53 protein-coding genes (2 of these 53 cut by a window edge) are annotated in these 57,472 nt (G+C 55.2%); 25 read left to right on the forward strand and 28 right to left on the reverse strand.

The features are described 5' to 3' along the window. The 3 genes from BH712_RS21265 to zupT all read right to left on the reverse strand — a co-directional run. A protein-coding gene (locus BH712_RS21265; protein ID WP_032674056.1) for a fimbria/pilus outer membrane usher protein crosses the window boundary here: on the reverse strand, window positions 1-2,061 show its 5' portion. The gene continues 378 nt to the left of window position 1, outside the view; 2,061 of the gene's 2,439 nt are visible here — the first part of the coding sequence; its start codon is at window positions 2,059-2,061; its stop codon lies beyond the left edge, outside the window. 75 nt (window positions 2,062-2,136) lie between these two features. Next, window positions 2,137-2,697 (reverse strand): fimbrial protein, encoded by a 561-nt coding sequence (locus BH712_RS21270; RefSeq protein WP_032674055.1) that lies wholly within the window; start codon window positions 2,695-2,697, stop codon window positions 2,137-2,139. A gap of 320 nt (window positions 2,698-3,017) precedes the next feature. After that, window positions 3,018-3,791: a zinc transporter ZupT gene (zupT, locus tag BH712_RS21275; RefSeq protein ID WP_006811986.1), complete on the reverse strand. Its 774-nt coding sequence runs from the start codon at window positions 3,789-3,791 to the stop codon at window positions 3,018-3,020. Between the two features lie 130 nt (window positions 3,792-3,921). Here zupT and ygiD point away from each other — a divergent pair, with 130 nt between their 5' ends. After that, complete coding sequence (gene ygiD, locus BH712_RS21280; protein ID WP_006811985.1) at window positions 3,922-4,710, forward strand: 4,5-DOPA-extradiol-dioxygenase; 789 nt, start codon at window positions 3,922-3,924, stop codon at window positions 4,708-4,710. 82 nt (window positions 4,711-4,792) lie between these two features. On the opposite strand, the gene BH712_RS21285 is transcribed toward ygiD, so the two are convergent. The 3 genes from BH712_RS21285 to tolC all read right to left on the reverse strand — a co-directional run bounded on the left by BH712_RS21285 (window position 4,793) and on the right by tolC (window position 8,294). Continuing rightward, window positions 4,793-5,953 carry a glutathionylspermidine synthase family protein gene (locus BH712_RS21285; protein ID WP_006811984.1) on the reverse strand — a complete coding sequence of 387 codons (1,161 nt, stop codon included), beginning with the start codon at window positions 5,951-5,953 and terminating at the stop codon, window positions 4,793-4,795. A 2-nt stretch (window positions 5,954-5,955) separates the two neighbouring features. After that, on the reverse strand, window positions 5,956-6,621 hold the full coding sequence (locus tag BH712_RS21290) for a DUF1190 family protein (protein WP_006811983.1): 666 nt from the start codon (window positions 6,619-6,621) through the stop codon (window positions 5,956-5,958). 194 nt (window positions 6,622-6,815) lie between these two features. After that, window positions 6,816-8,294 (reverse strand): outer membrane channel protein TolC, encoded by a 1,479-nt coding sequence (tolC, locus tag BH712_RS21295; RefSeq protein ID WP_032674054.1) that lies wholly within the window; start codon window positions 8,292-8,294, stop codon window positions 6,816-6,818. Window positions 8,295-8,497: 203 nt separating this feature from the next. Here tolC and nudF point away from each other — a divergent pair, with 203 nt between their 5' ends. From nudF to parE, 5 genes are read left to right on the forward strand one after another with little or no spacing between them, the layout of a single operon-like run. Then, a complete protein-coding gene (nudF, locus tag BH712_RS21300) occupies window positions 8,498-9,130 on the forward strand; it encodes an ADP-ribose diphosphatase (protein ID WP_006811981.1) in 633 nt (210 codons plus the stop codon). Further along, the gene (locus BH712_RS21305) at window positions 9,127-9,549 is read left to right on the forward strand and encodes a DUF1249 family protein (protein ID WP_003862516.1); all 423 of its coding nucleotides are present in this window, start codon (window positions 9,127-9,129) and stop codon (window positions 9,547-9,549) included. Before nudF ends, BH712_RS21305 begins: the two co-directional genes overlap by 4 nt. A gap of 27 nt (window positions 9,550-9,576) precedes the next feature. Further along, entirely contained in the window at window positions 9,577-10,404 is an 828-nt protein-coding gene (gene cpdA / locus BH712_RS21310) for a 3',5'-cyclic-AMP phosphodiesterase (RefSeq protein ID WP_006811980.1), read from the forward strand. Beyond that, window positions 10,404-10,985: an esterase YqiA gene (gene yqiA, locus BH712_RS21315; RefSeq protein WP_006811979.1), complete on the forward strand. Its 582-nt coding sequence runs from the start codon at window positions 10,404-10,406 to the stop codon at window positions 10,983-10,985. The genes cpdA and yqiA overlap by 1 nt, the downstream gene beginning before the upstream one ends. A 28-nt stretch (window positions 10,986-11,013) precedes the next feature. Next, a complete protein-coding gene (gene parE / locus BH712_RS21320; protein ID WP_006811978.1) occupies window positions 11,014-12,906 on the forward strand; it encodes a DNA topoisomerase IV subunit B in 1,893 nt (630 codons plus the stop codon). Between the two features lie 118 nt (window positions 12,907-13,024). Here the strand turns inward: parE and BH712_RS21325 are convergent, their stop codons facing one another. After that, on the reverse strand, window positions 13,025-13,861 hold the full coding sequence (locus tag BH712_RS21325; protein WP_006811977.1) for an AraC family transcriptional regulator: 837 nt from the start codon (window positions 13,859-13,861) through the stop codon (window positions 13,025-13,027). A 166-nt stretch (window positions 13,862-14,027) separates the two neighbouring features. On the opposite strand from BH712_RS21325, the gene BH712_RS21330 reads away from it, so the two are divergent. The 3 genes from BH712_RS21330 to BH712_RS21340 are packed head-to-tail and all read left to right on the forward strand — an operon-like array spanning window position 14,028 to window position 18,355. Then, a complete protein-coding gene (locus BH712_RS21330; protein WP_006811976.1) occupies window positions 14,028-15,842 on the forward strand; it encodes a DUF2264 domain-containing protein in 1,815 nt (604 codons plus the stop codon). 31 nt (window positions 15,843-15,873) lie between these two features. Next, the gene (locus tag BH712_RS21335; RefSeq protein WP_006811975.1) at window positions 15,874-17,139 is read left to right on the forward strand and encodes an oligosaccharide MFS transporter; all 1,266 of its coding nucleotides are present in this window, start codon (window positions 15,874-15,876) and stop codon (window positions 17,137-17,139) included. Between the two features lie 28 nt (window positions 17,140-17,167). Further along, complete coding sequence (locus tag BH712_RS21340) at window positions 17,168-18,355, forward strand: glycoside hydrolase family 88 protein (protein ID WP_006811974.1); 1,188 nt, start codon at window positions 17,168-17,170, stop codon at window positions 18,353-18,355. Between the two features lie 32 nt (window positions 18,356-18,387). Here BH712_RS21340 and lysM read toward each other — a convergent pair whose 3' ends face one another. The 5 genes from lysM to qseB form a co-directional block, all read right to left on the reverse strand. Further along, window positions 18,388-18,828, reverse strand: a complete 441-nt coding sequence (gene lysM / locus BH712_RS21345) for a peptidoglycan-binding protein LysM (protein WP_006811973.1) — start codon at window positions 18,826-18,828, stop codon at window positions 18,388-18,390. Window positions 18,829-18,913: 85 nt separating this feature from the next. After that, window positions 18,914-19,228 (reverse strand): putative quinol monooxygenase, encoded by a 315-nt coding sequence (locus BH712_RS21350; RefSeq protein ID WP_003862506.1) that lies wholly within the window; start codon window positions 19,226-19,228, stop codon window positions 18,914-18,916. Between the two features lie 30 nt (window positions 19,229-19,258). Beyond that, window positions 19,259-19,840, reverse strand: coding sequence for an NAD(P)H-dependent oxidoreductase (locus BH712_RS21355; protein WP_006811972.1), 582 nt, complete (start codon window positions 19,838-19,840; stop codon window positions 19,259-19,261). Window positions 19,841-19,944: 104 nt separating this feature from the next. Further along, window positions 19,945-21,282, reverse strand: coding sequence for a quorum sensing histidine kinase QseC (qseC, locus tag BH712_RS21360; RefSeq protein WP_006811971.1), 1,338 nt, complete (start codon window positions 21,280-21,282; stop codon window positions 19,945-19,947). Then, window positions 21,279-21,938: a quorum sensing response regulator transcription factor QseB gene (gene qseB / locus BH712_RS21365; protein ID WP_006811970.1), complete on the reverse strand. Its 660-nt coding sequence runs from the start codon at window positions 21,936-21,938 to the stop codon at window positions 21,279-21,281. Before qseB ends, qseC begins: the two co-directional genes overlap by 4 nt. A gap of 139 nt (window positions 21,939-22,077) precedes the next feature. Between qseB and BH712_RS21370 the strand changes: the two genes are divergently transcribed. The 4 genes from BH712_RS21370 (at window position 22,078) to ftsP (ending at window position 27,230) form a co-directional block, all read left to right on the forward strand. Further along, entirely contained in the window at window positions 22,078-22,479 is a 402-nt protein-coding gene (locus BH712_RS21370; RefSeq protein WP_032674050.1) for a YgiW/YdeI family stress tolerance OB fold protein, read from the forward strand. 118 nt (window positions 22,480-22,597) lie between these two features. Continuing rightward, window positions 22,598-24,856 carry a DNA topoisomerase IV subunit A gene (parC, locus tag BH712_RS21375; protein WP_006811968.1) on the forward strand — a complete coding sequence of 753 codons (2,259 nt, stop codon included), beginning with the start codon at window positions 22,598-22,600 and terminating at the stop codon, window positions 24,854-24,856. Window positions 24,857-25,018: 162 nt separating this feature from the next. Further along, a complete protein-coding gene (gene plsC / locus BH712_RS21380) occupies window positions 25,019-25,756 on the forward strand; it encodes a 1-acylglycerol-3-phosphate O-acyltransferase (protein ID WP_003862497.1) in 738 nt (245 codons plus the stop codon). Window positions 25,757-25,817: 61 nt separating this feature from the next. Next, entirely contained in the window at window positions 25,818-27,230 is a 1,413-nt protein-coding gene (gene ftsP / locus BH712_RS21385; RefSeq protein WP_006811967.1) for a cell division protein FtsP, read from the forward strand. Between the two features lie 34 nt (window positions 27,231-27,264). Here ftsP and BH712_RS21390 read toward each other — a convergent pair whose 3' ends face one another. Next, window positions 27,265-28,740, reverse strand: coding sequence for a TrkH family potassium uptake protein (locus tag BH712_RS21390; protein WP_006811966.1), 1,476 nt, complete (start codon window positions 28,738-28,740; stop codon window positions 27,265-27,267). A gap of 200 nt (window positions 28,741-28,940) precedes the next feature. On the opposite strand from BH712_RS21390, the gene BH712_RS21395 reads away from it, so the two are divergent. Further along, on the forward strand, window positions 28,941-31,115 hold the full coding sequence (locus BH712_RS21395) for a YgiQ family radical SAM protein (RefSeq protein WP_006811965.1): 2,175 nt from the start codon (window positions 28,941-28,943) through the stop codon (window positions 31,113-31,115). A gap of 90 nt (window positions 31,116-31,205) precedes the next feature. Here the strand turns inward: BH712_RS21395 and dkgA are convergent, their stop codons facing one another. Together dkgA and yqhD are read right to left on the reverse strand one after the other, a co-directional pair. Next, on the reverse strand, window positions 31,206-32,033 hold the full coding sequence (dkgA, locus tag BH712_RS21400; RefSeq protein WP_003862493.1) for a 2,5-didehydrogluconate reductase DkgA: 828 nt from the start codon (window positions 32,031-32,033) through the stop codon (window positions 31,206-31,208). 105 nt (window positions 32,034-32,138) lie between these two features. Next, window positions 32,139-33,302 (reverse strand): alcohol dehydrogenase, encoded by a 1,164-nt coding sequence (gene yqhD, locus BH712_RS21405; protein WP_006811964.1) that lies wholly within the window; start codon window positions 33,300-33,302, stop codon window positions 32,139-32,141. Between the two features lie 195 nt (window positions 33,303-33,497). On the opposite strand from yqhD, the gene BH712_RS21410 reads away from it, so the two are divergent. Further along, complete coding sequence (locus tag BH712_RS21410; RefSeq protein ID WP_006811962.1) at window positions 33,498-34,397, forward strand: AraC family transcriptional regulator; 900 nt, start codon at window positions 33,498-33,500, stop codon at window positions 34,395-34,397. Between the two features lie 46 nt (window positions 34,398-34,443). Here the strand turns inward: BH712_RS21410 and yghB are convergent, their stop codons facing one another. Beyond that, complete coding sequence (gene yghB / locus BH712_RS21415) at window positions 34,444-35,103, reverse strand: DedA family general envelope maintenance protein YghB (RefSeq protein WP_006811961.1); 660 nt, start codon at window positions 35,101-35,103, stop codon at window positions 34,444-34,446. A gap of 142 nt (window positions 35,104-35,245) precedes the next feature. Continuing rightward, a complete protein-coding gene (gene metC / locus BH712_RS21420; RefSeq protein WP_032674049.1) occupies window positions 35,246-36,433 on the reverse strand; it encodes a cystathionine beta-lyase in 1,188 nt (395 codons plus the stop codon). 251 nt (window positions 36,434-36,684) lie between these two features. Here metC and exbB point away from each other — a divergent pair, with 251 nt between their 5' ends. Further along, a complete protein-coding gene (gene exbB / locus BH712_RS21425; protein WP_003862482.1) occupies window positions 36,685-37,416 on the forward strand; it encodes a tol-pal system-associated acyl-CoA thioesterase in 732 nt (243 codons plus the stop codon). Between the two features lie 4 nt (window positions 37,417-37,420). After that, entirely contained in the window at window positions 37,421-37,846 is a 426-nt protein-coding gene (gene exbD / locus BH712_RS21430; RefSeq protein WP_006811959.1) for a TonB system transport protein ExbD, read from the forward strand. A gap of 80 nt (window positions 37,847-37,926) precedes the next feature. Here the strand turns inward: exbD and BH712_RS21435 are convergent, their stop codons facing one another. Next, window positions 37,927-38,352: a hypothetical protein gene (locus tag BH712_RS21435; protein ID WP_006811958.1), complete on the reverse strand. Its 426-nt coding sequence runs from the start codon at window positions 38,350-38,352 to the stop codon at window positions 37,927-37,929. 1 nt (window position 38,353) lies between these two features. Then, a complete protein-coding gene (locus tag BH712_RS21440) occupies window positions 38,354-38,758 on the reverse strand; it encodes a hypothetical protein (protein WP_006811957.1) in 405 nt (134 codons plus the stop codon). A gap of 102 nt (window positions 38,759-38,860) precedes the next feature. Between BH712_RS21440 and BH712_RS21445 the strand changes: the two genes are divergently transcribed. Both BH712_RS21445 and BH712_RS21450 read left to right on the forward strand, forming a co-directional pair. Then, entirely contained in the window at window positions 38,861-39,364 is a 504-nt protein-coding gene (locus BH712_RS21445; RefSeq protein WP_001084353.1) for an ESA_00282 family adhesion-associated protein, read from the forward strand. 43 nt (window positions 39,365-39,407) lie between these two features. Then, a complete protein-coding gene (locus BH712_RS21450) occupies window positions 39,408-39,896 on the forward strand; it encodes a TIGR00645 family protein (protein ID WP_006811956.1) in 489 nt (162 codons plus the stop codon). Window positions 39,897-39,972: 76 nt separating this feature from the next. Here BH712_RS21450 and BH712_RS21455 read toward each other — a convergent pair whose 3' ends face one another. Continuing rightward, window positions 39,973-41,013: an aldo/keto reductase gene (locus BH712_RS21455; protein ID WP_032674048.1), complete on the reverse strand. Its 1,041-nt coding sequence runs from the start codon at window positions 41,011-41,013 to the stop codon at window positions 39,973-39,975. Window positions 41,014-41,164: 151 nt separating this feature from the next. Between BH712_RS21455 and BH712_RS21460 the strand changes: the two genes are divergently transcribed. Continuing rightward, window positions 41,165-42,712 (forward strand): methyl-accepting chemotaxis protein, encoded by a 1,548-nt coding sequence (locus tag BH712_RS21460; RefSeq protein WP_006811954.1) that lies wholly within the window; start codon window positions 41,165-41,167, stop codon window positions 42,710-42,712. A gap of 5 nt (window positions 42,713-42,717) precedes the next feature. Here BH712_RS21460 and fucR read toward each other — a convergent pair whose 3' ends face one another. The 3 genes from fucR to yghU all read right to left on the reverse strand — a co-directional run bounded on the left by fucR (window position 42,718) and on the right by yghU (window position 44,902). Further along, on the reverse strand, window positions 42,718-43,464 hold the full coding sequence (fucR, locus tag BH712_RS21465) for an L-fucose operon activator (protein WP_032674145.1): 747 nt from the start codon (window positions 43,462-43,464) through the stop codon (window positions 42,718-42,720). A 115-nt stretch (window positions 43,465-43,579) separates the two neighbouring features. After that, the gene (locus BH712_RS21470; protein ID WP_006811952.1) at window positions 43,580-43,912 is read right to left on the reverse strand and encodes a glycine zipper domain-containing protein; all 333 of its coding nucleotides are present in this window, start codon (window positions 43,910-43,912) and stop codon (window positions 43,580-43,582) included. A 123-nt stretch (window positions 43,913-44,035) separates the two neighbouring features. Further along, a complete protein-coding gene (gene yghU, locus BH712_RS21475) occupies window positions 44,036-44,902 on the reverse strand; it encodes a glutathione-dependent disulfide-bond oxidoreductase (RefSeq protein WP_006811951.1) in 867 nt (288 codons plus the stop codon). Between the two features lie 183 nt (window positions 44,903-45,085). On the opposite strand from yghU, the gene gss reads away from it, so the two are divergent. Next, window positions 45,086-46,948: a bifunctional glutathionylspermidine amidase/synthase gene (gene gss, locus BH712_RS21480; RefSeq protein WP_006811950.1), complete on the forward strand. Its 1,863-nt coding sequence runs from the start codon at window positions 45,086-45,088 to the stop codon at window positions 46,946-46,948. Window positions 46,949-46,999: 51 nt separating this feature from the next. Here gss and pgaD read toward each other — a convergent pair whose 3' ends face one another. The 5 genes from pgaD to BH712_RS24780 all read right to left on the reverse strand — a co-directional run bounded on the left by pgaD (window position 47,000) and on the right by BH712_RS24780 (window position 53,534). Further along, window positions 47,000-47,434 (reverse strand): poly-beta-1,6-N-acetyl-D-glucosamine biosynthesis protein PgaD, encoded by a 435-nt coding sequence (gene pgaD, locus BH712_RS21485; protein ID WP_006811949.1) that lies wholly within the window; start codon window positions 47,432-47,434, stop codon window positions 47,000-47,002. Further along, window positions 47,431-48,762 (reverse strand): poly-beta-1,6-N-acetyl-D-glucosamine synthase, encoded by a 1,332-nt coding sequence (gene pgaC, locus BH712_RS21490; protein WP_006811948.1) that lies wholly within the window; start codon window positions 48,760-48,762, stop codon window positions 47,431-47,433. Before pgaC ends, pgaD begins: the two co-directional genes overlap by 4 nt. Next, window positions 48,755-50,692 carry a poly-beta-1,6-N-acetyl-D-glucosamine N-deacetylase PgaB gene (pgaB, locus tag BH712_RS21495; protein WP_032674047.1) on the reverse strand — a complete coding sequence of 646 codons (1,938 nt, stop codon included), beginning with the start codon at window positions 50,690-50,692 and terminating at the stop codon, window positions 48,755-48,757. Before pgaB ends, pgaC begins: the two co-directional genes overlap by 8 nt. An 8-nt stretch (window positions 50,693-50,700) precedes the next feature. Continuing rightward, on the reverse strand, window positions 50,701-53,139 hold the full coding sequence (gene pgaA / locus BH712_RS21500) for a poly-beta-1,6 N-acetyl-D-glucosamine export porin PgaA (RefSeq protein WP_032674046.1): 2,439 nt from the start codon (window positions 53,137-53,139) through the stop codon (window positions 50,701-50,703). Between the two features lie 146 nt (window positions 53,140-53,285). Beyond that, window positions 53,286-53,534: a hypothetical protein gene (locus BH712_RS24780; RefSeq protein WP_006811945.1), complete on the reverse strand. Its 249-nt coding sequence runs from the start codon at window positions 53,532-53,534 to the stop codon at window positions 53,286-53,288. Window positions 53,535-53,759: 225 nt separating this feature from the next. On the opposite strand from BH712_RS24780, the gene BH712_RS21505 reads away from it, so the two are divergent. The 4 genes from BH712_RS21505 to BH712_RS21520 all read left to right on the forward strand — a co-directional run. Then, window positions 53,760-54,335 carry a helix-turn-helix domain-containing protein gene (locus BH712_RS21505; RefSeq protein ID WP_006811944.1) on the forward strand — a complete coding sequence of 192 codons (576 nt, stop codon included), beginning with the start codon at window positions 53,760-53,762 and terminating at the stop codon, window positions 54,333-54,335. 130 nt (window positions 54,336-54,465) lie between these two features. Beyond that, window positions 54,466-55,788, forward strand: a complete 1,323-nt coding sequence (locus BH712_RS21510; RefSeq protein WP_006811943.1) for a PTS sugar transporter subunit IIC — start codon at window positions 54,466-54,468, stop codon at window positions 55,786-55,788. Between the two features lie 14 nt (window positions 55,789-55,802). Continuing rightward, a complete protein-coding gene (locus BH712_RS21515; protein ID WP_006811942.1) occupies window positions 55,803-57,347 on the forward strand; it encodes a DUF4127 family protein in 1,545 nt (514 codons plus the stop codon). Between the two features lie 24 nt (window positions 57,348-57,371). Then, window positions 57,372-57,472, forward strand: partial view of a PTS sugar transporter subunit IIB gene (locus BH712_RS21520; protein WP_006811941.1) — the start only. Its footprint extends 211 nt past the window's final position; 101 of the gene's 312 nt are visible here — the first part of the coding sequence; the start codon lies at window positions 57,372-57,374; its stop codon lies off the right edge, out of view.

Genomic DNA, 57,472 nt, shown 5'->3' on the forward strand with positions numbered 1-57,472 from the left:
CGGCAAAACGCCGATACCAAACCGGTTGGTTTCATCCCGGGACAGGTTCAGGGGAATGTTGCCCACGCCGTCGGTGCTGACCATCACCCGCGGTTCATTACCGTAGCTGCGTCGGTGCAATGCGGCACCTTTCACCGTTGAAGTGAATGAGCCGTTCCAGCTTGCGCTAAGGGAGTGATATTCTTCAGCCTTATAGCTGCCTGAGAGATTCAGATCGCCGAAGGCGGAATAGTGCTGATAATTTCCGCTGACCTGCGCGGCGGAGTTCGGCTTACCGCTTTCCGCACCTGCGGAAACGCCCCAGGTGTTATTCCGGTCTGACGTGTCATACCACGACACGTTATGACTGAGCGTGTCGCTGTTGCGCATGTCATAGCTAAGCCGGTGATCGGGATCGAGCGGGACGCTGAGCGTGAGGTAAAGCTGGGTATCGTCACTGTCGTCGTCTTCTTCGTAATGTGTTTTACTCCAGGAGAGAGTCACACCCAGGTTTTTCCAGCGACCAACATCAAAGTTGTAGCCCGCCGTAACGCTGCCCGTGGTGGATGGCGATGCGTTCCACCAGGTCTGCCGCAGAATGTTTACATACAGATTCAGTGATAACGCCGGCAGGTACTGGCTTGCCGTCACGCTCAGGGTCTGTTTTTCCGCCTGGCGGTCATCATCATCAAGATAGCGGGCGTAGCTCAGGAATTGAGGGTCTGAGTAGCGGTAGCTGGCGAGCGTAAGCTGGCTGCCCGTGGTATCAAAGCGCTTACTGTAGTTAAAGCGATAGCTATAACCTGTCTGGCTACTCCGGCCAGGCAACTGGCTGGTGGCCTGCGTGACGTCAAAAGAGAGTGCGCCCAGATACGCCATATTTTGGCCAATCCCGGTGGCGACAGAACGATAGTGGTCGCCATCTGCCAGCATGCCGCCATACAGGGAGGTGTGTGACAGCATGCCCCAGGAAAATTCGCCGCTGAGGAATGCGTTATCTTCTACGTCGTGAGAGGCGTCTTTGCGTGCTTTACCCGCCGCAAGCTTGTAGCGGACCTGTCCCTTGCGCGTTAAGAAGGGAACGGATTCAGCAGACACCTGGTAGGTACTGACCCGTCCGTCTTCTTCCGTGACTTTGACGTCCAGCGTGCCCTGTACCGACTGGTTAAGATCCTGAATAACAAAAGGACCAGGCGGCACTTTACTCTGGTAAATCACGCGGTCGGCAAGGCTTACGGTTACCGTGGCGTTGGTTTGCGCTATCCCGGTAATCTGGGGGGCATAGCCGCGCAGCGACCAGGGCAGCATACGCTCATCGCTAATCAGTGATGCGCCGGTATAGGTGAAGGCATCGAAAATGGCGGACTGGAAATCCGTTTCACCGAGCGTCAATTTCGCACCGAGGGCAGGCAGGGGCCGGAACATATACAGGCGTGAAAAACGACCGTCGTGATCCGAGCCTGCTTCCGTATAGCTCTGGGTGTACTGGTAATCGCTGCGTAGCCGCCACGATCCCATGTTTACACCGGCGGTGCCGTACGTATTGACGTTATTATTGCTTTCGCCGCTATCGGGCTGATAATGGCTGGCAAAAAGATTGTAATCCAGCAGTACGCCCGGTACGCCGTGATCCCAGGTGGCCGGCGGCATCCAGTCCGCCGCACGGTATTGTAGCCACGCCTGGGGGACCGTCACTTTAAGCGTCTGGCTGGCTTGCTCAAAAGTAAATTTGATGTCTGGTCTGGCGGCGAAATCAACGCATCCCTCTTTTTCCGGCAAAGCATGACGAACGTCATCCTGCAACGCAAATGTATCGGCCAGCTCGGGAGGAATACAGACCTGAACCGTGTTATTTATTTCTCTCCAGCGAAGCTGCCAGCCATTTGCCAGCGGAATATCATTGATGGCAACCGTGACAAAATAATTTCCCGGAATGACGGAAATGTGATCTTTAAAAAAGGATAAATCAACGCTATTGCGCTGATCTTTATCGATGGCATTAATATTAAATTCGGTGGCAGAGGCAATTCTCGTCATTAACAGGGACGCAATGATGATTACCCAGTGTAATTTGTATGCCATCATCCTGTTACTCGAAAAAGAGGCAGAGCCGACTGGCATGAATTGCCAGCCGGTTGAAAGCGTGATGCAAAGAAATTATTTGTACATCAGGACATAGTTAGCGGTTGCTTCAACCTGGCCTGCTGTCGCCGTTTTACCGGTAAGGACTTCCATAACGGCTTTGAAATGCAGCGTCTGAGTGGTTGAACCTGCCAGCAGGTCAATCGTTTGTCCTGCTCCCAGTGGGAGATTAGTCTCCGCATTATCCAGAAGACGTACACCCACGTTCTGAGCACCGTTTGCATAGGTGTTGGTCATCAGGTTGGTATCCGTCGCGTCTGTTGCGGCGCTGGTGAAGGTCACATCCACTTTAGAGACAGGCGTGTCAGTCTCGTCTTTCGGATCGTCAAGCTGGCAGTTTTCCAGATTAATTTCGACCGGAACAGGCGTAGATTTTTTATTGGCATTAATTACGGCAGTGGTCACTTCACCAAGGTCGATTTCTTTATCTACGCTGTCTGGTGCGATGCTGCACGGTGCGTCAATGACAACGCCTTTGAATGTGATTTTGCCTGAACCTTGCTCTTCAGCAAAAGCAGAACCCGACACAATGGCTGCCATAGCGACGGCCAACAGTACTTTTTTTCCCATATACATGAAAATATCCTTTTTAAATGAATTCATAATCAGCGTGCTATTTATCAGAATACTCGCAAAGTATACGGTTTGGGGGCAGGTGATGCGATTAACGCGGCTAAAATAGATTTTAAGGGAAGGTTAATGCATAAATTCGCTCTATCTTAATGCGTTATTTGTTAGCGGAAGAACCAATAAGCTGACTGTGGCGTAATAATATAAGATAATAATATATTATTAACCGTCACGCCGTATAATAAAAATACGCCTGATAATATTCATGACCGTTATTAAGTTCCTCATGGATAAGAATGCCTCCGTATTAACGAAGGCATTAACGTTTAGCCAATGCCCGCGGTTTGCAGCAGAACCAGACTCATCCCCATCACTGACATGCCACACAACACGCCGTAACTGGGGTTATTGTTGGGATCGATCTCTTTCGCCAGCGGCATCAGCTCATCGACAGAGAGCGCAACCATAATCCCGGCCACGGCAGCCATAATCGCAGCCATCACAATCGGGGAGACGAGGCTACCGAGGATCAGCCACGCCAGCACGCCGCCGAGAATTTCAGCCATCCCGGAGATACCAGCCCAAAAGACAGCGGTACGTTTTGAACCCGTGGCGGCATAAACAGGCCCGGCAACGGCAAGTCCTTCAGGAATATTGTGCAAAGCGACTGCCAGCGCCACACCAAAACCCATTTCAAGGTTGCTGCTGGCCGTGACATAGGTAGCGATTCCTTCCGGAAAGTTATGCAGGCTGATACCCAGCGTCAGCAGAATGGCCGTGCGTTTGATATTGCCCGGGATGGGGGTAACGCTTTTTTGCATTAAATCCTGCGGGTGGGCGTGAGGAAGAGTACGGTCGAGCGCAAAATAACCCAGCAGACCAATGATAAACATGCCATAGCCCAGAACAGGCGACATCCCTTCGGTATGAAGCGCGGCGGGCAGCATCTCCATCAGCGAGATAAGCAGCATGATCCCGGCGGCGAAACCCAGCGAGAAGGCCAGAAGGCGATTAGAGGGTTTTTGCCCGAGTACCCCGAGAAACGCACCGATAAAGGTTGCGGCACCCGCAAGTAAGGTCAAAATCAAAGGTACTGACATGCATTCTCCTTAAGCGATATCTGACATTCAAATTTCCTGATGATGATCTTCACGGTTATCTGCGTTCATCTTCACCTGAATGCGCGTAATGTAGGCCCATCACATTGACACCTCCTTTAAGGATATCACCATGTCTTCTTCTCGTATGCCAGCACTGTTTTTAGGCCATGGTAGCCCAATGAACGTCCTGGAAGATAACGTCTATACCCGCGCCTGGCGTCAACTGGGTGAGTCGTTACCGCGTCCGAAGGCAATTGTGGTGGTCTCTGCGCACTGGTTTACCCGGGGTACTGGCGTGACGGCCATGGAAACGCCAAAAACGATTCATGATTTTGGCGGCTTTCCGCAGGCGCTCTATGACACGCATTACCCTGCGCCTGGCTCGCCTGAGCTGGCGCAGCGGTTGGTAGATCTGCTCGCGCCGGTTCCGGTTGCGCTGGATAAAGAAGCCTGGGGCTTTGACCATGGCTCCTGGGGCGTCCTGATTAAAATGTATCCCGAGGCCGATATCCCGATGGTGCAGCTGAGCGTCGACAGCACCAAACCGGCGGCCTGGCACATGGAGATGGGCCGCAAGCTGGCAACCCTGCGTGATGAGGGCATCATGCTGATTGCCAGTGGTAACGTGGTACACAATCTGCGTACGGTACGCTGGCACGGTGAAAACACGCCGTACCCCTGGGCAACAGCCTTTAATGACTATGTAAAAGACAACCTGACCTGGCAGGGGCCGGTTGAGCAGCATCCGCTGGTGAACTATCTGGATCACGAAGGCGGCTCACTCTCTAACCCGACGCCGGAACACTTCTTGCCATTACTGTATGTACTGGGGGCGTGGGATGGTCAGGAACCGGTGACGATCCCGATCGACGGCATTGAGATGGGGAGTTTGAGTATGCTGTCGGTGCAGGTGGGGTAAAAACATGCCCGGTGGCGCTACGCTTACCGGGCCTACGCTCGACATGTAGGCCGGGTAAGGCGAAGCCGCCACCCAGCAGATCTTACTCGACGAAAATATGCGGATAGAACCGCGACAGATCCTGCGTAATCAGCGCCCGATCTTCGCGAATGCCAATCCCGGCAGGCTGATCGTTAATAAGCCAGCTGCCGATCAGCGTATAGCTGTCGCCAAACTTCGGCAGTTGATAAAACGCCTGGACGATCATCCCTTCTTCACCATACGGCCCTTCAACGGCTTCCAGCGTTTTACCGTTTTCGATAATCGAGACGTTTGCCCCTTCACGGGAGAAGATTGGCTTAACGACGTATTTCTCCATCGGCGGGAAATCATCTTCGGCAAAATAAGCAGGCAGCAGGTTCGGGTGGTTCGGGAACATCTCCCACAGCATCGGCAGCAGGGCTTTATTGGAGATAATGCTCTTCCAGGCTGGTTCCAGCCAGCGCACGCCAGCGTCTTCCAGTTTGGTAGAGAACATTTCGCGCAGCATGTATTCCCACGGATAGAGCTTGAACAGGTTGCTGATCACCTGATCCTGCATGTCCGTAAACTGACCTTTTTCACCTAAACCGATATCTTCGATATAAAGGAATTCCGTCGCCACTTCCGCTTCGGCTGCACAATCCTGCAAATACTGAACCGTACCGCGATCTTCTTCGGTATCGCGGCAGCAGGCGAGGTGCAACAGGTTGAAACCGTGCTGTTCCCGCAGTTCAGCGAAACGTTCAATCAACTTTTCCTGAAGGCTGTTGAACTGGTCGCTGCCTTCCGGCAAGTTTCCGGCATTCGCCTGATCTTCCAGCCAAATCCACTGGAAGAACGCCGCTTCATACAGGGAGGTTGGCGTATCCGCGTTGTTTTCTAAAAGCTTCGGTTCGCCCACGCCATCCCATGCCAGATCGAGGCGAGAGTAGAGCGAAGGCTGGTTCGTTTTCCAGGACTGACGGACAAAACTCCAGGTGTGCTTCGGAATGCGGAATTTGGTCATCAGCTCATCGCTGTCGATGACTTTCTCGACCACCTTCAGGCACATCTGGTGCAGTTCGGCGGTCACCTCTTCAAGCTTTTCGACCTGAGCGAGCGTGAGCTTATAGTAAGCATCTTCACACCAGTACGGTTCGCCGTACATGGTGTGAAAGTTGAAACCGTATTCGGTGGCTTTTTCGCGCCAGTCCGGGCGCTCGACAATACTGACTCGTTCCATGATCAGCCGCCCATTGAGCGAGTCGAAGAGCCGGTCGCGCTACGCTGCATGGTGGTTTGTTTGGCAACAGACTCACCGAAGCCACCACGGGTAATGGTGCTGGTGGTAGCGGGTTTCGGTGCCATTGCGGTTTTCGGTACGGTCATCGTACGGCCAGGCGTTGCAGCACCGTAACCCTTGCCGGTGGCATCGGTGTATTTACCGTATGCCGGGCTGTTCGGGTTTTTGGAGCTAAACAGCGGCTGCTGCTGGTAGCCCGCACCGCCGCTCATCAAACGGCCCATCATATAACCCGCCATCAGCGGCATCCAGAAACTGCCGCTGGACTGTGCCTGCGCCTGATTTTCCGGTGCCATACCCGCCTGAGCAGGTGCCTGCTGGCACTGGCCTTCACCGAATTCGGCTACGCAGTCTTCGCGTGAGGCATATTTCGGCGCGGTACGTTCCGCTTCTTTCAGGGCGTTGTTATAGGCCGTCGTACATTCGGCAGCTTTACCGGTTGCGCTCGCGCAGTCGTCGGCGTTTTGATACAGCGAAACCGTTTCGTCGCTTTGCTCGCAGCCTGCCAGCATAAAGACGGCGGTAACCGCCAGCGCGACAGGTGTCAGGTGGCGTGCGTTCCAGCTTTTGCGGAACGACGCGTGATTCATCGTTTTTGTCCGTTTCATATTTGTCTTCCAGGACCCAGGGGTAATAACGCTCAGGATAGAGGATGAGTGGTTGAAAATGAAGCGAAGAGGGGCGGAAACAGGGAGATCTTTACGTTGGCTTACGTTCAGGTGTGATTTTACGCCGGGTGGCGCTGCGCTTACCCGGCCTACGATTAAGTAGGCCCGATAAGCGCCGCGCCATCGGGCAAGGCTTATTGACGGAACGGATTCGTGCCGCTGCTGGCAGGCGCGGTGCTACGCGCTGCCGCTGGCTGTGCAACCGGGGCGCTGCTGTTAGCGGTGAAATTATCCACGGCGGCATCCTGCTGTGGATTTTCCGGCGCGACGCTGTCAGGCGACGTGGAAACCGGTTTACCCAGCGTGCTGTTCAGCATTTGCAGATCCTGCTCGTTCAGCGTACCCAGCGCCTGCTTGATGTTCAGCTGGTTAATCAGGTACTGGTAACGCGCACTGGAGAGCTGCTGTTTCGCGTTATACAGCGTGGTCGTTGCGTCTAACACGTCAACGATGGTACGCGTACCCACGGAGTAACCCGCTTCCATCGCGTCCAGAGAGCTTTGCGCAGAGACAACGGCTTGTTTGTAGGCGTTGATGCTGCTGATAGAGGCATTGACGTTGTTAAAGGAAGAACGCACGGTCTGCACCACGTTGCGGTGCGCGCTTTCCAGCTGCTCGCTTGCGCCAACAAAGTTGTACTGCGCCTGTTTCACCTGAGAGTTAACCATCCCGCCCTGGTAGAGTGGCAGAGAGAAGCTCAGCCCAACTTTGTTCTGACCAATGTTGCTGTCGTCATAGGCCTGTGAGGTCGTTTTAGACCCGCTGTAGCTGGTATCCGATACGCCGGTAGAGGCGCTCAGGCTCAGCGTCGGCAGGTGACCATCCTGTGCAAGGCGGATCTGCTCGCGTGCCAGGTCCTGGCTCAGGCGCGCCTGCAACAAGGTCAGGTTACGGTTTTCCGCTTCTTTCAGCAGAGCATTAACCGCCTGCGGTTTGTCCGTTTTGAAACTGTCCACGTTCAGAGAGGCCAGTTCAGGATAGTAGTTACCGGTGACCTGACGCAGTGCTTCCAGCGCGTTGTCGAGGTTGTTACGTGCGGTCACTTCGTTAGCCAGTACGGTATCGTACTGTGAACGGGCGTTCTGCACGTCAGTGATGGCAACCAGGCCCACGTTAAAACGCTGGGTGGTTTGATCTAATTGACGGTAAATCGCCTGCTTCTGCGCTTCGGTGTAGGAGAGGGCGTCAATCGCGCTCAGTACGTTGAAGTAGGCGGTCGCGGTATTCAGGATCAGCGTCTGCTGGTCGGTCTGATAGGTGACATCCTGGATGCCTGCGCTCTTTTCCTGCAAACTCAGTTCACGCCATTTGGACATGTCGAACAGGGTCTGTGTAAGCTGTAAAGAGGCACTGGTGGCATTCGAGTCGATGCCATTGTTATCGCGAAAACCGTTAGTGTAGGTATAATCTGCACCTAAGCCTAACTGCGGCAGCAGTGGACTACGTGCTTCGTTAATCTTTTCAAACGCAGCATCACGATCGGCCGCTGATTTACGTAAATCAGGGTTGCCCAGACGTGCCTGCTGGTAGACCTGTAACAGGTTCTCTGCCTGGCTCATTGCACTGAAGCCCGTCAGGCTCAGGCCGATAAGGATGGGGAGCAATTTCTTCATTTGCATTCCTTGTTGTGAAGCAGTATTAGCGCTGATCTAATTAAAAATAATTGCCGATTCTAACAGAATCATCCACACCAAAAGGTTGGCGTAACGTGCCATCTGGCGGTAATTTGCTCCAATCTACCATATAGCCATACAAACGGCAGCCAAACAGCCTTGAAATTCACAATTTCATCACCATTGCTACCAGGACTCGACCGATGCAAAAACCAGAAAACGTGCCTGTCACCTTCGCCAAAAACGATGTAGAAATTATTGCACGAGAAACGCTTTATAGCGGTTTTTTTTCAATGGAACTTTACCGTTTCAGGCATCGTCTGTTTAACGGTGAAATGAGCGGTGAGATCAAACGCGAAATTTTTGAGCGCGGGCATGCGGCAGTGTTGCTACCCTATGACCCAGTGCGTGATGAAGTTGTGCTGGTCGAACAGGTGCGAATCGCAGCTTATGAGACCAGCGAAACGCCGTGGTTGCTGGAGATGGTGGCCGGAATGATCGAGGAAGGTGAGTCGGTCGAAGACGTCGGTCGCCGCGAGGCGCTGGAAGAGGCGGGCCTAGTGGTTGGCCGGACGAAACCGGTGTTGAGCTACCTGGCAAGCCCGGGGGGGACGACAGAACGTTCATCTATTATGGTGGGCGAAGTGGACGCCACGACAGCGGAAGGGATCCACGGTCTGGCAGATGAAAACGAAGATATTCGGGTTCATGTGGTGAGTCGGGAGCAGGCTTACCAGTGGGTAGAAGAGGGGAAAATCGACAACGCAGCGTCTGTCATCGCCCTGCAATGGCTACAGCTGCATTATCAGACATTACGACACGAGTGGAAAAAATGAAGCGTTATACACCTGACTTCCCAGAAATGATGCGCCTGTGCGAAACCAATTTCGCCCAGCTGCGCCGCCTGCTGCCGCGAAATGACGCACCCGGCGAAACGGTGAGCTATCAGGTGAGCAACGCGCAGTATCGGTTAACGATAACAGAATCAACGCGCTACACTACGCTGGTGGAAATTGAGCAAACGGCGCCGAGCATCAGCTACTGGAGCCTGCCGTCGATGACGGTGCGCCTTTATCACGACGCGATGGTCGCTGAAGTGTGTTCAAGCCAGCAGATCTTTCGCTTCAAAGCGCGGTATGATTATCCGAATAAAAAGTTGCATCAACGCGACGAAAAGCATCAAATTAACCAGTTTTTAGCCGACTGGCTAAGATATTGTTTAGCACATGGAGCAATGGCGATTCCGGTTTGTTAGCGTCATAAACCTACCTAAGGACACCATTTGGAAAGCCTGTTGAACCTGACTGTTGCTGGTGGGGCGCCAGTCAGGATATTACAAATCACCGACACCCACCTTTTTGCCGAAAAGCATGAGACGCTTCTGGGCGTGAACACCTGGGAGAGTTATCAGGCGGTTCTTGACGCGATCCATGCTGAAAAGCGGCCATGCGATCTGATCGTCGCGACGGGCGATCTGGCGCAGGATCAATCCTCCGCAGCCTATCAGCATTTCGCTGAAGGGATTGCGAGCTTTAGCGTGCCTTGCGTCTGGCTACCGGGCAATCACGATTTTCAGCCCGCCATGTACAGTTCGCTTCAGGATGCGGGGATTTCACCGGCAAAATGTGTCTTTGCGGGGGACCAGTGGCAAATTCTGCTCCTCGACAGTCAGGTGTTTGGCGTTCCGCACGGTGAGTTGAGTGATTATCAGCTTGACTGGCTGGAGACAAAACTGGCCGCCGAACCGAATCGTAATACGCTGCTGTTACTGCATCATCATCCGCTGCCGGCGGGCTGTAGCTGGCTCGATCAGCACAGCTTACGCAACTCTGCGGCGCTGGACGGCGTGCTCGCGAAATTCCCGCTCGTGCAAAATTTGCTCTGCGGGCACATTCACCAGGAACAGGATCTCGACTGGAACGGTCGTCGCCTGCTCGCGACGCCCTCGACCTGCGTGCAGTTTAAGCCCCATTGTGCCAACTTTACGCTGGATACCATCGCACCGGGCTGGCGCTGGCTGGAGCTGCATGCCGATGGCTCGCTGACCACCGAAGTTTGCCGTCTGGCCGGGGCACAATTCCGCCCGGATACCGCTTCGGAAGGCTACTGATGTCGACGCTCCTTTACCTCCATGGGTTCAACAGTTCACCGCGTTCCGCAAAGGCGACGCAGTTTCGCCAGTGGCTGAGCGCACATCATCCCCACGTGGAGATGATTATTCCGCAGTTGCCCCCTTATCCGGCGGATGCGGCAGAGATGCTGGAATCGATCGTGCTTGAACACGGCGGCGAATCGTTTGGCGTTGTCGGGTCGTCACTCGGCGGCTACTACGCCACCTGGCTGTCGCAGTGCTTTATGTTGCCCGCTGTCGTCGTCAACCCGGCGGTCCGGCCATTTGAGCTGTTAAGGGACTTTCTTGGTGAAAACGAGAACCCCTACACCGGCCAACAATATGTGCTAGAGTCACGCCATATTTACGATCTCAAAGTTATGCAGGTCGACCCGCTTGAAGCGCCCGATCTTATCTGGCTGCTGCAACAGACGGGAGATGAAGTGCTGGATTACCGCCAGGCAGTGGCGTATTACGCATCCTGCCGCCAGACTGTAGAAGAGGGCGGAAACCATGCTTTCACGGGCTTTGAAGATCATTTCACCCAGATTGTCGATTTTCTTGGACTGCACAGCCACTGACAATCAATGCGAATTGCTAGTTTAAATCATGACGCAAACCTATAACGCTGATGCCATTGAGGTACTCACCGGGCTTGAGCCGGTTCGCCGCCGTCCGGGGATGTACACCGATACGACGCGCCCAAACCACCTGGGCCAGGAAGTAATTGATAACAGTGTGGACGAAGCGCTGGCAGGCCATGCCAAACGCGTGGACGTTATCCTGCACGCCGATCAGTCGCTGGAAGTCATCGACGACGGCCGCGGCATGCCGGTAGATATCCACCCGGAAGAGGGCGTTCCTGCCGTTGAGCTGATCCTCTGCCGTCTGCACGCGGGCGGTAAGTTCTCCAACAAAAACTACCAGTTCTCTGGCGGCTTGCATGGCGTGGGGATCTCCGTGGTTAACGCCCTGTCAAAGCGCGTGGAAGTGAACGTCCGTCGCGATGGTCAGGTGTATAACATCGCGTTTGAAAACGGCGAAAAAGTGCAGGATTTGCAGGTTGTCGGGACGTGCGGTAAACGCAACACCGGCACCAGCGTCCACTTCTGGCCTGACGAAAGCTTCTTCGACAGCCCACGCTTTTCAGTATCCCGCCTGACGCATCTGCTGAAAGCCAAAGCGGTGCTGTGTCCGGGCGTGGAAATTACCTTTAAAGATCACGTTAACAACACCGAGCAGAGCTGGCGCTACGAAAAGGGGCTGAACGACTACCTGTGCGAAGCGGTTAACGGCCTGCCGACCCTGCCGGAAAAACCGTTCGTCGGGAATTTCGAAGGTGACACCGAAGCGGTGGACTGGGCGCTGCTGTGGCTGCCGGAAGGCGGCGAGCTGCTGACCGAAAGCTACGTCAACCTGATCCCAACGCTGCTCGGCGGTACGCACGTCAACGGCCTGCGTCAGGGTCTGCTGGATGCGATGCGTGAGTTCTGCGAATACCGCAACATTCTGCCGCGCGGCGTGAAGCTTTCCGCAGAAGATATCTGGGACCGCTGCGCCTACGTGCTTTCCGTGAAGATGCAGGATCCGCAGTTTGCCGGACAGACTAAAGAGCGCCTGTCCTCACGTCAGTGTGCGGCGTTCGTTTCCGGCGTGGTGAAAGATGCGTTTACCCTGTGGCTGAACCAGAACGTTCAGGCGGCAGAAATGCTGGCTGAAATGGCGATCTCCAGCGCCCAGCGTCGTCTGCGCGCGGCGAAGAAAGTGGTGCGTAAAAAGCTGACCAGCGGCCCTGCGCTGCCGGGCAAGCTGGCGGACTGTACCGCCCAGGATCTCAACCGCACCGAGCTGTTCCTGGTGGAAGGGGACTCGGCAGGTGGATCCGCCAAGCAGGCGCGCGATCGTGAATATCAGGCGATCATGCCGCTCAAGGGTAAGATCCTCAACACCTGGGAAGTCTCCTCCGATGAAGTGCTGGCTTCGCAGGAAGTACACGATATCTCTGTGGCGATCGGCATCGATCCGGACAGCGACGATCTGAGCCAGCTGCGCTACGGCAAGATCTGTATCCTGGCGGATGCGGACTCCGATGGTCTGCACATCGCCACGCTGCTCTGTGCGCTGTTTGTGAAGCACTTCCGCGCGCTGGTGAAAAACGGTCACGTCCACGTGGCGCTGCCACCGCTGTACCGTATCGATCTCGGCAAAGAAGTCTACTATGCGCTGACGGAAGAAGAGAAAGCGGGCGTGCTGGAACAGCTCAAACGCAAGAAGGGCAAACCGAACGTTCAGCGCTTTAAAGGGCTGGGTGAGATGAACCCGATGCAGCTTCGCGAAACCACGCTGGATCCGAATACCCGCCGTCTGGTGCAGCTGACCATCAGCGATGAAGATGAACAGCAAACCAACGCCGTAATGGACATGCTGCTGGCCAAGAAACGTTCTGAAGACCGACGTAACTGGCTACAGGAGAAAGGCGACATGGCGGATATAGAGGCCTGATACCGAAAAAGCCCTGCGATGCAGGGTTTTTTTTGCCCGGCGGCGTTACGCTTGCACGGGCCTACGGGATGGGTAGGCCGGGTAAGGCGCAGCCGCCACCCGGCAAAAAAGCGGCTCATCACGATGAATGGTTTTTCCGGTACTGCAACGGCGTCTCGCCAATCCCCTTTTTAAACGCGCTGATAAACCACGTCACGTCGGAAAATCCCGCCCGGGATGCAATCTCACGTACGCTCGCCTCGCTATGCAGCAGCCACTCGCACGCCTTACGCAACCTTAGCGTGTTCAGGTAGTCGTGAATTTTTTCGCCCGTTTCCGCATGAAATTTTCGCGATACGTAACTGCGCGATTTACCCAGGTCTGCGGCCAGAGCATCCAGACGAAATTTCTCCTGATAATGCTCGTCGAGCCAGAACATCACCTGGCTGGCGATCCCCTGGCTGTTGCCCGGCTCGCCGTCGCGATCGTCGGGCAGCATCGCGAACAGGCCGATCAGCAGGCTGGCGATGCTCTCGCCGTTCATCGGCGGTTTATAGCAGCTAAACAGATGGTCGATATGGTGATGACAGTGGGCTAAATCGGCGACCCACGCTTCGCCGCCGCGGCGCGACAGCCGCTCCAGCCGCTGCCGGGTCTGGGGAAAATCCCGCAGGATCTTCAGCACCGCGTGCTGGTCGAGGTGAATAATGGTGCGGCGGTAAATCGCCTCCGCCTGTTCGTCCACCATGACCTTATGCAGCGTAAAAGGGGGGAAGAAAAACAGCCGTCCGGGACGCATGGTGTAGTGACGATTATCGACAATCGCTACGCCAAAGCCCTCCTCCACATAGAGGATCTCCAGGCACTGATGCCAGTGATGGTAGCGAACGGTATTGGCAAACAGGCGGCTGAACGAGGCCACGGTATCGTTCAGGGTGATCAGTTCCAGAAGATCGGATGTCGGCGTGTCGTGCATAGTGCAATAAAACTCAACTTTTTCCCCACTGACCGTCTTTATAAACCACCTTTTTAAATTTTCTCAACTGCGGGTTTATTCATCGCTCGCGCCTGTGACATGGCTAACATTTCTGCCCCATACGGATTCACTATGCTTTGCGGCAGTTGATTACGAGGGCGAACCTATGTGGGCGGCAAACAAAGAAAAATCAAATCCATTGTCTTCACGCCAGGACGTGGTGGCATCGTTGAATGCGCTGTTACAGGCGCTGGACACGCAATTTCCGGCGAACCGTTCCCGATTCTCGCTGGGCGACACCTGCGCCCATTACGCAACGGACATTGCGCAGATGGAGGGGCTGTCCCGCGCGCTGTGGGGGCTGTTTCCGCTGATGGCGTCCGGCGAAAGCACGCTGTTCAGCGAGAAGTACCTTACTGCCATTAAGCTCGGTACCGACCCGCAAAGCAGCGGCTACTGGGGCGAAACCGGCCCGTACGATCAGCGTCTTGTGGAGATGGCGGCTTGCGGTCTGGGGCTTGCGCTGCTGGGAGATAAACTTACCGCCCGCTTTTCTGAACGTGAAGTGATGAACCTGCATGCGTGGCTCAACCAGATCACCGACGCGCAAATGCCGGACAGCAACTGGAACTACTTTGCCATTATGGTCCAGCTCGGCTTTAAACGCGCCGGTCTGCCGTATGACCAGGCCGCCATTGACCACCGCTTTGCGCTGATGGACGCCTACTACCTCGGCGACGGCTGGTATTCCGATGGCCCAGGCCGTCCGAAAGACTATTACATCTCCATGGCCTTCCATTTCTACGGCCTGATCTACGCCACCCTGAGTGACGACGAGGCGAGGGCGAAGGTACTGCGCGAGCGCTCGCGTCTCTTTGCGGAGGACTTTATTTACTGGTCCGCCGCCGATGGCGCTTCAGTACCGTTTGGCCGCAGCCTGACCTACCGCTTCGCTATGGTCGCCTTCTGGAGCGCGGTGGCCTTTTCTCAACTGGATGTCTTCACCCCGGGCATTGTGAAGGGCATTGTGCTGCGGCATCTGCGCGGGTGGCAACAGCAGCCGATTGTCGATCGCGACGGTATTCTGACCCTCGGCTTTGCGTATCCGAACCTGGCGATGTGCGAGGATTACAACTCCCCCGGTTCACCCTACTGGGCGCTGAAAACCTATCTGATCCTGGCGCTGCCGGAAGCACACCCGTTCTGGCAAGCAGAAGAACAGCCTCTGCCCGCGCTTGCTGAAAAACATGTGATTCCGCATGCGCAGCAGATCCTGATGCATTCGAAAGATTCGCAGCACGTCGTCATGCTCACCGCCGGTCAGCTGGAGCTGAACAACTATGTCAACACCGAAGCGAAATACACCAAATTTGCCTACTCCAGCCGCTTCGGCTTCACCATCGAGCGCGGGCGTTTTGGCCTGAAGCATGCGGCCTGTGATTCCATGCTGCTGCTGGCGGGCGGAGACGACTATTTCCGCGGTCGTCGCGAGTGTGAAGAGGTTCGGGTGGATGAAAATTACATTTTCTCGCGCTGGTCGCCGTGGCGTGACGTCCAGATTGCGACCTGGCAGATCCCGTTCGGGGAGTGGCACCTGCGTCTGCACCGTATCAATAGCGCGCGCACCCTGCAAACCGTCGAGGGCGGCTTTGCGGTAATGAAAACGGACCACCAGGTGCGCGATCGCGGCTGTTATCTGATGGCTGAAAACGGCAGCAGCGTCATTGTCGATCTCTCGCCTGCCATTCGCCGCCAGCCGGACAGCATCGTCACGCCGCCGAACAGCAGCATTATGTTTGCGGAGTGCGCCTCCATTCCTTTGTTAAAAGCCGACCTCCCGCAAGGAGAAAGCTGGCTCTGTTGCGCCGTCCTGGCTGGTGCAAATCAGCCCGCTGCGGCGACGCCACAGCTGAATATAACCTACAACCAGGTCGTTATTAGCGAACCCGGAAGCGAACGTAAGCTGTCGTTCACATTATAAAAATCTGGCCCTACACCCCGGCGAGGATGATATGAAAAGTACATCGACAACCAACAGAACTGAATATTACAAAATCAGCAGCTTTATCTTTCTCTATTTTTTTACCTGGTCCGCCAGTATTGGTCTGCTGGCGATCTGGCTCGGTCAGAAAGCCAACCTGAGCGGATCGGTGATTGGAACCGTTTTTGCGGTGAACGGGATATTCTCCGTTATTCTCAAGCCGATCTACGGCTATATTCTCGATAAGATCGGCATGAGCAAATACCTGCTCTATTTTGTGGTGATCATGTCGGCCCTGATGGCGCCATTCTTTATTTATGTTTACCAGCCGCTATTAATGTCCAATACCCTGCTGGGGATTATTATCGGCGCGCTCTATTTAAGCTTTGCCTGGTACGCGGGCGTGGCGGCATGTGAATCGTATTCCGACCGCTTTAGCCGCTTAAACGGCATGGAGTTCGGGCAGATCCGTATGTGGGGCTCGCTCGGCTGGGCGGTGGCGTCCTCTTTCTCCGGCCTGCTGTTTAACCTCTCTCCGGCGTATAACTTCATTCTCGGCAGCGTGGCGTCGGTGGTGATGCTGATTGTCCTGCTGAGCCTGAAAGTGAACACTAACTCCGCACACGCAGGCGAGGTGCTGACGAAAGAGAAAATCGCCCCGTCGGACGTTTACGCCCTGCTGCGTAACCGCAAATTCTGGGCTTTTTGCCTGTACGTGGCGGGCGTGGCGTGGATGATGTTTATCGCTGAACAGCAGTTCTCACGTTATTTCGTCACCTTCTTCGATGATATTCATGAGGGCAACGCCGTATTCGGCTATCTCGGGACCGTACAGTCGGGCATGGAATTTGTCATGTATATGGTGGTCCCGCTGTTTGTGAACTTTATTGGTGCCAAGCGCGGGCTGTTAATTGTCGGGCTGGTGGTCGGGGCGCGTCTGATTATTTCCGGCATGTGCGATTCTCACCTGTTAATTTCAGTGCTTAAGCCGCTGTACGGTCTGGAAATATGCCTGCTGCTGGTGTCGGTCTTTAAATATATCGCCGAGCATTTCGACAAGCGCGTGAATGCCACCATGTATTTACTCGGCTATCAGGCGATGCTCTACGTGGGCAACGTAGTGGTCTCTTCCCCTGCGGGCTATATGTATGACCGCATCGGCTTCGAGCAGACCTATATCATCATGGGCGCCACGGCGCTGACCTTTACCCTTATTTCTGCCTTTACGTTATCCGCCTGCCAGAGCAAATGGCGCGGAGCGCGCGCGCTGAACGTAGCAGAAACGTCCACACGATAAATTACGCCGTCAAAGAAGGAACCGAAATATGTTAAGTCGTATCAAAGAGGAACGTCTGTCCGCTATCGCTGCGCCCGTTGACGCCCGCGCATTCAGCGATGAACTGAATTCGGCGCGCAGCCACGTTCTCGACCTGATTAGCCGTCATTTAACGGAGTTCGGCGACAAATTCCCGGCGGAAACCTGCCAGGACGGTTTTTATCCGCTAACTGACAACGTGGAGTGGACCACCAGCTTCTGGACCGGGCAGCTGTGGCTGGCGTGGGAGATGAGCGGCGAGGCAAAATTCCGCGCGATGGCGGAAAAACACGTGCGCTCGTTTGGCCTGCGCATCGCCGGGCGCAACGACACCAACACTCACGACTTAGGCTTCCTCTATACGCTCTCCTGCGTAGCCGCGTGGCGGCTGACCGGAAACCGTGAGGCGCGCGGCTTCTCACTGCTGGCGGCGGAAGCTCTGCTGGAGCGTTTTCACGAGAAGGCGAAGATCATCCAGGCGTGGGGCGATCTCTCCGATCCAGAGCAGGCCGGGCGGATGATCATCGACTGCAACATGAACCTGCCGCTGCTCTACTGGGCGACGGAGCAGACGGGCGATCCGCGCTTTGCCGACGCCGCCAAAGCACACGTGATGCAGGCCGCGACGTACCTCATTCGTGACGATGCCTCCACCTTCCACACCTACTATATGGATGTAGCAACCGGCGCACCGCGCTACGGCAATACCCAGCAGGGCTATGCCGACGACTCCTGCTGGTCTCGCGGGCAGGCGTGGGGAATTTACGGCTTCCTGCTGAGCTATATCTATACCGGCGACGAAACGATGATCGCCTTGTCCAAAAGGCTGGCCAATTATTTCCTTAACCGTCTGCCGGAAGACTACGTCTGCCACTGGGATCTGGCGCTGGTGGGCACCGACGCACTGCGTGACTCCTCCTCGGCGGCGATTGCGGTCTGCGGACTGCTGGAGCTGGTGAAGCACCTGCCGGTGACGGACCCGGATCGCGAGCGCTATCTGGAGTGGGCCAAAGGCATTATGTCGTCACTGACGAAACACTACCTGATGGGCAAAGACGAGAAGGGCAACGGGCTGCTGAAGCACTCGGTTTACCACCTCGCGAGCAACAAAGGGGTGGATGAGTGTGCAAGCTGGGGAGATTATTTCTACGTTGAGGCGCTGGTGCGTTTCACCCAGAGCTGGAAACTGTACTGGTAACGACAGTCGGGGGGGCACCCCCGACTTATCGATCACGCTTTTGGAATACGCAGCGTCTGGCCGGGATAGATTTTATCCGGACTGGAGAGCATTGGGCGGTTAGCCTCAAAAATCTTGTTGTACTGGTTAGCATCGCCGTACACGGTTTTGGAGATCGCGCTCAGGGTATCGCCGGATTTCACCGTATAGTAGGTGGCTTCATCCTGGGCATCTGTTGCGGTGATATTGTTCTCCACCTCGCTGACGCCTGCGATGTTGCCGACGGCGACCTGGATTTTTTCTTTCTGCTCCTGCGTCAGTCCGTCGCCCGTCACGCTGGCCTTGCCGTCGGTGACGTTAACCTGAACCTTGTCGGAACCGGGAATGTTGAGTTTCTTGAGGTGCTCGGTGATTTTGTCGCTCTGACCTTTATGATCGGTCAGGTTATCCCACAGCTTTTCGCCTGCTTCTTTTACGAAGTTAAAAAGTCCCATTCCATCCTCCTGTTAAACATGAAGTCAGAATAAGCATAGCAGGTCAGAGAGAATTCCCTCCCCGGAAGGAGAGGGAAGGCAGGTTTTAAACCCCTTGCTCCAGAATGCGGATGTGGGTTTCCAGAACGTCCCCTTTCACCGCATCGCTCCACGCTTTCATATGCGCGGTCTGCAAATGGGCTTCGAGGTGCGCGACGGTTTCCCACTGCTCAACCATGATGATTGAGTCTGGCGCGGTCGCCTGGAAGCTTGCACTGGTGGCGGCGTCCACCATCGGCGCGTAGCCGTGGCAGCCTTCTTCTTTCAGTACGGTCGGGATGATCTTCGCAAACTCATCCAGTACCGCCTGACGGTGATGTTGGCCAGGACGCGTACGGATTTCAGCAATAACGGTAAGCATAATTAACTCCTTCTAATTCCAGGCTACCAGTTAAGCAAAAATTTCCGCGAGATGCTTGCGATATTCTGCGATATAGCGCGGGACGTCCGGCATTTTAATCACGTCGTTGACGATAAAGGTCGGCAGCGGCGCCATTCCCAGGAACTGATTCGCCTTATGGAACGGCAGATACGCGCCGTCTACGCCCACGCCTTCAAAGAACTGATCTTGCTCAGTGAACGCTTCTAGCGGGGCGTTCCAGGTCAGGGAGAGCATGTATTTTTTGCCCTGAATCAGGCCGCCGGAACCGTATTTTTTAGAGGCATCTGAGCGGGTGCGGCCGTCGCTGGCATACAGCGAACCGTGACCTTCGGTAAAGACGTCGTCCATGTATTTTTTCACGGTCCACGGTGCGCCCATCCACCAGCCCGGCATCTGCCAGATCACCACGTCGGCCCACAGGAAGTTCTGCACTTCGGCCTTCACGTCGTAATTGCTGTCCGCGCGCACGACCTTAACATCATGTCCGGCGTCGCGCAGAAAACCATCCGCGACCTCGGTCAGGGTGTCATTGAGCTGGCCTTTAGAGTGCGCAAATTCTTTCGCGCCGTTGATAATCAGAATGTTGCTCATTATTTGTCCTCGATGCTGAGAGTATGCCGGATATTCTACGCGCGAGGACGGAGCGGAAAAATAAGCAAAATGTGCAAAGTCTTTTGCGCTCAGCGCAATAATAGCTACCAGCTGATGGTCACCTCAAAGCCTCCTTCAGGCGCATTGCGCAGCGAGACGCGCATCCCGTGGAGCGCCGCGATACGCTTCACGATAGACAACCCCAGACCGCTGCCCGTCGCGTCCTGCCCCGGTGGGCGATAAAAGCGCTCGCCGAGACGCGCCAGCGCATCGGATGAAATGCCCGGGCCGTTGTCGCGCACGGTAAAGCTTCGGGCGTTCAGCGTCACGTCCACCACGCTGCCGCGCGGACTGTATCGAACGGCGTTGTCCAGCAGATTACGCCCCAGCAGGCTCAGCAGCAGCGGCTGCCCGTGACGCATCACCTCGGGTGCGTTGACGTTGAGCCGAATATCAATGCCCGCCTGCTGCGCCGGGTGCCAGATATCCAGCACCGCGGATTGCAGCAAATCGGCCATCATCACGGGTTCGACGTCAGCAAGATTATCCAGTGAATCCAGGCGCGACAGGGTGAGCAGCTGGTCCACCAGCCGGGAGGCGCGGTCGATGCCCGCATGCAGTTGCCCCAGCGCTTTAGACTGCGCCTCGGGATCGTCGAGGGAAAGCTGCGCCACGTCAGTTTGCACCTTCAGCGCGGCCAGCGGACTGCGCAACTCATGGGCGGCATCCGAGGTGAAGCGGCGCTCGCGGGCCATCATCTCCTGCGTACGGGCGAAAAGATGGTTAAGCGCATCAAGCAGGGGGCGAACCTCCGTCGGTACGCCGTGGGTGGGCAGCGTGTCGGTCGCATCCGGCGAGCGCGAACGCAGGGTCTGCGCCAGGTTTTTCAGCGGTTTCAGCTCCCGGCTCAGCAGGACAATCAGCAACAGCAGCATGACAGGCAGCGCCACCAGCCACGGCGTCAGCTGCGAACTGACCACGTCCAGCGCCATATCCTGTCGGTACTCCCACTCCTGGCCCACCACCACGCGGTATTTCCCGTCCGGGGACGTCAGCCACAGAAAACGCCATTCGTCGTTGTCATCCTGCAACTGACCGTCAGCAAAACCGTCCCGGCGGTAGTGATAAGGTATGTCGCGCCCGTTTTCGCCGTCGTTAAGCACCATGCTGCCGTCGGCGGTGAAGATCGCGAAGGCCAGCGCATCGTCGTCAAGATGGCCGTGTTTGGCTTTTTTCGGCACCTCACGCATGCGTTCCGGGGCGCGGAGTTCGTCCACGTCCATCGTCAGCAGCCGTTTGGCAAACAGCATTTGCTGGGTATCGAACAGCTTATCGAGCTTGTCGGTCGTCTGATGCCAGGCCACCACGCTTGCGGCAAACCAGGCCGCCAGAGACAGCAGCAAAAAGAGGAGCGTCAGGCGCAGCTTCAGGCTCAGTTTCATGCGTCACCCAGGGTATAACCGATGCCGTGCACGGTGCGGATAAATTCGCTGCCGAGCTTGCGGCGTAAATGATGAACGTGGACTTCGACAGCATTGCTGGAGACGTCATCATCCCAGTTGTAGAGTTTCTCTTCGATGGTCTTGCGCGGCAGCACGCGGCCCGCGTTGCGCATCAGCAGTTCCAGCAGGGCGAACTCTTTTGGTTTGAGCACCAGCGTTTCGCCCTCCAGCGTGGCGACAAGGCTTGCCGGATCGAGCGTGACCTTGCCGTGACGCAGCTCGCTGCGCGCCTGTCCGTGGCTGCGGCGCACCAGCGCTTCGAGGCGGGCCGCCACTTCAATCAGCGCGAACGGCTTGCACAGATAATCATCCGCCCCCAGGCGTAACCCTTCGACGCGCTGGTTCAGCGCATCCCGCGCCGTGAGGATCAGTACCGGTTCGCTCTTACCGCTTTCGCGCCATGCGCGCAGGATCGCAAGCCCGTCGATTTCCGGCAGCGTCAGGTCCAGCACCACGGCATCATACGGCGCGGTGTACAGGGCCGCCTGCCCGGTTTTACCGTCTGTAAACCAGTCCACGTTAAAGCCCATTTTGCTTAAGCCTGCTTTGATGCCATCGCCGATGAGCTTGTCGTCTTCTACCAGTAAAATGCGCATAATTCCTCCTTGATGCCGTCAGTAAACCTTCTGCAAGCGCCTGCTGTACAGTAAAAATAAATAAATTTTCCCCTTAAGAAGTTGTTAAGGTTTACCCTGTTTAATGGATTGTGAAACGACATTAAAGGGAGAGATAAAGATGAAAAAATTCGCTGCAATTGCTGCCATCATGATGATGACCACGGCCCCTGTCTTTGCTGCACAGGGCGGCTTCTCTGGCCCATCTGCGACACAGAACCAGACGCATACCCTGCAGGGTGGCTTTGTCGATAACAACGCCAACCTCACCACCGCGGCTAAAGTCAAAGACATGAAGGACGACAGCTGGGTGAAACTGCGCGGTAATATTACCGAGCGCCTGTCCGATGATCGTTACACCTTCCGCGATGAAAGCGGCACGGTGGTGGTGGAGATCGACCACAAGCGCTGGAATGGCGTGACGGTGACGCCACAGGATAAAGTCGAACTCCAGGGTAAAATCGATAAAGACTGGAACGAGTTTGAAATCGACGTGAAGCAGGTTATCAAGCTGAACAAATAACCCGGAAAGGGCCGCATGAGCGGCCCTTTTTCTTTGTGACTCAACTCGCCAGATGAGGTAGTATCTGCGGCAATATTGCCTGAAACCCATCGGTTTCTGAGTTGAGGAATCACACGTAATGAGCGATATGGCAGAGCGCCTCGCGCTACATGAATTCACGGAAAACGCCTACCTGAACTACTCCATGTACGTCATCATGGACAGGGCGTTGCCGTTTATCGGGGATGGCCTGAAGCCCGTTCAGCGCCGCATCGTCTATGCGATGTCCGAACTGGGGCTGAACGCCACCGCCAAGTTCAAAAAATCCGCCCGTACCGTCGGTGACGTGCTGGGTAAATACCATCCGCACGGCGACAGCGCCTGCTATGAAGCGATGGTGCTGATGGCCCAGCCGTTCTCTTATCGCTATCCGCTGGTGGATGGCCAGGGGAACTGGGGTGCGCCGGACGATCCGAAATCCTTCGCGGCGATGCGTTATACCGAATCCCGTCTGTCTAAATATGCCGAAGTGCTGTTGGGCGAGCTGGGACAGGGCACGGTTGACTGGGTGCCAAACTTCGACGGTACGATGCAGGAGCCGAAAATGCTGCCTGCGCGTCTGCCGAACATCCTGCTGAACGGCACAACGGGTATCGCCGTGGGTATGGCAACGGACATTCCGCCGCACAACCTGCGTGAAGTGGCAAAAGCCGCCATCACCCTGATTGAGCAGCCGAAAACCTCGCTGGACGAACTGCTGGATATCGTGCAGGGGCCGGACTATCCGACCGAAGCCGAGATCATCACCTCGCGTGCGGAAATCCGCAAAATCTACCAGAACGGTCGCGGCTCCGTGCGTATGCGTGCGGTGTGGACCAAAGAAGACGGGGCCGTGGTGATCACCGCGCTGCCGCACCAGGTATCCGGTGCGAAGGTGCTGGAGCAGATCGCCTCCCAGATGCGCAATAAAAAGCTGCCGATGGTGGACGATCTGCGCGACGAATCGGACCACGAAAACCCGACCCGTCTGGTGATTGTGCCGCGCTCTAACCGCGTGGACATGGAGCAGGTGATGAACCACCTGTTCGCCACTACCGATCTGGAAAAGAGCTACCGCATCAACCTGAACATGATTGGTCTGGACGGTCGTCCGGCGGTGAAAAACCTGCTGGAGATCCTCACCGAATGGCTGGCCTTCCGCCGCGATACGGTGCGCCGTCGTCTGAACCATCGTCTGGAAAAAGTGCTTAAGCGCCTGCATATTCTCGAAGGTTTGCTGGTGGCGTTCCTCAACATTGACGAAGTGATCGAGATCATTCGTACCGAGGACGAACCCAAGCCCGCCCTGATGTCGCGCTTTGGCATCAGCGAAACCCAGGCCGAAGCGATCCTCGAACTGAAACTGCGCCATCTCGCCAGACTGGAAGAGATGAAGATCCGCGGTGAACAGAACGAGCTGGAAAAAGAGCGCGATCAGCTTCAGGCGATTCTGGCGTCCGAGCGCAAGATGAACACCCTGCTGAAGAAAGAGTTGCAGGCCGATGCCGACGCCTTTGGCGACGACCGTCGTTCTCCGCTGCACGAGCGCGAAGAAGCGAAGGCGATGAACGAGCACGACATGCTGCCGTCCGAGCCGGTGACCATCGTGCTTTCCCAGAGCGGCTGGGTGCGTAGCGCCAAAGGCCATGATATTGACGCGCCGGGCCTGAGCTACAAATCCGGTGACAGCTTTAAGGCGGCGGTAAAAGGCAAAAGCAACCAGCCGGTGGCGTTTATCGACTCCACGGGCCGCAGCTACGCTATTGATCCGATCACGCTGCCGTCTGCGCGCGGTCAGGGCGAGCCGCTGACCGGTAAGCTGACGCTGCCGCCGGGTGCCACGGTTGACCACATGCTGATGGAAGCCGACGACCAGAAGCTGCTGATGGCGTCCGATGCGGGCTACGGCTTTATCTGTACCTTTAACGATCTGGTGTCGCGTAACCGTGCCGGTAAAGCGCTGATCAGCCTGCCGGATAACGCACACGTCATGCCGCCGCTGATCATCGAGAACGAAAGCGACATGCTGCTGGCGATCACCGCTGCTGGACGTATGCTGATGTTCCCGGTCAGCGATCTGCCGGAGCTGTCGAAAGGGAAGGGCAACAAGATCATCAATATCCCGTCTGCGGAAGCGGCAAAAGGCGAAGATAGCCTCGCGCATCTCTTCCTGCTGCCGCCGCAGAGCACCCTGACCATTCATGTCGGCAAGCGTAAGATCAAGCTGCGCCCGGAAGAGTTGCAGAAGGTGGTGGGTGAGCGTGGACGTCGCGGCTCACTGATGCGCGGCCTCCAGCGCATCGACCGCGTGGAGATCGACTCCCCGACGCGCAGCAAAGCGGACGACAGCGAAGAGTAACCTGTTTCATCCCCCTCTTTCCGGAGGGGGAATTACCATAAAATTTCCCGTAAAAACGTTGTTAATTCGTGCGTTGCGATTAACAATACGCGCTCGTAATAAAGTCCTTACCTGGCCACAGGTGAAGTATAATTGTCAGCTGTCAGGGCTTCAGAGGTCGCTATGCTATACATTGTTCGTCTCATTCTTACCGTTATTTACTGCATTCTGGTCTGTATTTTCGGATCGATTTACTGCCTGTTCAGCCCGCGTAACCCAAAACATGTTGCGACGTTTGGCCACATGTTTGGTCGTCTTGCGCCGCTGTTTGGCCTGAAGGTTGAAAAGCGTCTGCCTGAAGGGGCGGAGAATTTCGGTAACGCCATCTATATCGCTAACCATCAGAACAACTACGATATGGTGACGGCCTCCAATATTGTTCTTCCGCCGACCGTAACCGTGGGTAAAAAGAGCCTGCTGTGGATCCCGTTTTTCGGCCAGCTGTACTGGCTCACCGGTAATTTGCTGATTGACCGTAACAACCGCGCCAAAGCGCATGGCACCATTGCGGAAGTGGTGGATCAGTTTAAAAAGCGCCGGATCTCAATCTGGATGTTCCCGGAAGGGACGCGCAGCCGTGGTCGCGGCCTGCTGCCGTTCAAGACCGGTGCGTTTCATGCTGCAATTGCGGCGGGCGTTCCAATTATTCCCGTGTGTGTTTCCAATACATCGAATAAGATTAATCTTAACCGTCTGAATAACGGACTGGTGATTGTCGAAATGCTGCCGCCGGTGGATACCTCTAAATACGGTAAAGACCAGGTGCGCGAGCTGGCCACGCACTGCCGCGAGCTGATGGCTCAGCACATTGCGCAGCTCGATAAAGAAGTTGCAGAGCGAGAAGCCGCCGGTAAGATTTAACCCGGTGTCGTTTAAGGGAAAACGAATTCCCGCGTTGTTAGTCGTTTCAGATGGAGCTTATATGTCACTCAGTCGGCGTCAGTTTATTCAGGCTTCGGGTATCGCCCTTTGTGCGGGTGCGATGCCGCGGACAGCCAGCGCCGCCGGGCAGCAAGAGCCGCTGCCTATTCCGCCGTTGATTGAATCCCGTCGCGGACAGCCGCTATTCCTCACGCTTCAGCGTAGCCACTGGTCCTTTACCCAGGGCACGCGCGCGCAGGTATGGGGCATTAACGGACGCTACCTTGGGCCGACCATTCGCGTGTGGAATGGCGATGACGTTAAGCTCATCTACAGTAACCGTACGACGGAAAATGTCGCGATGACCGTCAGTGGTTTGCAGGTGCCGGGTCCGCTGATTGGCGGCGCGGCGCGCATGATGTCGCCGAATGCCGACTGGGCACCCGTCCTCCCGATTCGTCAGAGCGCGGCGACATTGTGGTATCACGCCAACACCCCGAACCGCACCGCTCAGCAGGTCTATAACGGCCTGGCCGGGATGTGGCTGATTGAAGATGAGGTCAGCAAAACGCTGCCGATCCCGAATCACTACGGGGTCGATGATTTCCCGATCATTATTCAGGACAAGCGCCTGGATAACTTTGGTACGCCGGAGTACAGCGAGCCGGGCAGCGGTGGCTTTGTGGGCGATACGCTGCTGGTTAACGGCGCGCAAAGCCCGTATGTCGAAGTGTCTCGTGGCTGGGTGCGCCTGCGTCTGTTGAATGCTTCAAACTCGCGCCGCTACCAGTTGCAGATGAGCGACGGCCGCGCGCTGCACGTGATTTCAGGCGATCAAGGGTTATTACCGGCGCCGGTGCCGGTGAAACAGCTGGCGCTGGCGCCGGGTGAACGTCGTGAAATCCTCGTGGATATGACCAACGGGGATGAAGTGTCCGTGACCTGCGGCGAAGCGGCAAGCATTGTTGACCGCATTCGCGGCTTCTTTGAACCGTCGAGCATTCTGGTTTCCACGCTGGTGCTGACGCTGCGTCCAACGGGCCTGCTGCCGCTGGTGACCGACAGCCTGCCGATGCGCCTGCTGCCGCAGGAGATCGTGACCGGGCCAGCAGTGCGCAGTCGCGATATCAGCCTGGGCGACGATCCGGGCATCAACGGCGCGCTGTGGGACGTTAACCGCATTGATATCACCGCCCAGCAGGGAACCTGGGAGCGCTGGACCGTCCGCTCTGAGATGCCGCAGTCGTTCCATATTGAAGGGGTGTCATTCCTGATCCGCAACGTCAACGGGGCGATGCCGTTCCCGGAAGACAGGGGCTGGAAAGATACCGTCTGGGTGGATGGACAGGTAGAGCTGCTGGTTTATTATGGTCAGCCTTCCTGGCCGCACTTCCCGTTCCTGTTCCACAGCCAGACGCTGGAGATGATGGACAGGGGATCGGTAGGGCAGATGCTGGTGAATCCGGCACCGTAACCCCCCTCAGCATTCCCGGTGTGCCGGGAATGCGCTATGCCCGCCAGAAAAAGCGCGAAAACAGGATCAGTACCGGATAAATCTCCAGACGGCCCAGGATCATCGCCGCGCACATCAGCAGTTTCGCTCCCTCTGTTAACGTGCCAAACGTTGACGCCGTTTCGCCAAAGCCCAGCCCCATATTATTGATACAGGCGGCAACGGTGGCGAAAGAGGTAAACAGATCGTAGCCCATCAGATTGAGCATCCAGACGAAAAGGCCCGTGATCGTCACATAGAGAAAAAAGAAGCTCCATACCGATCGCAGGACACGTTCGTTTACCACGCTTTTGCCTACCTTGATGCTCAGCAGCGCCCGGGGATGCGCCAGCTGATTTAGCTCCTGAACAGACTGTTTAGACATGATCAGAAAACGCAGGGCCTTGATACCGCCGCAGGTTGAGCCTACGCAGCCGCCAAAAAAGCTGGCGCTTAAGAGCAGAAAGATGGTGTGCGCTGGCCACTGGGCATAATCGCCCGTTGAGAGGCCGTTATCGGTCATCATGGAGCTGGCCAGGAAGAAGGCATGCACCAGGCTGTCGGTCACGTTGTACATCCCGGCATGCCAGACCTGCCACGCGGTGATGAGAATAATGACGAACGCGGTGGTCAGGAAAAATTTCACCTCCGGGCTGCGGCGGAGAGGCTTCAGGGTGCGTCTGACGATGGCGACATACCAGAGGGTGAAGTTAATGGCGGAGAGCAGGGAAAAGGCCCCGGCAACCAGCTCGATTGCGTGGCTGTCATAAAATCCGATGCTCTCGCTGCGGGTGGAAAACCCGCCCAGCGATACGGTGGAAAGCCCGTGACAGACGGCGTCAAAAAAGGACATTCCCGCCAGCCAGTATGCCAGGGTGCAGATCAGCCCCAGCGCTAAATAGGTCATCCACAGGGTACGCGCGGTATCGGCGAGCCGGGGAGTAAGACGCTCCTCCTTGAACGGGCCGGGCATTTCTGACTGGTACAGCTTCATGCCCCCGATGCCCAGCAGCGGGAGTACCGCGACGGCGAGAACGATAACCCCCAACCCGCCAATGAAATTGAGCTGAGCGCGGTAATAAAGATAGGATTTGGGCAGGGCGCTGACGTCCCCAATCACCGTTGCCCCCGTGGTGGTGATCCCGGATACGCCCTCAAAGAGCGCGTCAGCAAAAGAGAGATGCAGACCGTCGTCCATCCATAAGGGCATGGCGCTGATAATGGAAAACAGCAGCCAGAACAGGACGATAATCACAAAACCGTCGCGCGTGCGTAGCTGAATTCCCGCGTGACGGGTTGCCCGCCATATCAGGCCACCGAGACTAAAAAACGTGATAAAGGTGGTCAGGAAAGCAAAATAGGTCCGTTCTTTATTCAGCAGCGCGATAACCATTGGCGGAAGCATGGACAGGCTGTACAGAAGAACCAGAAAACCGCAGAGATGAAGTACAACCCGCAGCTGGGACACATTTAACGAATCGTTGAACTTCACAAAGACACTCCACGCCAGAATGCCCTCCGGCGGCTAAGAACCGAAAGGGTGAGAGGTGATTATGATGCAAAAATAACAGTGCGCTGTATTTTAACGGCTTTCGCGATTTTCTGTCTTCGTCCAGCAACCTTTTCTTCAAATCCGGCGGAGTAACAGCGTATAATCCCGCTCCTTTTGTCTATTTTTTCTTCGGAAGCATTATGAGCGCAATTTCCCTGATCCAGCCGGATCGCGACCTCTTCTCCTGGTCCCAGTACTGGGCGGCCTGCTTTGGACCGGCACCCTTCCTGCCGATGTCCCGGGAAGAGATGGATCAACTGGGCTGGGACAGCTGCGATATCATTCTGGTGACGGGTGATGCGTATGTCGATCACCCGAGCTTTGGCATGGCGATCTGTGGCCGTATGCTTGAAGCCCAGGGCTTCCGCGTGGGGATCATCTCCCAGCCTGACTGGAACAGCAAAGACGATTTTATGCGTCTGGGCAAGCCTAACCTGTTCTTCGGCGTGACCGCGGGCAACATGGACTCGATGATCAACCGCTATACCGCTGACCGTAAGCTGCGCCATGACGACGCTTACACCGCCGACAACGTGGCGGGTAAACGTCCCGATCGCGCGACCCTCGTCTACACCCAGCGATGCAAAGAAGCATGGAAAGACGTACCGGTGATCCTGGGCGGCATCGAGGCGAGCCTGCGCCGTACCGCGCACTACGATTACTGGTCTGACACCGTGCGCCGTTCGGTGCTGGTGGATTCGAAAGCCGACATGCTGATCTTTGGCAACGGTGAGCGTCCGCTGGTGGAAGTGGCACATCGACTGGCCCAGGGCGAACCGGTCAGCGAGATCCGCGACGTACGCAACACCGCGATCATGGTAAAAGAGGCGCTGCCGGGCTGGAGCGGGGTGGATTCCCGCATTATCGATATGCCGGGCAAAATCGACCCTATCCCGCATCCGTATGGTGAAGATCTGCCGTGCGCGGATAACAAACCGGTTGAGCCGAAGAAAGCGGAAGCAAAGGCCGTGGTGGTGCAGCCGCCGCGTCCGAAGCCGTGGGAAAAAACCTATGTGCTGCTGCCGTCCTATGAAAAAGTAAAAAGCGATAAAGTGCTCTACGCCCACGCGTCGCGCATTTTGCACCATGAAACCAACCCGGGCTGTGCGCGAGCGCTCATGCAAAAGCACGGTGAGCGCTATATCTGGGTAAACCCGCCAGCGATCCCGCTCTCTACCGAAGAGATGGACAGCGTATTTGCCCTGCCGTACAAGCGTGTACCGCATCCGTCATATGGCAACAGCCGCATTCCGGCGTACGAGATGATCCGTTTCTCGGTCAACATCATGCGCGGCTGCTTCGGCGGGTGCTCCTTCTGTTCGATCACCGAACATGAAGGCCGTATTATTCAGAGCCGTTCCGAAGAGTCGATTGTTAACGAGATCGAAGCGATTCGCGACACGGTGCCGGGCTTTACCGGCGTGATCTCCGATCTGGGTGGCCCAACGGCCAACATGTACATGCTGCGCTGTAAATCGCCGCGCGCCGAGCAGACCTGCCGTCGCCTCTCCTGCGTTTACCCGAGCATTTGCGAGCATATGGACACCAACCACGAGCCGACGATCAACCTTTACCGTCGCGCCCGTGATCTGAAAGGCATCAAGAAGATCCTGATCGCCTCCGGCGTGCGTTACGACATTGCGGTGGAAGATCCGCGCTACATCAAAGAGCTGGCGACGCACCACGTGGGCGGTTATCTGAAGATAGCCCCGGAGCACACCGAGGAAGGCCCGCTGTCCAAAATGATGAAGCCGGGCATGGGCAGCTATGACCGCTTTAAGCAGCTGTTTGACACCTATTCAAAACAGGCGGGGAAAGAGCAGTATCTGATCCCATACTTCATCTCCGCGCACCCCGGCACCCGTGATGAAGACATGGTGAACCTGGCGCTGTGGCTGAAGCAGCGTCGATTCCGTCTGGATCAGGTGCAGAACTTCTACCCGTCGCCGCTCGCCAACTCGACGACCATGTATTACACCGGCAAAAACCCGCTGAGTAAGATTGGTTATAAGAGCGAAGACGTGGTGGTGCCAAAAGGGGATAAACAGCGCCGTCTGCACAAAGCGCTGCTGCGTTACCACGATCCGAAAAACTGGCCGCTGATCCGTCAGGCGCTGGAAGAGATGGGGAAAAAGCACCTGATTGGCTCGCGTCGTGATTGCCTGGTGCCTGCGCCAACGCTGGAAGAGATGCGCGAAGCGCGCCGCCAGAACCGCAATACGCGCCCGGCGCTGACCAAACATACCCCGATTGTGCATCAGCGTTCGAATGGTGGTGCGGGAACGAAGAAGAACGTAAAACGTAAGACCGGTTAAACCTGTAAAAATGCCCGGTGGCGCTGCGCTTACCGGGCCTACAGGTCTAACCCTCTCCCCTCCGGGGAGAGGGCAGGGTGAGGGGGGAAACTACCCGCCAAACTGATCCGGATCCGGCCCAAGCCGTTTACCCTGATCCAGCTTCGCAATTTCACCCAGCTCGTCTTTATCCAGGCGGAAATCCCAGACGTCGAAGTTCTCGGCGATGCGAGACGGCGTGACCGATTTCGGGATCACCACCAGACCGCTATCCAGGTGCCAGCGAATGACGATCTGCGCCGGAGTTTTACCGTACTTATCCGCCAGTTCACGGATGATTTTCTGGTCAAACACCCCTTCGCCACCCTGGGCCAGCGGGCTCCAGGATTCGGTCTGGATCTTGTGCGTGGCATTCCATGAGTGAAGCTGGCGCTGCTGCATCAGCGGGTGCAGCTCAATCTGGTTAATCACCGGCGCGACGCCCGTTTCATCAATCAGGCGTTGCAGGTGATGTACCTGGAAATTACAGACGCCGATGCTTTTTATCAGCCCCTCTTTTTGCAGTTCAATCATCCCTTTCCAGGCATCAACGTAATGGTCGATAGCCGGGACCGGCCAGTGCATGAGATAAAGATCGACGAAATCGAGCTGGAGTTTCTCCAGGCTCTCCTGCAACGCTTCGCGGGGGCGCTTTTGATCGTCGTTCCACAGCTTGGTGGTGATGAATAACTCATCCCGGGGAACGCCAGCGCTGGCAAGCGCTTTCCCCACGCCGTCCTCGTTTTTATAGGCGGCGGCGGTATCGATGGACCGATAGCCGACTTCCAGGGCTTTATGAATGGCGGAGACGACCTCGTCGTTACCGGCTTTCCATACACCTAGCCCCAGTTGGGGCATCACGTTGCCGTCCTGTAGCTTGATTACGGTTTGGTTTGCCATTTTTCCTCCTTCAGGTGCTCATCGCCGGAGGGAACCTCCGACGATGTGATGTGCATTAAGTCTGGACGAAATGTCAAAAAACGAAAGTCAGGATCCTAAAAACGCTTAGCGTGCCGCTTCGTAAATACGACGGCTGACGTCCAGGGTGATGTCGCCGTGCTCGCCGATCTGCGTCATGCCGTGTGCTTCCAGTTTCGCCAGCAGGGCAGGGATGGAGCTACCGTCCAGGCCGTAGCCAGAGAGACGCGTTGGCACACCCAGGCTTTCAAAGAAGTGACGGGTGGCCTCAATCGCGGCATCAATACGCGCATCGTCGGAACCGTCGGTGATGTTCCACACGCGTTCGGCGTACTGGAGCAGTTTGGCGCGTTTAGTGTCACGTTTTTCGTTCCACAGCGCAGGCAGAACCACCGCCAGCGTCTGGGCGTGATCCAGGCCGTGCATCGCCGTCAGCTCGTGGCCGAGCATGTGGGTAGCCCAGTCCTGCGGCACGCCAGCACCGATCAGGCCGTTCAGCGCCTGGGTGGCGGCCCACATCACGTTGGCACGCACGTCGTAGTTTTCTGGCTCTTTCAGCGCTTTCGGACCTTCTTCAATCAGCGTCAGCAGAATGCCTTCCGCAAAACGATCCTGAATTTTGGCGTTCACCGGGTAAGTCACGTACTGCTCAACGGTGTGAACAAAGGCGTCGACCACGCCGTTCGCCACCTGACGCGCAGGCAGGGTATAGGTGTAAACCGGATCGAGGATCGCGAATACAGGCTGAACGTGTTCGTTCATAAAGGCCTGCTTGTCACCGGTGGTTTTACGGGAGATGACCGCGCCTTTGTTGGACTCTGATCCGGTGGCTGGCAGCGTCAGTACGGAACCCATCGGGATCGCGCTATTGATGTCGCTGCCGCCCGTTTCCAGAATATGCCATGGGTCGATGCCGTCAGCGTAATGCGCCGCCGCCGCGATGAATTTGGTGCCGTCCAGCACGGAACCGCCGCCCACCGCCAGCAGGAAGGTGATCTGCTCGTCGCGGGCGATTTTCACCGCGTTCATCAGCGTTTCATAAGACGGGTTAGGCTCGATACCGCCGAACTCACGCACGTCCAGACCTTCCAGAGCACTGTAAACCTGATCCAGTACGCCGGTTTTTTTCACGCTGCCGCCACCGTAGGTAATCAGGACGCGGGCACCCGTCGGGATTTGCGCGCGCAGATCGGCGATAGCGTTTTTACCAAACAGAATGCGGGTTGGGGTGTGAAGATTAAAGTTATTCATGGCTTGTTCCCTGTAGTGGGTAAAAAATCGTGGTGGCGCAGAAGGCAACCTGATGCTGCACATTGTGGCGGGCAGGCGCTATCCTCTCAATGCACATTCCTGCCGATGTCTTGCCCATTTCTACAGCGCGCTGGAGAAATGGTAAGAAAATGCGCACACTGTCAGCGTCGGAAACCGTACCCGGAGTAACTGAAAATGAACCGTGATGCCATCTGCCGCCAGCTAACGTCGCAGATTAAAAGACTGATAAATAATGAAAATACTACGGCGGACCTGTTACCGGATATTCGATTGCTCTACGGTACCCAGCCCGGGCCGCGTACGCCGGTGATGTATCAGCCTGGCATCGTTTTTCTCTTTTCCGGCCATAAGATTGGCTATATCAACGAGCGCGTGTTCCGTTACGACACCAATGAATATCTGCTTCTGACAGTACCTTTACCCTTCGAATGTGAAACCTTCGCGACAGAGGCGGTACCGCTGGCAGGGATCCGCGTCAACGTCGACATCCTCCAGTTGCAGGAGCTGCTGATGGAGATCGGGGAGGATGAACTTTTCCGGCCATCGATGGCGGCAAGCGGTATCAACTCCGCGACCTTATCGGAGGAAATTCTCTGCGCGATTGAACGCCTGTTAGACGTGATGGAAAGGCCGCTGGATGCCCGTATTCTCGGAAAGCAGATTATCCGCGAAATTCTTTACCACGTGCTGATGGGACCGGGCGGCGGGGCGCTGCTGGCGCTGGTAAGCCGGCAAACGCACTTCAGCCTGATTAGCCGCGTGCTGAAGCGCATCGAGAGCCAGTACACGGAAAACCTCAGCGTTGACCAGCTGGCGGCGGAAGCCAATATGAGCGTCTCGGCGTTTCACCATAACTTTAAATCCGTCACCAGCACGTCGCCGTTGCAGTACCTCAAAACCTACCGTCTGCATAAGGCGCGGATGCTGATGATCCACGACGGCATGAAGGCCAGCGCGGCGGCGATGCGGGTCGGGTATGAAAGCGCGTCGCAGTTTAGTCGGGAGTTTAAGCGTTACTTCGGCGTCACGCCGGGAGAAGATGCGTCGCGCATCCGAACCATGCAGGGAGCCTGACGAAAAACGTAGGCCGGGTAAGCGATAGCGCCACCCGGCAATTACCTCACGCGCTGCAATACTTCTTCTTAATCACTACCGCAATAGTCCCCACCAGTCCCGCCACCAGCAGGAAAATCGGCAGGATCATCAGGAAGGTCATCACCTGGTCTTCATGGTGCTTAACAAAGGGGATCATATTCAGCGCGTAGCCGAGCGTAGTGACCACCCCCACCCAGAGCAGGGCGCTCAGCCAGTTGAAGAACTGGAAGCGGCGATTAGACAGGCCTGAAATACCCGCCATGGTAGGCAACAGGGTACGCACAAACGCCAGAAAACGCCCGGCGAGTAACGCCAGCAGGCCGTGGCGGTCAAACATGCAGGTCGCACGCTGGTGATATTTATGCGGCAACTGTGCCAGCCAGCCCTTCACCACGCGGGTGTTTCCCAGCCAGCGTCCTTGCAGGTAGCTCAGCCAACAGCCGAGACTGGCCGCAGAGGTGAGGATCACCATTGTCGGCGCGAAGTCCATCACGCCCTTGCCGATTAACGCCCCTGCGAGCAGGAGCAGGCTGTCACCGGGTAAAAATGAGGCTGGCAGTAATCCATTTTCCAGAAACAGCGTCGCGAACATCACGAAATAGACAATCCCGACGACATGTGGGTCCGCCAGCGCGGCAAAATCATGTTGCCAGAGCGCCGTGATGATATTTTGAATAACAGCCATGGACTTTCCTGTGGAACAGCAGATATAACGCTATTGTACTCCCAATTTCGCCTGTCGGGGTTGATCGCAGGCGCATCTCATACAGACTTTTCTGCTTGCGGTGTTCAGAATAACGTCCGGGGAGTACATTTCAGCCAGCACTTTACACGATGCGCTCAAATCCTGCCGATAAATCCGCAATTAAATCGTCCACATTTTCCAGCCCGATATGCAGTCGGATTAAGGTTCCCTCGAAGTCCACCTCGCCGCCCGGGCGCAGGGCCGCAATCTGCTCCGGCTGGTTGGGCAGGATCAGCGATTCAAACCCGCCCCAGGAGTAGGCCATGCTGAAGAGGGTAAAGTTATCCAGATAGCGTGCCAGCTCGGCGTCATTCAGGCGCTTTTTAAGAACAAATGAGAACAACCCGCTGCTACCCGTAAAGTCACGTTGCCAGTATTCGTGGCCCTTGCTGCCCGGCAGCGCCGGATGGTTAACGCGCTCCACCTGCGGATGCAGCGCCAGCCACTGTGCAATTTGCAGGCTGCTTTCGTGATGCTGACGCAGGCGCACGCCGAGTGTACGGATACCGCGGCTGGTCATGTAGGCGGTATCGGCATCCACCATCTGACCCATCAGATAGGCATTTTCACGCAATTGATCCCAGCATCGGGCGTTAGATACCGCTGTACCGATCATGCCGTCGGAGTGGCCAATCAGATATTTGGTCGCCGCCTGAATGGAGATATCAATGTCAAATTCCAGCGCTTTAAACAGCACGCCCGCCGCCCAGGTATTGTCGATCATGATGATCGCTTCCGGCGCGATACTGCGCACCGCCTTCACAATGGCGGGCACGTCATGCACTTCCATGGTGATGGAGCCGGGAGATTCCAGGAACACAACGCGCGTGTTGGGCTGAACAAGTCCGGCAATGCCTGCCCCAATCAGCGGATCGAACCAGCTGGTGGTGACGCCGAGCTTGCTGAGGATTTTGGTGCAGAAGTCCTGGCTTGGCTCGTAGGCGGTATTGGTCATCAGGACGTGGTCGCCCTGTTCCACAAACGCCAGAATGGTATTAGCGACCGCCGCCGCACCGCACGGGAACAGCGCGCAGCCTGCGCCACCCTCCAGTTCGCACATGGCTTCCTGCAACGAAAAATGGGTTAACGTGCCACGACGACCATAAAACAACCCGCCCTTGGCGCGATTCCGCGTGGCGATTTTTTTATCCTCAACGGTATCGAATACCAGCGAGGAGGCGCGCTGGATCACGCTATTGACCGAGCCTTGTGTGTATTTCTTACTGCGTCCTGCCTGCACCAGCGTGGTCTCAAGCTGCTTTTTAGTCATGTTCGCTAACCCTATTTTTATACGTCTGGACGTCCAGACTACCACGATTGTCAGAATGTGCATCCGGATGCTTATCGAATAAGCAGAAAATATTATCAAAAATTCGCATAAGAAATTTTTACTGCGTAAGCGCAAGGAAAGTGAGCGAAAATTACGGCACTATGTAAATACTAATGAGAACTACTATCAATTCGACGACGTTTTGATATTATTACGTTCAGATTTTGTGATTTGCGTCCTGGAGATACAGAGTGGGTAATAATTTGATGCAGACGGATCTCTCCGTTTGGGGCATGTATCAACATGCTGACATCGTAGTTAAGATTGTGATGATCGGCCTGATTCTGGCGTCCGTGATCACCTGGGCTATCTTCTTCAGCAAGAGCGCCGAACTTCTTTCACAAAAACGCCGCCTCAAGCGTGAGCAGAAGCAGCTGGCGGAAGCCCGCTCTCTGGATCAGGCTTCTGATATCACCTCATCCTTCCATGCGAAAAGCCTGACTACCCTGTTAGTGAACGAAGCGCAGAACGAGCTGGAACTCTCCGCAGGCAGTGAAGATAACGAAGGCATTAAAGAGCGTACCGGCTTCCGTCTGGAGCGCCGCGTTGCGGCCGTGGGGCGTCATATGGGCCGCGGTAACGGCTACCTGGCGACTATCGGCGCCATTTCCCCGTTTGTCGGCCTGTTCGGTACCGTCTGGGGCATCATGAACAGCTTTATCGGTATCGCCCAGACGCAGACCACTAACCTTGCGGTTGTCGCGCCGGGTATTGCAGAAGCGCTGCTGGCCACGGCTATCGGTCTGGTTGCCGCTATTCCTGCGGTAGTTATCTATAACATCTTCGCGCGCATGATTGGCAGTTACAAAGCCACACTGGGTGACGTTGCCGCGCAGGTTCTGCTGCTGCAAAGCCGCGATCTCGACCTGAACGCCAGCGCCGTTAAACCGGTACATGCGGCGTCCAAACTGCGCGTAGGTTGATTGTATGGCAATGCGTCTTAATGAAAATCTGGACGATAACGGTGAAATGCATGAGATCAACGTGACGCCGTTTATCGACGTCATGCTGGTTCTGCTGATTATCTTTATGGTTGCCGCGCCGCTGGCGACGGTGGACGTGAAGGTGAATCTGCCTGCGTCCTCCAGCCAGCCGCAGCCGCGTCCGGAAAAGCCTATCTACCTGTCGGTGAAGGCGGATAAATCCTTGTTCCTCGGCAACGATCCGGTAACGGATGCCTCGGTTATTCCGGCGCTGGACCAGTTGACCGGCGGCAAGAAAGACACCACCGTCTTCTTCCGCGCGGATAAAACCGTCGATTATGAAACCATGATGAAGGTAATGGACACGCTGCATCAGGCGGGATACCTGAAGATTGGTCTGGTCGGCGAAGAGAAAGCGGCCGCGAAGTAAAACGAAGGCGTTTGCAGCCTTCCTTGCCGGGTGGCGGCATCGCCTTACCCGGCCTGCATTGCGCAACAGTCATTGTTGGCTCACTCTGAAGGCGCCGTCGGCGCCTTTTCATCAAGCGCCACACAGGTCACGTTTGATGTACGGTAATGACCTTCCGAGAGCTTACGGGTCAGGCGCAGGGTGGCTGTCTCGCGTGCCAGCAGGTACTGATAGTTCGCCTCCAGCCGACCGAGGATCTTCTCTTTTAGCTCAGGGCGCTGTTCAATAATGGCGTTCATCACCGCGCCGTAAATCTCTTCTTTGGCCTGCAAGGCATAAATTTCCCGTCGGTTCTGCCATTTCAGGCGTACCAGCGTGGCCGGAATCGAAATCAAATCCTGCGTAATGCGCGTCATCTCGTCATTTTTTATCTTTTTGAGAGCGTCGAGATTCTGCTTTAAGATAAATTCATCGCTTTTCTTATCATCTAAAGTCAAATAAACGTTATTACCGCTGTCATCATTCACGTTAATCTTCCCCCAGCTTATAAAAAATGGGATTGTTTTTTTCACGGGTAATTAAATTAAGCCAAATTTCATTGCCGGCCTCATTTATTTGCTGTGTTTTTTCGGCCATTATTTGACTTAGCGTCTGGGCGTCTATTTCCCCTTCGGCCTGTAAATCATTCAGCAGATGTACTAAGGCTTCAATCTTGATGGCACGGAATAAACGCTCTTTTAAATGGCGGTCATGCTCTTCCAGCACCATATTACGGGATTTGCCGGTGCGCGAAACACCAATTAATATATCGGCTTCATAGTCGGAGAGTTTTCTTTTTCCTTGAGTGAAATTCGCCTCTTTATCTGCTTCCGTCGAAGGCTGTTCCACAGGCGTAATGTGGTACTTTGCCGGGACAAGATTGTCGGGCAGCATTTTAATTTCCTTTAATTTCAAAAGGGTGGGGTTGGAAAAAGGGTGAGATTCGTTGACAATATCATGAGGCAATTTTAAAATCAAAAAAAATGGAGCCTACCCATGAACAGCATTTTCTTCACGGTCATCACGTTACTTTTACTGACCGCTGGCGTGCTTTTATTGATGCAAGAGTTCAATAAAACAAAAGTGTCGAAAGACGCCAGTGAACCGCCGCAGCCTGAATTGATGTCCAAAGAGGAGGGAGAAGATCATTTCTCGGTATTGATGAATGCCGTCACGCCGGTCTGGTACTGGCGGGTGAATCACGAATATATCGATTTTCTTCATGCGACAATTAAGCGGATGAAAATGGCCGAAATTAATGACACGCCCGGCCTGTTTGACGCGCAGCGTCGTTGTAGCGACCTTAATTCGGCCGTCTATAAATATTACGACAATATCAAAAAGCGCTGTCTGAATGGCGAGAAGGTATCGTACTCCGATTTAGACGTATTAAATCTGCGTCAGTGTTTTCGCGAGTTTAGCCTGGAAGCCTACCCGGAACTGGTCGCGCTGGTCTGGCCGGAGTATGCGCGCCCGGATGTGGATCCCAACGAGGTATAGTTGAGATATACTGAGCGCTGGTTTCGTTTGCAGACAGGATTTTATGGAACGCTTCTTTGAAAACGCAATGTATGCCTCTCGCTGGCTGCTCGCACCCGTCTATTTCGGTCTCTCCCTGGCGTTGGTCGCCCTGACGATCAAGTTCTTCCAGGAGATTTTCCACGTATTGCCAAACATTTTCTCCGTGGCAGAAGCCGATTTAATTCTGGTTCTGCTGTCGCTGGTGGATATGACGCTGGTGGGAGGATTACTGGTGATGGTGATGTTCTCCGGTTATGAGAACTTCGTCTCTCAGCTTGATATCGCCGAGCACAAAGAAAAGCTCAACTGGCTGGGGAAAATGGACGCCTCATCGCTGAAGAATAAAGTCGCGGCGTCGATTGTGGCGATTTCGTCTATTCACCTGTTACGTGTCTTTATGGATGCGAAGAACGTTCCGGATAATAAGCTGATGTGGTATGTGATTATCCACCTGACGTTTGTGCTGTCGGCGTTTGTGATGGGGTATCTGGATAAGATCAGTAAGAAATAATTTTACAGCGCCCCTCACCCAGCCCTATCCCGAGAGGGGAGAGGGTTAGGGTGAGGGGCGAAAGCATCGGACTGCACTATTTATCCGACGATGCCTGCCACAAATTCAGCTCCCCATCCGCCACGTGCTGGTCAATCCGCGTCAGTTCATCTTCGCTAAAGCGCAGGTTATTCAATGCCTGAACGTTCTCCTCCAGCTGCTCCGGGCGGCTCGCGCCAATCAGCACCGACGTTACTCGCTCATCTTTCAACAGCCAGCTTAGCGCCATCTGTGCCATCGTCTGCCCGCGCGCGTGCGCCATCTCATTCAGCAGACGAAGGCTGCTCAGGTTGGCTTCCGTCAGCATTTTCTCCGTCAGGCCGCGTACTTTTTTCCCTTCGCGCTGCATACGTGAACCGTCCGGAATACCGTTCAGGTATTTTCCGGTCAGCAGGCCCTGCGCCAGCGGGGTAAAGGCGATACAGCCCGTTCCGTTTTTCTCCAGCGCGTCCAGCAGGCCGGTCTTGTCGACCCAGCGGTTAAGCAGGTTGTAAGACGGCTGGTGGATCAAGAGCGGGATCTTCCACTCGCGCAACAATTCGGCCATCGCCGTCGTGCGTTCCGTGGAGTAGGACGAAATGCCAACATACAGCGCTTTTCCGCTCTGCACCGCGTGGGCCAGCGCGGCGGCGGTCTCTTCCATCGGCGTGTTTTCGTCTACGCGGTGAGAATAGAAAATATCCACATACTCCACGCCCATGCGTTTCAGGCTCTGGTCGAGGCTGGCGAGCAGGTATTTACGTGAACCGCCTGAACCATACGGTCCTGGCCACATGTCGTAACCCGCTTTGGTGGAGATGATCAGCTCGTCGCGATACCCGGAAAAATCTTCCCGCAGCAGGCGGCCAAAATTCTCTTCAGCGCTGCCCGGAGGGGGGCCGTAGTTATTGGCAAGGTCAAAATGGGTAATGCCGAGATCGAAGGCCTTACGCAGCAGCGCGCGCTGGGAATCGAGCGCCTGAACGTGACCGAAGCTGTGCCACAGGCCCAGCGACAGTGCCGGTAAGCGCAGGCCACTTTTGCCGCAGTATCGGTACTGCATGTTTTCGTATCGGCCGGTGTAAGGGTGCCAGGACATGATGTCTCCTTTCTTGTCGGTGAAATTTCGAAACAACGTTTTCATTCTATGCCGACTCGATAACAAAAAAGTATATTTTCTACCGTATCTGCCGATAACGAGGGTAGTACTCGCCTCTGGGCGAATTCACCCTCACGGCAAGGAATACTCAATGAAGATGCTTCGTAATTTCACCATCCGTTTCGTCATGCTGACGATACTGGGGATCTTTTGTGTCATGTGGGCAGGGGGGGGGCTTTACAGCACCTGGTCTCTGTCTCGTGTTTCTGATGGTAATGAGGTTGACCGCCAGCTGGTCAGGCAAATGACGGTGCTGAGCCAGGGCAACGATCAGTATTTCCGTTTCGTCACCCGCCTGAGCCGGGCGATGGAAGTCAAAGCGGCGGGCGGAACGCCGGACCTGGCTTCCGCCCAGCAGGCGCTGGATAACATGAGTAAAAAGCTGGCAGAGATGAAAGCTATCTCCCCTGGCCCGATGGATGAAAAGGTATCTGCACAGGTGATTTCTACCTGGCAGGCGCTGCTCGATCAGGGCGTTACGCCGCAGATGGCGCAGGCGAAGCAGGCGACGATCGAAGGCTATCGTCAGCATGCCAACAACGTCACCCCGCCGCTAAGCCGTGCATTCGGGGCCGCGGCTGAGAACTTCAACAACACCGCGGCGAAGGCGCTCGACAGCACGCGCGTGGTGGTCGACAGCCTCACCAGCATGACCCGGACGGTGATTATCACCGCCACGATCGTGGGTCTGCTGATCCTGCTGTTCACCGACCGCTACCTGGTGGCGATACTGGTAAAACCGCTGGATCGTATCCGTCAGCAGTTCCGCCAGATTGCGCAGGGCGATCTCAGCCAGCCGATTGAATCTTTGGGCCGCAACTGCGTGGGGCAACTGGTGCCGCTGTTGAGCGCCATGCAGGACAGTCTGCGGGAGGCGGTCAGCACGATTCGTTCCGGCAGCGAGAATATCTGGCGCGGGGCAACGGAGATCTCCAGCGGGAATAACGATCTCTCTTCGCGTACCGAAGAGCAGGCCGCCGCGCTGGAAGAGACCGCGGCCAGCATGGAGCAGCTTACCGCAACGGTGAAGCTGAACGCTGAAAGCGCGCGCCAGGCCAGCCAGCTTGCGGATGTCGCCTCCAGCACGGCCAGCCGCGGCGGGTCGCTGGTGGATGATGTGGTCACAACCATGAGTGGCATTTCGGACAGCTCGAAAAAAATCGCTGAAATCACTACCGTCATCAACAGCATCGCCTTCCAGACCAATATTCTGGCGCTGAACGCCGCGGTGGAAGCGGCCCGGGCCGGGGAGCAGGGGCGTGGCTTTGCGGTCGTGGCGGGTGAGGTGCGTAATCTGGCCAGCCGCAGCGCGAATGCGGCAAAAGAGATCGAAGGGCTGATTGCGGATTCCGTTGCCCGCGTGGAGCAGGGGGCGAAGCTGGTGAACGATACCGGCACCACGATGGAAGCGATCCTGCGCGACGTGACGGAGGTGACCGTCATTATGAAGCAGATCGCCACCGCGTCAGAGGAGCAGAGCAAAGGTATTTCTCAGGTCGGCGTTGCCATCACGCAGATGGACGGTGTGACTCAGCAGAACGCCTCGCTGGTGGAGCAGGTTTCCGCCGCCGCCGCCGCACTGGAACGGCAGACTGAAGAACTCCAGCGCTCAGTGCAGAAATTCCGTCTCACCGCGTAACCTTATCATGTCAGGCCGTCTCTGGCGGCCTGACATTTATCGCTCTGAATAATCTGTGTAACCTGCAACAGCTGACCAATTTTCACTTCGCTTGCCCGCTTAAATTTACTTTTGTCGATCAGCAACAGCGACTGGCTGGCACGGTTTAACAGCAGCGCCTTAAAGCCCGCGTTGTGCTCGGACGGATCCCAAAGGATGCCATGCTCATCAACCCCTTCACACGAGAAGATAAACAGATCGATCTCCAGCCCTTTTAGCTGCGTCACCAGCGCCGGATTAACATAGCAGCGATACTTACGATCAAGCGTCCCGCCGGAGCAGATAAGCGTGATCCGCTCGCGCTTCGCCATCTCGTGGCAGACAGGCAGGCTGTTGGTAAACACGGTGAGGTCGATGTCCGGCAACTGGCGCGCCAGATGAAAGCAGGTTGAGCTGGCGTCGAGGGCGATGGTCATCCCTTCGCTGATCCAGCCCAGCGCGTGTCGGGCAATATCGGCTTTGTCGGCATAATGACTTTTTAACCGTGCGACAAAAGGTTCACCGCTGTCGCGGCTATCCGGATGAATCAGACGCGCGCGTCCGTGCTGGCGCAGGATCTTCCCCTGCTGTTGCAACGCCTTCAGATCGCGGCGGATCGTCTCTTTGCTGACGGCGAGTTTTTCAGCCAGCACATCGGTGGCCAGCCAGTCGCTTTTACCCAGCAGATCAAGGATGGCCTGCTGTCGGGTCTGTTTTAGCGGCGAGTCTGACATACCATGATCCTTGCGCAAGCCGTTCGGAATAAGCAGGAGTATGAATTTTTCAGGCCACTCACCGCAATACCGCGCGAAAAAAAACCAGCGCGCTGGCTGGTTTTCATCGTATTTATCAGTGTGTCGCTTCACCAATCAGCGCACCGGAGCCGGCACCCACCGCTGCTCCTTTCAGCACGCTTTTACCCGTGAGGGCAGCCGCACCCGCGCCTACCGCAGCGCCCACGGCGCCGCCGGTACGTGCCGCTTTGCCTTTATCGCCGTTTTTGAACATTGCCCCGGTGCCTGCACCGACCACGGCACCGCCAACGGTGGATTTAACATCTTTGCCCGCAATCGCGCCTATTGCCGCGCCAGCGACAGCGCCTGTCGCGGTTTTATCCATCGCCATGCCGGAGGTGGAAACGAAAAGTGCACTGATAAGAAGGGTGGTTTTGAGGTATTTCACAACGGTTCCTTGTAGTCATAAACATCGCCCAGTGTGCCAGCGAGTTTACCTTCCTTTTTGGCTAATCATGCTTGCCTGGTCTTCGTCGTGCAGAAGAAGGGCGGCGAACCGCCCGGATGTTTCTCAGCCCTGACGCTTATCTTCGGTCTGGGTATCGAAGTCGCTCGCAGAATGGCGTTCATGCAACTGCTCGTTCAGCTCGCCGTTGGTGCGGTTAACAATGCGTCCGCGTTTAACGGCCGGACGATTCGCCACATCTTTTGCCCAGCGCTGCACGTTGGTGTACTTCCCGGCATCCAGGAACTCGGCGGCGTTATAGACGCTGCCCAGCGCCACGCAGCCAAACCATGGCCAGACCGCCATATCCGCAATGGTATATTCCTCACCCGCTACGTAACGACCGCGCGCCAGCTGTTTGTCCAGCACGTCGAACAGGCGTTTAGCTTCCATGGTGAAGCGATCGATAGCGTACTCAATTTTTACCGGCGCGTAGTTATAGAAGTGGCCAAAACCACCGCCGAGGAACGGGGCCGCGCCCTGTAACCAGAACAGCCAGTTCAGGGTTTCCGTCCGGCCCGCCGGATCTTTTGGCAGGAAGTGACCAAATTTCTCGGCCAGGTAAAGCAGGATATTGCCGGATTCAAAGACGCGCGTCGGCGGGGTGGTGGAGTGGTCACGCAGCGCCGGGATCTTCGAGTTCGGGTTCACGTCGACAAAACCGCTGGAGAACTGATCGCCCTCACCGATGCGGATTAACCATGCGTCGTATTCCGCGCCCGTCACGCCCAGCGCCAGCAGCTCTTCCAGCATGATGGTAATTTTCTGCCCATTCGGCGTACCCAGAGAGTACAGCTGGAGCGGGTGTGCGCCCACAGGTAGCTCTTTCTCGTGCGTAGCGCCCGAGACGGGACGGTTGATATTGGCGAACGCGCCGCCGTTATTCTGTTTCCATTCCCACACTTTCGGTGGCTGATAGGTGTTATCTGACATGTTGGCCTGCCTCTTTGGTGTTGTGTTGAGGCAGTGTAGCAGGAGACAGGGGAACCGTTTAACGATGTGAGCGTAATGGGCAGAGCGGGTGTATGATAACGCCACCTCTGTCAGTTAATTACAACGTGCAGACGACGACAACCCCACAAAAAAATTGCCGCCTGCCTGTTTTAGGTTGGATACATGCGTAAAGGAACGTTAAGCAGTGACGCACCCTTCGGGACGTTATTAGGCTATGCGCCGGGTGGCGTGGCGATTTACTCTTCAAATTACGGCAGTCTCGATCCGCGTCACTACCCGGAAGACGCGGAATTCCGCAGCTATATCGGCAACGAATACATGGGCCATAAATGGCAGTGCGTTGAGTTTGCGCGCCGTTTCCTGTTTCTCAATCACGGGTTTGTCTTTACCGACGTCGGGATGGCGTGGGAGATCTTCTCCCTGCGTTTTTTACGCGAAGTGGTGAACGACAATATTCTGCCGCTACAGGCCTTTGCCAATGGTTCTAAACGCGCGCCGCAGGCCGGTGCGCTGCTCATCTGGCAAAAGGGCGGTGAGTTTCATGAGACCGGCCACGTCGCCGTTATCACCCAGTTGCTGGATGACAGAGTGCGCATTGCCGAGCAGAACGTTATTCACTCCCCGCTGCCGATGGGGCAGCAGTGGACGCGCGAGCTGCGTCTGAGTGTGGAGGACGGCTGCTATACCCTTCATGACACCTTCAACGATACCGAGATCCTCGGCTGGATGATCCAGACGGAGGAGACGGAACACAGTATTCCTCAGCCGGAGATCGACGGTGAGCTGCTGAAAATCAGCGGCGCGCGGTTGAAGAACCACCGTCAGTTCGACGGAAAATGGCTCAATGAAAACGATGCCCTGCAACAGGCGTACATTCGCGCCAACGGCCACGTTATCAACAACGATCCCTGCCAGTACTTCACTATTACCGAAAGTGCCGAGCAGGAGCTGATCAAAGCCACCAACGAACTGCACCTGATGTATCTCCACGCGACCGATAAAGTGCTGAAAGACGACAACTTGCTCGCGCTTTTCGACATCCCGAAAATCCTCTGGCCGCGTCTGCGTCTCTCCTGGCAGTGGCGTCGTCACCATATGATCACCGGTCGTATGGATTTCTGTATGGATGAACGCGGCATCAAGGTTTACGAGTACAACGCGGATTCCGCCTCCTGCCATACCGAGGGCGGGCTTATTCTTGAAGAGTGGGTGAAAAACGGCTATCGCGGCACCGGCCACAATCCGGCGGAAGGCTTGCTGGAGGAACTGACCGGCGCATGGAAGCACAGCCACGCGCGGCCGTTCGTGCATATCATGCAGGACAACGATATCGAAGAGGATTACCACGCGCTCTTTATTCAGCGCTCGCTGATGCAGGCCGGGTTTGACACCAAAATCCTGCATGGCCTTGGCGCGCTGAGCTGGGATGCCGCCGGGCAACTGATTGATGATGAAGGCCGTCACGTTAACTGCGTATGGAAAACCTGGGCGTGGGAAACGGCGATTGAGCAGATCCGCGAGGTGAGCGAAACCGAGTATGCCGCCGTGCCTATCCGCACCGGTCATCCGCAAGGCGAAGTGCGCCTGATTGACGTCCTGCTGCGCCCGGAAGTGCTGGTCTTCGAACCGCTGTGGACGGTGATCCCCGGTAATAAGGCGATCCTGCCGGTGCTGTGGCAGCTGTTCCCGAACCACCGCTATCTGCTCGATACCGATTTTGAGGTCAACGATCTGCTCAAACGCACCGGTTATGCCGTTAAACCGATAGCCGGACGCTGCGGGAGCAATATCGACCTGATCGGCGCCCAGGATGAACTGCTGGACCAGTCCAGCGGCAAGTTTGTCGACCGCAAAAATATCTACCAGCAGCTGTGGTGCCTGCCGAAGATTGACGGCAAATACATTCAGGTCTGCACCTTTACCGTGGGCGGGAACTATGGCGGAACCTGTCTGCGCGGGGATGACTCGCTGGTGGTGAAGAAAGAGAGCGATATTGAACCGCTGATTGTGGTGAAGGATAAGTAACTTACCCCTGATATAAAAAGCCCCCGCAGGGCATTCTGCGGGGGCTTTTCATTACTGTTCATCCTCTTCGTGCTGCTCGCTGATCTTCAAATCAATGATCCGGCCAATCTGGTCATGGTAAATCGTCAGCAGGTTGTACTGGCTCATCTCGGACATGATTTGCGGCGTGACGTTAAAACTTTGGGCAAGCTCGTCATGGCGCAACATTTCCGGATGACGCCGCCTCACATGCGCTCGGCGGCGATTGTACTGATACCACAGGATCAGCAGCCAGCCGTTCAACGCGGCAATCAGCAGATAGACCAGCACCGTATTGAAGGATGCGATAATCACGCTCCAGCGGTGATCGCTCTCCTCGGTCAACTGCATCCACAGCCTTGCATACAGGAAAAACAGGAATCCTCCCCAGGCTATAAGCGTTAATACGGCATCGAAAAGACGCGGTGCCAGCCGATGCTCAGTCAAAATTAACGTATTCTCGTTCATTGAATGCTCCCTTTTCCCCGGTCCGGACTGATCCAGCGCGCGCGGGCGCGTTTACGTTTTAGCATCACTTTTGGAAATGCCACGAGGGTGGTAAACAGGCCAATCATCCAGTACACCATCGGGAACCAGATCACCCAGAACAGCGAGCCTGCCACTTTCCGCTCGTAGCGCCGCTCGATATACAAACTGACGAGGAATTGCAGCAGGCACATCACGCCCAGCAGCAGCCCGGTAAACGCTGGCGGAAACAGGCTCGCAACGGCCAGATTCGCGGGAAGAGGGATAATATGGCTGAGAATGAACAACACCACAGTCGCCCCATAAGCAAACGCCCACAGCGTTGATAGCGCGTACTCAAGAAACAGGGGCCACATGCGATGATGCTCCCAGCGGGCCATCTTACGCAGGTTAACCAGAAACACCTCTGCACCCCCCTGCGCCCAGCGCAGACGCTGTTTCCATAGCCCCTTTAGCGTCTCCGGCATCAGGATCCAGCACAGCGCCCGCGGCTCAAAAAAGATATCCCAGTGGCGTAGCTGAAGCTTCCAGCTTATGTCGATGTCCTCTGTGATCATGTCCGGGCTCCAGTACCCGACATCCGCCAGCGCCTGACGGCGAAAGGCGGCGATGACGCCGGAGACGGTAAAGACCCGGCCATAGATCCGCTGCGTTCGCTTGATAAGCCCAATAATGGAAGAAAACTCGCCGACCTGAATGCGGCCAATCAGCGTTGAGCGCGTGCGAATACGCGGATTTCCGGTGACGGCCCCAACGTGGGGATACTGAATCAGCGGTGCCACCAGATACGCCGCGGTATCACGGTCGAGCAGGGCGTCGCCGTCAATGCAGACCAGCAGATCGCCCCGGGCCGCCGCCGCACCCGCCTTGAGCGCCACGGCTTTCCCCTGGTTCTCCGCGAGGTTAATCACCCGCAGGCGCGGCTGCTCCTGCGCCAGCTGGTACAGTACCTCCGCCGTGTTATCCGAAGAACCGTCGTTGATGGCGATAACTTCTACATTCCAGTATCGCTGATCCAGCGCGGCGCTAATTGTCTCCCGTGCGTTTCGTTCCTCATTGAAGCAGGGAATCAGAATCGAGATTAACGGCTCACCGGCTAAGGCGGGGGCGGGGGTTGCGTCATCCCACGACCAGTGCCGTTCAAGCTGAAACCAGAAATAGAGGCCGCCGGTTACCCAGAGCACGGACATAAACAGCGGCCAGAAAAAGACAAAGTCCAGAATCAGTTCGCCGGTAAACAGCGCGGCTACGCCTAACGGCAACCCGAATACCAGACACAAAATTGAGAAGGCGAGAATGCGGTCAGTCATTGTCAGGATACCAGTACGAAGAAAATTCAGGCCTGATACGCGACATATCAGGTTGGTTATTGATGAAGTCGTCGGGGTAATAACCGTAATTTTTGATGCCGTTCAGCTGGAGCACCTGCATCCACTCCACCAGACGTTCATCGGCTACGGCACGCTGCGGTTTCTGCGCCCAGTCCCTGGCCTGAAGCTCAAAAATTGTTTTATTCAGCGCGCCGGGGCGTACGGCGACGGCTTTGACTAAACGCGTCAGCCAGGCATTGCTCTCTTCTGCCGGGACGGACTCCATCAGCGGCATTGCCATCGGCACCGTCCAGTCGTAGGCCGACAGAAAATCATCCAGATTTTGTGCAAACCACGCCTCGCTTTCCGGCTGGAGAATGGGCAACGCGAACATGTTCCGCGCGGTTTTGATCTGCGGACCACGGATGTTTTTCACAGCCTGGCTCAGGGTGCGGGTAAAACCGATAAGCAGCTGGCTCTTCTGTCGGGTCGTGTCCTGTCCGGCATCGTCAACGTCCGTCAGCACCGCGTCGTCATGAAATAAGATCCCATTGAAGCTGGCATAGCGGGCCAGATCTTCATAGATTTCCGTCACCTGCTGGCGAACCTGCGGATCCCATGGAGAGAGCCTGATATAAGGCTCGGTGGCCACGGTCAGCTCTCCTGTTTGACGATCCCGGCGCTGCACGCGCGGCAGGGAAGGATCGAGATCGAACGAGAGGACCGGCATCCACGCGAAGACTTTCACTCCCGCGCGGGTTTGTAGCTGCCAGGCGACAAAATTAAAGAGATCGGCCCGGACCGGAAGCCGACGGTTGGGGAAATAGAGCGCGCCGATCCTGCCGTCGCCCCGCGGATCCGAAAACGCCTGGAGAAACACATGGCTGATTTTCATGTCGTAGACCCGCTGCACGAGTTTGTTGATGTTTTTCGTCTGCTGGGCCGGATCGGGATCGTAGACGTAATCAAGATCAACATGCATAACGCGCACCGGGTCAAACTCCTGAACGCGGGTAACCGTGTTGGCAAAGGCTTTTATCGATGGATTCCCGGCAATCAGCAGGCGCGGGATATTGCCGAGGTCGCGCACGTTTCCCAGCCCGTCTTCCAGGGTAAAGGCCAGCTGATAGCCCTGTTTTTGGGCGATAGCGAGCGACGTTCCGTTGGCAGCCCCATAGGGCCACACCCAGGCACGCGGCGCTTTTCCCGTCACTCGGGTGATTTTATCGGTGACTTTCCGTACGTCTGCGGCGATCCGCTGGTTGAACTGTTCATCGGTTTCGTAATGCCCCGTCGCCTTATCGAAAAAACGGTTGGCAATGGCGGGTTCACGGCTTCCCTGCGGGTTAGCCGGTATGCCGTAATGCGAGGCCCAGGTATGCGAGCCAATCTCAATCAGCGGGGACTGGCTGAGTTCGCGCACCATATCCCAGGTGGCAAAGCGATCGCGGGGGGTCATCAGACCGCCGAAGTTAACGTTTTGATTTGCTGCCGTATCCACCCAACTGCCCACCGGCGCCCACAGCGCAGGAACGTTCCAGGCCTGAAGCAGGGGCCAGACGCGGGTGTAAAAGCTGCTGTAGCCATCATCAAAGCTGAGCAAAACGGCTTTCGGCGGCAGCGCTTTTTTTCCTTCATGCGCATCCAGAATGTCCTGCACGCTGATAGCGTGATAACCGTTGTGCAAAAGCCAGCTTATCTGCTCGTTTAACGCGCTGGTGCGAACGGAGAGGTAGCGCTGATCGGCGGCATCATCTTCGACGTCGTGGTAGGCCAGGACCAGAAACTGGTTCTCCGGCCAGGGTTTGCTGGCCTCAAGCTGCGGCCTCTCTTTGGGGGCCATAAACGAGAGCGGCTGCGCGCAGAGGCTCGCGCTGAGGCAGAGCCAGCCGATGACGATCAGGCTTACAGAAAAACGTGTATTCAGCATATTCATCCTTAAAAGCGTAAAGTCGCATCTAACGTGACGGAGAGATTGCTCTCCCGTTTGCCGTCGTAAGGGCGCTTATCCCAGTTCAGCATCACGCCAGTATCGACAACGTTGTTCCACTGGAGGCGTTGCCCGTAACCCATCAGGGTGATGACACCCGTGGACTGATTTTTCTGCCAGTAGCTGCCGCCGCCTGCCACGAACTGCTGGCTCCAGCGGGTATCGTAGTGGCGGTACATCTCATGATCGGCGGACAGGGCAGCCGTCACGGACAGATCCCGGGCCGGGTTGTAATAGAGCGTATCCCGCAGGCTGTTTTTACTGGCGGCGATCCCCGGTTCGAGATCCAGCGTCAGGGTCGGGGTCTGCCAGAGACGCTCTTTCCCCGCAAGGGTGTATTCCTGACGGCGGTTATGGTCTGAGAAGCGGCTGACGGCGGCGTTAAACTGATATTCACGTCGTTCGTTTTGATACCAGCGCACCCCACCTTCGCCCCGGTTGGCGCTAATTCCATTGCGTAATGCGCGTAAGGGCGTGGTGCGGGACAAGCGTTCGAGGCTACCGCTGACCTGCCAGTTATCATTCAGGCTGTAAATCGTTGAGAGTCGTGCACCCGGCCTGTTTGTACCGTGATAGCGATTACTGGAGAGTTCGGCTTCGAGCGTGAGGTCACGGGGCCGCCACTCAACCCCGCCTGACAGGTGACGGCTGGTGCCTTTACCTTCGTCGAAACGCCCCTGCGCAAAGCGGGTGCCTGCAAATAATCGCCAGTTATCCGCGACGGGCGGGCCGTAGAGCGTGGCGTCCCAGGTGAAATCGTGTGAACCGCTGACTGGGTTATCGGAGTGCAATCCCTTGCCCGCGTTGAGGCGCAGTTCGGACATATGATGGACGTTTCTGATCCTGTCCAGGCGCTGGACGCTGCGATCGACCGGGGCGCGAGCGAGCACATCATCGGTAAGTAAATCCATCTCCCGCCACGCCTGTAAATCCATCGCGACGTAAGCCTGCTGCTGCTCAAGTTCTGTACTGGAGGGTTCCAGCGCCTCCGCCATTTTCAGTTTTTTTTCAGCCGCGCGCGGCAGTCCCCTGGCCTGAAGCAGGGTGGCATAGTCGATCTGTAATCCCTGATTGCCCGGCGCCGTTGACGCCAGACGATACGACAGCTCTTCGGCTTCCGGCAGGGCGTTGGTCGCCAGCAAATAGTTAAGTTTGAGGGTCTGCCCGGTGAGCCACCGATCGTTCGGCTGAGGGGTTGGAGATCCGAAATCGTAGCGGATCCAGGGAACGCTGCGGGTCTCGCGCTCAACATACTCGTGGGCAGACTGATACTGCCCCGTATCCAGCCAGGCATAGAAAAGCGCATGCTCCTCGTCCTGCGGATCGGCGGCGTATTGCGGATAACGTTGCACAAGCGAGAAGGCGGCGGCGGTGTTTTTCTCCTGCAAACAGGCGGAGATCACCCAGCCGATGGCCCAGTCCGGCACCGGATGCTGTGCGGCCGTCAGCGCCTGATATTCGCTAATGACCTGTTGGTAATCACCATGCGCATACAGCGCACCAAGCCTGTCGATACGGGCAAGGATGACGTCTTCAGCCGCCTGCGGTTCGTTTTGCCAGCGGGAAAGCAGGGCGTGATAGCGATCTAATGCGTTTTGTGCCAGCCGCAGGCGCGCTTTCTCTGTTCTGCCAGGCACATCCGCCAGGCGTACCCTTTCAGCCGCCGCATTACGCTCGAGGCGGCGACGCTCCGCGGCAGACATCGCCGCGCTTTGCGACAGCCAGAGCGCGGGCGTGCTTACCCGGTTATCCGTTAACGCCTCGATCGTCTCGCGAAGAAGGGCATTATTCCCTGGTGCGGCGTTCAGCGCGCGCATGTCCGCCAGCAGCCGATCCGCGTTTTTTCCCTGGCGCATCCAGACATAGGAGAGCGCCTCAAGGTGCGCGGGGGAAGGATCGTCCTTAACCAGTTGCCGGGCTTCCGAAAGCGCGAGGCGATCTCTGCGGGCATCGGCCAGGGTTTTAACATAGCCGATGCGGTAATCGTCGTTATCCGGCGCAAGGCTTTGCGCCTCTTTCCACAGCGATAAGGCGGATGGCCAGGCTTTTTGGTTTCTTCTGGACTGCGCGACAGCAGCAATGGCGCGTGCGGGCAGTGGCATATAAATACCATAACGCTGCCAGACCCGAATAACCTCGTCATCGCGTCCTGCCCAGGAGGCTACCTGTAACCAGTCCGCAACCTGTTCGGGCGTTAAAGCATGTTGTTGCTCATAGCGCTGTAGATAATCAAGAAACAGCGCGTAATTACCGTTACGTGCCTGTTGAATCTGATGCTCATAAACGGATTCACCAGCCCAAACCAGAACAGGAAAGAGTAAAAGCAGGAACAATAATATTGTGGTGCGATAAAAGAATAACGTAGTGAAGCGAAGCGATCTTTCCATATCTATTTGCCATTTGTTTTTCATAAATCCATTGCATAACACGGCCACCTTTTATCTTTGTGTAAAAGGCCATAAATGAGAACATTAAAACGAAAATGCAGTTACGTTATGGGTTACTTACCTGAAGGTAATTATGGGGCCTCATCTCAATGGGTTGGGTTGGAGGTAATGTACACCTGATATACTGGCGGATAAATATGTTGAAAAGCACGTGTGTGGTTTTGAGATAAATCTGGAATCGGAAGCGTTAAGTGATTATTTAAGAATGGATTGCTATTTGCAACTTGCTGAAATAAATGGCTTTTATTTTTAATGTAGCAGCTTTGTTTATATTTGAGATGGCGTTTATCTGGCGTAATTAAAGAACTTTCCTGCCCATATTTGGGAAGTTTCATGACAAAAATTCTCAATGTTTAGTGAAGTGACTTTTCTGAGATTGTTTTTTATTTATAATTAAAGCCAGCCATTGAGTAAAAGTCTTCAGAAAGTCTTTGTCATCAATGTGTGTATTGAGGGATATTCAAAGCTGGAATACATTTGTCGTTAATATAAAAGCGCTATAAACGAAGGCTGTCTTCTTTCTGAAGAGGCGTTCTTGCTTTAACTAATAGGGATGCTTAGTGGCAACTTCAATAGTGTTAGTGACACAGGATCGCTACCTTGTCTGGGGAATGAGGCAATTTTTCCCTGATATCATTCTGCTCGACTCGATAGACAGAAACATATTTGATAACGGTGCAGATGAATATTCTGTGCTGATTGATAGTCGTTCTCCGCTCCGTTTATATGATTACCTGATACGCCATCCTGCCAGAACGAAAAAAACGATCTGCTGCGTCATGCTTGATATGCGACATCGCGAGGAGAATCTGCTCGATATGAAGTTGTTTTTGAATACCTCGCTCACCGCGCCGGATATGGCGTCATTGTTCAACCTGGTGCTCAACATGAAGGGCAGGCGTCTGACAACCAAATGGCTGCTCAACTTACGGCTTAGCACCCACGAAGCGATCATGCTGCGGTTGCTCCGGGCCGGGATGTCGATGGAAGCAATCGCAGCTGAGCTACATATGTCGGTTAAGAGCCTCTATCGCAAACGAACGGCGCTGTCTGAGCGGTTGGGGGCGGAGAACTTCAACGAGGCGTGTTTGTTTATCTTTAGAAATAAATTGTTGAGCCTTAACGAGAACCCGTAAAAAACAAAAACTCCACTTTAAATCATTGTTGTTGGTGTTTTTGGAGTTTTGTGACAAAGATAACGGTTACGATAAACATGGATAAATACAATACGCTGAAACTACTATCCAGGGAGCGAGATTTTCTTATATGGATTTCATCAATAAAGTTAAAAGTGGGGGCGGTATTGTTTTCATTGATAAGCTCTCGAATTGGGCGGGTGCTTTTTCAGGCCAACGACATCTCTCGGCTGTAAGAGAATCATTTGTCGCGTTGATGCCTTTAATTATTGCCGCATCACTGTTTATATTAATAAATAACGTATTACTTAACGGCGAATCCGGTTTAGTCGGATTTTTGGGCCTGGAAGGCGCATGGATTAACCATCTACAGGAAATCGGCGTTCGCGTGTATAACGGAACGCTGAATATTCTTGCCTTTCTTGCTACGGTGATGATTTCATATCGTTTAGCCAACAGCTATGGTGAGGATGGGATAACCTATGCTGTCTTCTCGCTGGCATGTTTATTTGTATTATTCCCGGTCAGTATTCCCGTTACAGCACCGGCTGGAGAGGTTTTTCAGGTTTCGGGGCTAATCAGTGGCAATGAAAGTGGTGCATCAGGTATGTTTGTAGGCATATTTGTAGCGCTTATTGCAACGGAGGTTTTTCGTAAGGTTTCAGCCTCGCCGAAATTAAAAATTACCCTCTCTGATTCGGTTCCTCCTTCTGTCTCCAGGAGCTTTAACGTATTAATACCGATGATTCTGGTATTAACCTTGTTAAGTGTTTTTGCATGGTCGTTGACAAGCCTTTTCAACAAAAATATCCATGAAATTGTTACTCTAATGATCCAGGCTCCACTGCAAAATATTTTACAGGGCCTGAGCGGAGTCATCGGGCTGTTGTTGACGCAAAACGGCTTATGGTGGGCGGGGATCCACGGTGCCAGTATCATGTACCCGATCACTGAGACAACCCTGCTGGTGGCGATTCAGGAAAACACGGCCGCGTTTAAGGCTGGCCTTGCAATCCCTCATATCGTCACGAAGCCTTTTATCGATGCCTATGGCTTTATGGGCGGCGGGGGTCAGACAATCGGTTTACTGATTGCTCTGTGGATTGCCGCGAAAAAAGCAGATCATCGTGCAATCACGCGCCTGGCGACGCCGGGGATGCTATTCAATATAAATGAGCCACTGATTTTTGGCCTGCCCATTATGTTCAATCCGGTACTGATTATACCCTTCTTATTCACCCCGGTTATCAGCATTGTGATTGCTTATGCCGCTACGGCAATGAATATCATTAACCATACCTATGTACTTGTTCCATGGACAACGCCGCCAGTGATCAGCGCTTTTCTGGCGACGGGAGGCGACTGGCGTGCTGCGGTATTGTCCGTCTTTTTAATCGGCTTGTCGGTTATTATTTATCTGCCATTTGTTTTTGCTATGAATAAACAGAAATAACCAGAGAGAAATATATGAACATGATTTGCGTGCCTCTGGATATCAGACCCTATAATTACGACTTTCTTATCTCTCTGGCTTCAATGGACAGTAAGTTGTCATTAAAAATGCCCGCTAAAGATATTTTAGGCTATAAGAAGCAGCCCGCATCACATCAGGCTGTCGATGAATTTATAAACAGCCATTGCGCCGATGCCGACGCGTTGATTATCAGTCTGGATATGTATCTCTACGGAGGGCTTTTTCCGGCGCGTATTCATCAGATGGAATTGAGCGAGCTTACGGCAAGGATGAATAAAATTAAAAGTCTGAAAGAGCGTTATCCGTCTCTTAAGATATATGCTTCTTCACTGGTATTGCGTACGCCAAAGTATAATTCCAGTGAAGAAGAGCCGGATTACTACGCACGTATCGGACATTCTATTTTTCAGGTCGGTTACCTGTCTGACAAAGAAAAGCGTGTTGGGCTAAGCGAAGATGAAAAAGTTGAGCTGCGTGCCCATCATTCCGCCATTGATTCTGCTTCCTTTGATGACTGGCTGTCGCGCCGAAGCAAGAATCTGCTGCTTATCGAAAAAGCAATCGAACTGGTTGATGAAAAAGTTCTCGAACAACTGATCATTCCTCTGGACGATACGGCGGAGTTTGGTTTCACGATGCAGGATCAGGTACGCATTTACGAAAAAGTATCCCAGCTGGGGGTACAGGATCGGGTGTTTGTTCATCCCGGCACCGATGAGTCTGGATGCACATTATTGACCAAAGCCTATTTATCGCTGAAGGAGCAGGATTTTTTAGCGACCACGTTCTATTCAAACGAATTGTTTAAACATTTTATTCCTAATTATGAAGATCGGCCTTTTGTACACTCACTGCGCTCGCATGCTGCCGCGTCAGGTCTCACATTGGTTGATAATGATGTATCGCTGCCTGTCTTAGCGATCAATGGTTGTGGTGAGATCATGCAGGAGGCTTTTGATATCAGTTATGGCTATAACCTGCAAACCGGCGCGCGTAAGCCAACGTATAAAAATATAACGTATTACACGCATCGTGATTTGGGGTCATATGCAAAGCACATTGCTGCCAGGGCGGCGCGGGTGCCAGTGGTGGTCATTGATGTAGCAATGTCAAACGGCGGTGAAACTGAACTGGTGCGTGCGCTGGATAAAGCCGGTGCGCTTGATGTCATTAAGGGCTACGCAGGCTGGAACACGACCTGTAATTCGTTAGGAACGGGGATCGCGCACCTTGTCTTTTCGACCCTGGGCGATAATGCTGACGCTATCGAACGTTTCTATAAAGAAAGGCTGATATCGGACTGGGCTTATCAGACTGAAGTCCGTTTTCCCGTTCAGTTCGAATATTTACCTTCAATTGGCCTGAGTTATTCCTCATTCGCAGAAAAGGAATCCAGCGTATTCGATAAAATTAAGACTGAAATAGAAAACACCTGGCAGGAAAATATTAAGCATAGCTTTAATGGTTGCTGTCCTGCGATTACATCCATTTCCGCACCTTTTCAACGGATGAGCGGTTTACATTTTACTGTTGTATGATTTTATTAAGAACAGGTAATAACTATGAATAAAATACTTTTAGTGTGTGCTGCCGGTATGTCTACCTCGATGTTAATGAAGCGAATGAAAGATTACGCCTGCTCCATCGGCCACGAGTCTGTGAT

It is taken from the genome of Enterobacter hormaechei ATCC 49162, from assembly GCF_001875655.1.
Taxonomy (GTDB): Bacteria; Pseudomonadota; Gammaproteobacteria; order Enterobacterales; family Enterobacteriaceae; genus Enterobacter; species Enterobacter hormaechei.

Bases quoted from the DNA above. Each gene is read 5' to 3' on its own strand.
- BH712_RS21270 (WP_032674055.1), bottom strand. From the start codon at position 2,697: ATGTATATGGGAAAAAAAGTACTGTTGGCCGTCGCTATGGCAGCCATT.
- zupT (WP_006811986.1), bottom strand. From the start codon at position 3,791: ATGTCAGTACCTTTGATTTTGACCTTACTTGCGGGTGCCGCAACCTTT.
- ygiD (WP_006811985.1), top strand. From the start codon at position 3,922: ATGTCTTCTTCTCGTATGCCAGCACTGTTTTTAGGCCATGGTAGCCCA.
- BH712_RS21285 (WP_006811984.1), bottom strand. From the start codon at position 5,953: ATGGAACGAGTCAGTATTGTCGAGCGCCCGGACTGGCGCGAAAAAGCC.
- BH712_RS21290 (WP_006811983.1), bottom strand. From the start codon at position 6,621: ATGAAACGGACAAAAACGATGAATCACGCGTCGTTCCGCAAAAGCTGG.
- tolC (WP_032674054.1), bottom strand. From the start codon at position 8,294: ATGAAGAAATTGCTCCCCATCCTTATCGGCCTGAGCCTGACGGGCTTC.
- nudF (WP_006811981.1), top strand. From the start codon at position 8,498: ATGCAAAAACCAGAAAACGTGCCTGTCACCTTCGCCAAAAACGATGTA.
- BH712_RS21305 (WP_003862516.1), top strand. From the start codon at position 9,127: ATGAAGCGTTATACACCTGACTTCCCAGAAATGATGCGCCTGTGCGAA.
- yqiA (WP_006811979.1), top strand. From the start codon at position 10,404: ATGTCGACGCTCCTTTACCTCCATGGGTTCAACAGTTCACCGCGTTCC.
- parE (WP_006811978.1), top strand. From the start codon at position 11,014: ATGACGCAAACCTATAACGCTGATGCCATTGAGGTACTCACCGGGCTT.
- BH712_RS21325 (WP_006811977.1), bottom strand. From the start codon at position 13,861: ATGCACGACACGCCGACATCCGATCTTCTGGAACTGATCACCCTGAAC.
- BH712_RS21330 (WP_006811976.1), top strand. From the start codon at position 14,028: ATGTGGGCGGCAAACAAAGAAAAATCAAATCCATTGTCTTCACGCCAG.
- BH712_RS21335 (WP_006811975.1), top strand. From the start codon at position 15,874: ATGAAAAGTACATCGACAACCAACAGAACTGAATATTACAAAATCAGC.
- BH712_RS21340 (WP_006811974.1), top strand. From the start codon at position 17,168: ATGTTAAGTCGTATCAAAGAGGAACGTCTGTCCGCTATCGCTGCGCCC.
- lysM (WP_006811973.1), bottom strand. From the start codon at position 18,828: ATGGGACTTTTTAACTTCGTAAAAGAAGCAGGCGAAAAGCTGTGGGAT.
- BH712_RS21350 (WP_003862506.1), bottom strand. From the start codon at position 19,228: ATGCTTACCGTTATTGCTGAAATCCGTACGCGTCCTGGCCAACATCAC.
- BH712_RS21355 (WP_006811972.1), bottom strand. From the start codon at position 19,840: ATGAGCAACATTCTGATTATCAACGGCGCGAAAGAATTTGCGCACTCT.
- qseC (WP_006811971.1), bottom strand. From the start codon at position 21,282: ATGAAACTGAGCCTGAAGCTGCGCCTGACGCTCCTCTTTTTGCTGCTG.
- qseB (WP_006811970.1), bottom strand. From the start codon at position 21,938: ATGCGCATTTTACTGGTAGAAGACGACAAGCTCATCGGCGATGGCATC.
- BH712_RS21370 (WP_032674050.1), top strand. From the start codon at position 22,078: ATGAAAAAATTCGCTGCAATTGCTGCCATCATGATGATGACCACGGCC.
- parC (WP_006811968.1), top strand. From the start codon at position 22,598: ATGAGCGATATGGCAGAGCGCCTCGCGCTACATGAATTCACGGAAAAC.
- plsC (WP_003862497.1), top strand. From the start codon at position 25,019: ATGCTATACATTGTTCGTCTCATTCTTACCGTTATTTACTGCATTCTG.
- ftsP (WP_006811967.1), top strand. From the start codon at position 25,818: ATGTCACTCAGTCGGCGTCAGTTTATTCAGGCTTCGGGTATCGCCCTT.
- BH712_RS21395 (WP_006811965.1), top strand. From the start codon at position 28,941: ATGAGCGCAATTTCCCTGATCCAGCCGGATCGCGACCTCTTCTCCTGG.
- dkgA (WP_003862493.1), bottom strand. From the start codon at position 32,033: ATGGCAAACCAAACCGTAATCAAGCTACAGGACGGCAACGTGATGCCC.
- yqhD (WP_006811964.1), bottom strand. From the start codon at position 33,302: ATGAATAACTTTAATCTTCACACCCCAACCCGCATTCTGTTTGGTAAA.
- BH712_RS21410 (WP_006811962.1), top strand. From the start codon at position 33,498: ATGAACCGTGATGCCATCTGCCGCCAGCTAACGTCGCAGATTAAAAGA.
- yghB (WP_006811961.1), bottom strand. From the start codon at position 35,103: ATGGCTGTTATTCAAAATATCATCACGGCGCTCTGGCAACATGATTTT.
- metC (WP_032674049.1), bottom strand. From the start codon at position 36,433: ATGACTAAAAAGCAGCTTGAGACCACGCTGGTGCAGGCAGGACGCAGT.
- exbD (WP_006811959.1), top strand. From the start codon at position 37,421: ATGGCAATGCGTCTTAATGAAAATCTGGACGATAACGGTGAAATGCAT.
- BH712_RS21440 (WP_006811957.1), bottom strand. From the start codon at position 38,758: ATGCTGCCCGACAATCTTGTCCCGGCAAAGTACCACATTACGCCTGTG.
- BH712_RS21445 (WP_001084353.1), top strand. From the start codon at position 38,861: ATGAACAGCATTTTCTTCACGGTCATCACGTTACTTTTACTGACCGCT.
- BH712_RS21450 (WP_006811956.1), top strand. From the start codon at position 39,408: ATGGAACGCTTCTTTGAAAACGCAATGTATGCCTCTCGCTGGCTGCTC.
- BH712_RS21455 (WP_032674048.1), bottom strand. From the start codon at position 41,013: ATGTCCTGGCACCCTTACACCGGCCGATACGAAAACATGCAGTACCGA.
- BH712_RS21460 (WP_006811954.1), top strand. From the start codon at position 41,165: ATGAAGATGCTTCGTAATTTCACCATCCGTTTCGTCATGCTGACGATA.
- fucR (WP_032674145.1), bottom strand. From the start codon at position 43,464: ATGTCAGACTCGCCGCTAAAACAGACCCGACAGCAGGCCATCCTTGAT.
- yghU (WP_006811951.1), bottom strand. From the start codon at position 44,902: ATGTCAGATAACACCTATCAGCCACCGAAAGTGTGGGAATGGAAACAG.
- gss (WP_006811950.1), top strand. From the start codon at position 45,086: ATGCGTAAAGGAACGTTAAGCAGTGACGCACCCTTCGGGACGTTATTA.
- pgaD (WP_006811949.1), bottom strand. From the start codon at position 47,434: ATGAACGAGAATACGTTAATTTTGACTGAGCATCGGCTGGCACCGCGT.
- pgaC (WP_006811948.1), bottom strand. From the start codon at position 48,762: ATGACTGACCGCATTCTCGCCTTCTCAATTTTGTGTCTGGTATTCGGG.
- pgaB (WP_032674047.1), bottom strand. From the start codon at position 50,692: ATGCTGAATACACGTTTTTCTGTAAGCCTGATCGTCATCGGCTGGCTC.
- pgaA (WP_032674046.1), bottom strand. From the start codon at position 53,139: ATGGAAAGATCGCTTCGCTTCACTACGTTATTCTTTTATCGCACCACA.
- BH712_RS24780 (WP_006811945.1), bottom strand. From the start codon at position 53,534: ATGAAACTTCCCAAATATGGGCAGGAAAGTTCTTTAATTACGCCAGAT.
- BH712_RS21510 (WP_006811943.1), top strand. From the start codon at position 54,466: ATGGATTTCATCAATAAAGTTAAAAGTGGGGGCGGTATTGTTTTCATT.
- BH712_RS21515 (WP_006811942.1), top strand. From the start codon at position 55,803: ATGAACATGATTTGCGTGCCTCTGGATATCAGACCCTATAATTACGAC.